The organism is Peptoniphilus gorbachii, from assembly GCF_016908115.1.
Classification (GTDB): Bacteria; Bacillota; Clostridia; order Tissierellales; family Peptoniphilaceae; genus Peptoniphilus_A; species Peptoniphilus_A gorbachii.
The window spans coordinates 115,344-173,014 of sequence record NZ_JAFBDH010000001.1; the positions used below are offsets into that span (position 1 = coordinate 115,344).

Genomic DNA, 57,671 nt, shown 5'->3' on the forward strand with positions numbered 1-57,671 from the left:
AAATTAAATTCAATTTCTAGTGCATCAATATCTTCTGTGATGCCCTTTATTTTGTTTTCAATAGAATTTATTTCTTCTCTAATTTTTTTATTTTCAGCTATTAACTCTGATGAATATTTTTTGTTTGCAATAGAATAAATGAAAAAAATTAAAGATAAAATAAAAACAATAAAAGTAAAAATATAAAATACTTTATACCAGTTTTTATTATGCATTTCTCACCTACATTTTTTCGAGAAAAATAGCACCCTTATTTGTTTTTTTAAACTTGTGATCTATTTCTTTTAAAATAAAATAGGAAATAAGTAGGGAAAATATTCCCATAATAAGTGATTTTAATTCTATATTTCCCATAGAAGTATGACTCATAACAATATATGAAATTGTAATTGTAGCCATAAATAAAATCAAAGGAAGACCGTAAACTAAGAATTTATAAGATAAAACAGACATATCCCTTGTCTTTATTTTTACACGATCTCCAACATTGGCAGAGACTGAATTTGGAAACTCAAAAAGTTCTGTCTCAGATTCTGCACATTTCGCACTACAAGATTCGCAACTTTCTCCACAAGCACTTTCCCTTGTAAATTCAACAAAAATTTTATTATTATTTTTTGCTCTAACAATTCCAATATTTTCCATAATATCACCTTAATCTTCTTTTTAATTATTCTTCTTTTTCCTTTTCTAAAACTTTAATATGAACTTCTTCTAATTGTTTTTCTGATAAAGAAGTTGGTGCACCAGTTAATAGACAAGTTGCAGCTTGAGTCTTTGGAAAAGCAATTACATCTCTAATGCTCTTAGCATCTGTAAATAGCATTACAAGTCTATCTAAGCCATAAGCAAGTCCTCCATGTGGTGGTGCTCCATATTTAAAAGCTTCTAATAGGAATCCAAATTTTTCTTTAGCTTCTTCTTCTGAAAGTCCCAAAGCTTCAAACATTTTTTCTTGGATTTCTGGATCATTAATTCTAATACTTCCTCCACCCATTTCATCTCCATTTATTACAATGTCATAAGCCTTTGCTCTTGCATTTTCCTTATCGGTAGTAAGTTTATCTACATCTTTGTCTAATGGACTTGTGAAAGGATGGTGCATTGCAACATATCTTTCTTCTTCTTCGTCATATTCAAATAGAGGGAATTCTGTTATCCATGTAAGTTTATAATCATTAGGATCAATTAAATCCATATCTCTTGCAATTTTATTACGAAGATTTCCAAGTCCGCTGTAAACAACAGAGTTTTTATCAGCTAAAATCAATATTAAATCGCCTTTTTTTGCATCAAAACCTTTAATAATTTCATTCATTTTTTCTTCAGATAAGAATTTTGCAATTGGAGAATCTATCTCTTCATCAACTCTAATCCAAGATAGGCCCATTGCCTTAAAATCTTTGACAAAGGATTCTAATTTTTTAACTTGTTTCTTTGAATAAAATTCACTTCCACCATTAACATTAATTCCTCTGACACTTTTGCCCTTTTCTGTGTTTGATTCAAATACTTTAAATCCACAGTCCTTGACAAGATGAGATATGTCGTGAAGTTCCATGCCAAATCTTAAATCCGGCTTGTCTACTCCAAATCTATCCATGGCTTCAGAATATTTCATTCTCTTTATTGGAAGTTCAATGTCTTTATTTAAAATTTCTTTAAATAATCTTTGTAAAAATCTTTCATTAATTTCCATTACATCTTCTTCAGTTACAAAGCTAAGTTCCATGTCAATTTGCGTGAACTCAGGTTGTCTATTTGCCCTTAAATCTTCGTCTCTAAAGCATTTTGTAATTTGGATATATCTATCTAGTCCTGCAACCATTAAAAGTTGTTTCATTAGTTGTGGAGATTGAGGAAGGGCATAAAACTCTCCAGGATTAACTCTACTTGGAACTAAATAGTCTCTTGCTCCTTCAGGAGTTGGCTTAGTTAACATTGGTGTTTCAACTTCAATAAATCCATTTTCATAGAAGAAGTCACGAGTAATTTTGTAAATCTTAGAACGAATCATGAGATTTTTTTGCATACTTGGCTTTCTAAGGTCTAAAGTTCTATATTTTAATCTCATATTTTCAGAAACATTGTCATTATCCTTTACATAAATTGGTGGAACTTCAGATTCACTTAAAATTTTAAGTTCGCTGGCAAGGACTTCAACTCTTCCTGTTTCAAGTTCTTCATTTATTGATGATCTCATCCTAACTTTTCCCTTTACAGCAATTACAAATTCCCCACGAAGATGTGATGCCTTTTCTAAAAGCTCATCTGAAGATGTGTCATCAAAAACAATTTGTGCAATTCCACTTCTATCTCTAAGGTCAACGAAAATTATTGAGCCAAGGGATCTTTGTTTTGCAACCCAGCCCATTAAGGTAACTTCCTTTGAAATCATTTCTTCTGAAATCTCATTACAATAGTTAGATCTCTTGAGATTTCCCATTTTTTCAGCCATATTTCCTCCTAAAAATTAAACTCCAAGCCTCAAATGGTTTGGAGCTTATTCGTTAAAATATAAATAAACGATTAGCAATTTATATTATTTATTTCCATAAAATTCTATTTTAATTATAAAACAAGGTCTCTTAAAATTCAACTTTAACAGATTCTACTATCAATTCTTTGAGAAAATCCGCAAATATCTTTAACTTTATTTTCTCTTAATAGTTTTTCCTTTACAAATTTTGCACCCTTATCCATTCCCTGGCAGCCTGCAAGTAAAAGTACATCCCCATTATTTAATAAGTCAATGGAACTATTTATAGCTTCTTCTAAAGTATTATAGATTTTACAATCAATATTATTTTCACTTAAAATCTTCTTAAAAATATTTAATTCATCTTCTGTAACTTTATCCTTTTCCTTAACAATTTCTTTTGATAAAGTTGCAGATATAGATTTTGGTTTTAAAACTTTGATCCACTTAACTAATCTTTCTGTAATTTCTCTATTGACTTCCACTCCCCTATGTCCTCTTATGGCATATAAGATATTTAAATCCTTATAATCCATCATTCTTAGAGTTTCCATTGTTGCGTCGATGTTTTTTTCATTTGCAAAATGATCGTCTAAAATTTTAAAATCTTCATCGAAGATAAGTTCAAATCTTCTTTCAACACCCTTGAAATTTTTTAAAGCTTTTGTAATTATATCTTTTTTTACATCTAAACATAGTGCCACAATAATAGCAACTACAGAATTCATAACTGAAGAATAACCAACTGATCCAAGTTCAACTTTAAAGCTTGATTTCTTTATTGTAAAATCTTTTAATTTTACATCTCTATTTATGTTAAATAAAAATTTTCCCTTACCAGTAGTTAAATCTAAATCAGAAATTCCAAAATCTGCCCCATCATTTTCAAGAGAAAAAGATAAAACTTTGGCCTTAGTTTTTTCTTTTAAAGAATAAATCATTTCATCATCAGCATTTAAAATAGCAAGAGCATCTTTTTTAGCATGCCTAATTAGTCTTGATTTATAGTGAAAATATTTTTCAAAGCTTCCATGTTGATCAATATGTTCTCTGCCAAGATTATTAAAGGTTACTATATCAAAATCAATATTTTTATCTCTAAATAGTTCTTGTGCTGAAGATGATACTTCCATAGTAACGTCAGTTATATTTTTATCAAGCATATCTCTAAAATATGACTGAAGAGTGAGTGACTCTGGTGTTGTAAGTATTGATGGAATTTTTACATCTTTATATCTAGTGAGGACTGTACCTATCATTCCAGTTTCTCTTTTGTCTTCTTTTAAAATTGAATCCACCATAAAGGCAGTAGTTGTCTTTCCGTTTGTCGCTGTAATTCCAATTACATTCATTTCTTTTGAAGGATTTTTATAAAAATTTGTAGCCATATCTGCAAGGGCAATTCTAGAATTTTTAACTTTTATTTGTTTGATATCAACATCAACAAAATCTTCTACAAGGGCAAATTCTGCTCCAAGTTCTTTTGCCTTTTTTATATATTTATGACCGTCTGTTACATATCCTTTTATTGCAACAAAAATAGCGCCTTCTACTACATCCTTAGTATGGAAGGTGATTTCTTTTACATCTTTATTTTCATCAATTTTAAAATTTGTATGGACAATATTTATATTTTTTAAAATTTCACTTAATTTCAAAATTATCTCCTCTTTAAAAAATCTTCAAGATTTTTAGAATTTATACTTCTCTTAAATTTCCCCTGGAAATCTAATATTTTTGTGCTAGCTCCAAGTCCAAATCCAATAATATTTTCAAGCTCTTCCATCATTACAATATTATAAATTGAAGAAGATCTTTTTTTTGCATAGCCAATATTTTCTGAACTAATTACTGATTTTTTTTGTCTGTAAAGATAATAAGGCTCATAAGTTGAAGCTAGCATTAGACTTTTTGATTCTTCAATTAGACTATTATAATCTTCTTCATTAAAATAAGAATTTTCAAAAAGTTTAGAACCGTTTTTTAGTGCCAAGGTGTGTAGTGTAATATTTTCTGGTGAATATTCAATAGCTTTTTTTATTGAATTTAAAATACTTTCTTTACTTTCACCAGGAAGACCCATTATTAAATCCATGTTTATTACATCAAAACCAATTTCTCTCGCTTTATAAAACCAATAACTAAAATCTTTATTAGACACTCTATTTAATTTACCTATGACTTCTTCGTTAAAGCTTTGTGGATTTAAACTAATTCGATTTACTCCCTTTGACTTTAACATTTCTAAGATTTCTATACTAAGACTATCTATTCTTCCACACTCAACAGTAAATTCTTGTGTTCTTCCAAACTTTTCTAAGACTGCATCAATAATTTTCTCTAAATTTTCTTTTCCTATTGCTGTTGGCGTTCCACCGCCAATATAAATAGAATTTGGAAATTCAGAAAAATCTAAATTGTAATTTTTTATATCATAAATTAAATTTTTAGTGTAAACGTCTATTTTTTCTTTATTTTTAATAGTTGTATCAAAGGAACAATATAGGCATCTGCTTGGACAAAATGGAATATGAACATAGACATTGTAATAATTTAAATTTGAATTTTCTCGAACTTTTTCTTGATTTTTATAAATTCGATATAAAAAATCTCCTTCAGCTTTATTTATCCTATACTTATCAAATAATATTCTAATTGAATCTTCATAAGTATAACTTTTAAAAATTTTTGAAAGTAATTTTAAGGGTCTTACTCCAGTTAAAATACCAAAACTAGAGTCAAAATATTCATAATTACTAAATAAATCAAATAAATATCTCTTTATAATAAAGTGGGGCTTTTCATTTTTTATATCTAGCTTTGTGCTTTTATTAATTTTCTCTCCAAAAATATCAATAAAGAGAAAATCGTTATGAACATCAATTTTTAAGTTCAAGTCTAGTTTTTTATAACTCTTAGGAAGTTTCATCCTAAAAAATTCAAAAATTGATTTTTTTAAACCTTCACTTTCATTTTCTATTACAATCATAGTCTTCTTAAATAAGGATTTGTCATCTTTTCATAGCTCATTTGTGATTCTGGACCATGACCAGATAGCACATAGATATCATCATCTAATTCCTTTAATTTTTTGAGAGATTCCATCATAAGACTATTATCTGATTCAGGAAAGTCAGTTCTCCCAATGGAGCCATTAAATAAAGTATCTCCTGCAAATAAATAATTTTTGAAAAGATAACAAACTGATCCAATAGTGTGCCCTGGACTTGCAATTACCTTAATTTTATCATCTGAAAAAGGAATTTCATCTCCATCATTTACAAAAACATCAACATTTGCGGCTTCAATTTGAAGACCAAAGGCAGACTCTCTAACTTCTTTTGGATTTTCCAAAAAGTTTCTGTCATTTTTATGAAGATATATTGGAGCTTTAAATCTTTTCTTTAAAGCAGCAACTGCTCCAACATGATCAAAATGACCATGAGTTAAAAGAATATACTTTATATTTAAATCATTTTTTTCAATTGCTTCTATAATATTTTCACTTGAAGCACCTGGGTCAACTATAAAAGCGTCTTTATTTTCGTCAAAGAGAATAAAACAATTTTCTTGTAGTTCTCCAACAACTAATTTTATAATTTTATATTCCATAATTCACCTAAAATTCCTTATTTGAATCCAATAAAATTGTAACAGGTCCATCATTAATAAGCTCAACATCCATATCAGCACCATATTCTCCATGAGAAACTTTTACATTTAAATTCTCAAGTTCATCAATAAATTTTTCATATAAAATAATTCCTTCATCGAATTTTGCTGAACGAACATAAGATGGTCTGTTGCCCTTTCTTGCATCTCCATATAAAGTAAATTGACTTACAAGAAGAATTTCTAATCCATAATCTAGAAGTGATTTATTCATGACTCCATTTTCATCATCAAAAATTCTAAGCTTTGTCACTTTTTTTAGAATATAATCTAAATCTTTTTCATCATCACCAACTTCAACTCCAAGGAGCACCATTAGTCCCTTATCTATTTTTGAAATAACTTTCCCGTCAACAGACACACTGGACCTTTTTACTCTTTGAACTACTGCTCGCATTATATCACGCCTTTACTCTATATACCTCGAGAACATTATTTATTCTCTTTAATTTTTCAATTAGTCTTTCTAGTTCATCACTATTTGTGATTTCAACAGTGATGTCTATTACTGCATCTCCATTTTTTATTACTTTGGCATTTAAATAGGAAATACTTAACCTAGAATTATTTACTCTATTGGCAATATCACCGATAACATTTGGCTTATCAAAGGCTCTTATTTCAATTGATGCGCTATAACTAGTTGCATTACTGCTTTGCCATTTTACCTCTACTAGTCTTGAAGGATCCACATTATTTTGCATATTTTTGCAATCTTTTCTGTGAACTGATATACCTCTTCCTATAGTGATATATCCCACAATATCATCACCTGGAACTGGTGTACAGCATTTTGCAATCCTAACATTAACACCATCAACACCTTTAACTTCTATACCCTGATTATTGTATCTTTTTCGAGATTGAACAATTTCTTCTACATCTTTTTCATCTTTTTTGTAAAATTTATTATAAATATCTTCTAATTTTGCTGTAACTTGTGCCGTTGTTATAGTTCCAAAACCAACCGCCGCATACATTTCGTCTAAGTTAAGCATATTTAATTTATGTCTAACTTCTTCAAGCCAGTCATCTCGCAAAATTTTATGAACTTGATATCCTTGTTTTCTTACTTCTTTTTCAATTGCATCTCTTCCTCTCTCAATGTTCTTTTCTTTGTCCTTAACCTTAAAATATTGAGAGATTTTTTTGCGGGCTTGAGGACTTTTTACAATTTTTAACCAATCAAGAGATGGACTAGTATTAGGATTTGTTATTACATCTACTATATTTCCACTTTGAAGTGTATAATTTAATGGCACAATTCTACCATTTACTTTTGCACCAACACATGTGTTTCCAACTTGAGAGTGAATTCTATAAGCAAAGTCAATTGGAGTTGAACCTTCAGGTAGATTTATAACATCTCCTCTTGGTGTAAATACAAAAACTTCATCGGCAAAGAAATCAATTTTTAAGGTGTCCATAAAATCTCCAGGATCATTTAAATCTTTTTGCCATTCTAAAAGTTGTCTAAGCCAAGTTAAATTTTCATCAAAAGCTGTTTCCTTTGAAACGCCAGCTTTATATTTCCAATGAGCTGCGATACCATATTCAGCAGTTTGATGCATCTCATAAGTTCTAATTTGAACTTCAAAAGTTTCTCCATTATTATCAATTACAGTTGTGTGAAGAGATTGGTACTTATTAGGCTTAGGCATTGCAATGTAATCTTTAAATCTACCTGGAATAGGTTTAAAAAGTGTATGGACAACACCAAGTGCCCCATAACAATCTTTTACTGAATGAGTTAAGATTCTAACTGCAGAAAGGTCATAGATTTCATCAAAAACCTTGCCCTTTTTCTTCATTTTTTTATAAATGGAATAAAAATTCTTTGGTCTTCCCTTTATTTCACACTCAATTCCAACTTTTTTTAAGTTTTCTTCAAGCTCAGCAATGATATGGTTAATAAGATCTTCTCTTTCATTTCTTCTCTTATTTACCATTTCTACAAGTTCATAGTAGCCTTCTTCATCTAAGTATCTAAGAGATAAATCTTCAAGCTCCCACTTGATTCTACTCATACCAAGTCTATCGGCAATTGGAGCATAAATCTCAACAGTTTCTGTTGCCTTTTCGATTTTTTTAGCATCAGTCATGTATTCAAGTGTTCTCATATTATGAAGTCTATCAGCAAGCTTTACTATTATTACTCTAATATCCTTTGCCATGGCAAGAACCATTTTTCTAATATTTTCAGCTTGCTTTTCTTCTTTATTTTTATAATTTAATTTTTTTAATTTAGTAACTCCATCAACTAAATCAGCAATTTCTTGACCAAATTCATTTTTAATATCCTCTAAAGTTACATCAGTATCTTCAACAACATCGTGAAGAAGACCAGCAACAATAGTAGCAGTATCCATATTCATATCAGCCAGTATTAAACTTACATTTAGTGGATGAATTATATAATCTTCTCCAGAATTTCTCTTTTGTTCTTTATGGTGTTCTTCAGCCAATTTATATGCTCGATTTATCATATCAAAATCTGCATTTTCATTATAGGATTTTACTTTTTTAATTAAATCATCTATTAACATTTTTATCACCTGTAATTCTATAATTTTTAATTTTTAATTGAATTGATATATTTCCATTGAATTTATTTAACTCTAAATTAAAAATTATATCTATAAAAATATTTGATGGTCTACCTTGAAGTAGCTCCATTATTTCTTCCCTTTCATAATATTTTGCAAGATTATTTAAAAATATTTCTGAATCCTCAAATAAAGTTGCTGTGTAACTTATATTATCTTGAGATAAAGTCATTTTTAAAAAATTTTTATTTTTTCCCAAGATATTTAATGAATTTATTTTTAAATTTTTAGCACCAAACTTTGGAGCAGAATTTCCATTGCCAAAAGGCGCAAGATTTTCAATTTCTTTAAGTAAATTCATGCTAATGTATTTTAATTTTAAATTTCCATCTATATAAATTTTTCTAATTAAATCTTCTTCTGTCAAGTTTTCCTTTTCATCAACATCTTTAATAAAATCTTCTAAATTTTCAAGAGGGAGTGCAAGTCCACAAGCCATTTTATGGCCACCAAAAGATGTTAAATATTCTTTACACTTAGAGAATTCTTTAAACATGTTATATTCTTCTATACTTCTACCGGAGCCTTTAATTAAATCTCTAGAGTCACTTAATACAAGTGTTGGTCTATAATATTTTTCCTTGATCTTTCCTGCAACAATACCAAGAATTGATTCATTAAGCCCTTCTACATAAACTATTAGAACCTTGTGTTTATCTAAAAGATTTTCGCTATTAATTTTCTCATCTATGACATTAAAAGCCTTTATTGTTAATTCTTTTCTTTCATAATTTAGCTCTCTTAATTTTTTAGCTTTTTCAAGTGCCACATTATAATCTTTTTCCAGCAAAAGATCTAAGACATACTTAGCTGATTCAAGCCTACCACTAGAATTTATTGTAGGTCCAAGAATAAAACCGAGATGATATACATCTATATCATTTTTCTTTACATCTGAAGCTTCTATAAGTGCATTTAGTCCAAGGTGTTTAGTCTCTCTTAAATATTTTAAGCCATAAGAGACTATTATTCTATTTTCATTTATAAGTGGCATTACATCACAGACAGTGGCAAGAGCAGCAAAGGACAAAAAGTTTTCGTAAAACTCTTCTTTATCAACACCCTTAATTAAAAATAAATACTCAATTAATTTGAAGGCAACTACTGCTCCACAAATATCTTCAAAAGGATAAGAACAGGAAGATTGTTTTGGATCAATAACAGCATTGGCATCTGGTATTAACTCTTTTTCTATGTTATTTTCAACTATCTTTGGAACTTCATGATGATCAGTTATAACAATATCTATTCCCTTTGACTTTGCATAAAGAACAGCATCACTTGCAGCAATACCATTGTCACAAGTGATAATTAAATTTACACCATCATCATATGCTTTATCAATCAAATTATTATTAATGCCGTAGCCATCTTCTACTCTATGAGGAATATCATAGGATACATTTGCTCCAATTCTATTAAGACCAGTATATAGAATATAAGTGGAAGTAACTCCATCAACATCGTAATCACCAATAATTCTAATTTTATTTTTCTTTGCGAGGTGACTTAAAATTAAATTAGAAGCCTTAACCATATCCTTCAAAAGTATAGGTGAATTTAAATTTGAAAGCTTTGGTTCCAAAAAGCTCTTTATTTCTTCTTCAGTATTTATTTCTCTATTAAGTAAAATTTTATATATAACATTATTAATGCCCAGTTTTTTATATTCAATTCCTGGGTCACTTTTATTTTTTATAAACCATCTTTCCATATAATCACCACTTCATATAAATTTAATTATATCAAAAATTACCATTAAGGTAAAACTATTATAAAATTAGTAAAGAATAAAAAAAGAACCCCTAAGGGTTCATAAAAAATTATAATTATTCTTCATTTGCAAGAACTGAAATTGCACATTCAATTCTTTTCTTTTCCATGGCACAGCCAACTTTATATGGTTTATTTATGTCATTATTGCTGTAATAAGCATTAGCATGACATCCGCCTGAGCAATAATATCTTGCCCAGCATGATGGACAGTCTTCATTAGTGTAGACATTAGAATTTTTAAACTTGTCTCTAAGATTAGTATTTAAAATTCCATCATCTACATTTCCAAGTAAAAATTCTTCTTCACCAACAAATTGATGACAAGGATAAATTTCTCCTTGTGGTGTAATTGCAACATATTCAGATCCAGCACCACAGCCAACAGTTCTTTTAACTATGCAAGGACCTTGTGATAAATCAATGATAAAGTGGAAGAAAGAAAAGTCTTTGTCTTTTTTTCTTATGTCAATGTAGTCTTTACTCATCTTTTCGTATTCACTTAAAATTTTATCTAAATGTTCTTCTCTTATAGCATAAGGCTCTCTTTCATCAGTTACAACTGGTTCAATAGAAGTCTTTTTAAAACCATGAGAATAAAAATCCTTTAAATCTTCTGAAAAATCTAAATTTTCATTTGTAAAAGTCCCTCTAATGAAATAATCTTTGTCCCCTCTTTTATCGATAAGTTCCTTAAATTTTGGAACTATTACATCATAGGATCCTTTACCATTTATTGTAGGACGCATTTCATCGTTTATTTCTCTTCTTCCATCAATTGAAAGAACTACGTTGTCCATGTTTTCATTAATAAAATCTTCAATTTCTTTATTTAAAAGCATTCCATTTGTTGTAATTGTAAATCTAAAGTGCTTGTTATATTTTTTTTCTTCTTCTCTTCCATAGGCAACTAATTTTTTTACAAGATCAAAATTCATTAGGGGCTCGCCACCAAAGAAATCAACTTCAAGATTTTTTCTATTGCCAGAATTTTTTAATATAAAATCTAAGGCTTTCTTTCCAGTTTCAAAGGACATCAAACTTCTGTCGCCCTTAAAATCACCTTGGGAAGCAAAACAATATTTACATCTCAAATTACAATCGTGAGCAACATGAAGACATAGAGCCTTAACAACATTTTCTGGATTATATTTTGGAAGTTTAAAATGTTCATCTTCAGAAAATAATAAACCTTCTTTAGTTAAATATTCTATTTCATCATAAGCTTCTCTTGCATCTTCTATATTATAAAGTTTTGAAAATTTATCAATAATTTCTTCTTTTGATAATTTTTCATAATCATCAATCATTTCATAAACAATTTTTTCAACAACATGAACTGACCCGCTAGCAATATCAAGGACTATATATCTGTCGTTTAAATAAAATTTGTGAATTCTTTCTACCATCTTTACTCCTTTACCTATCCCTTAACAAAATAAAAGCAAGGTTACCCTTGCCTTAGTTTTCAGAATTTTCGCATTTTTGATTTCCAACTGTGCAGCTAGTTTTGCAAGCTGATTGACAAGATGTTTGACATTCTCCACATCCGCCTTTTTCATATGTTTTCTTAAGATTTTTCTTTGTAAGTGTTTTTATATGTTTCATAATGTCTCCTATTCTTCTTCTGTATCTTTAAGTTCAGTATTCTTTTTATAAGTACCGTTAATACCCCACTTCATAATTTCAATTTTTGAATTGTCAGATGAAGTTTCAATAACTAAGTAATCTTCCTTTACTAGAACAATTTTACCAATTATTCCACCAATTGTTATTATTTTGTCGCCAACTTTTAAATTTTCGCGCATTTCATTTATTTCATTTGCCTTTTTCTTTTGTGGTCTTATCATGAAAAAATAAAAAATAACAAACATTACTATTAAAGGAATAAAATTTAACATTGCATTTTGATTCATTATTAACCCCTTTCTTGTATATTATAGATAATTATATTATACATTTAATTATATAACTTAACAAGAAATTATTTATAACCAAATTTTTTGTAAAAGTCATTTTTATATTCTAAGAAGTAATCACCTTTTATAGAATCTCTTATATTTTTCATTGTTTGTAATAAGAAGTAGAGATTATGAATTGTTGCAAGTCTCATTCCAAGTATTTCATCAACATTAAATAAATGTCTTATATAGGCCTTAGAAAAATTCTTGCAAGTATAACAATCACAGTCCTCATCAAGCCTAGAAAAATCTTCTTTATAAACTGCATTTTTTATTGCTATTCGTCCTTTATGAGTAAGAACAGTTCCATTTCTTGCAATTCTTGTTGGAAGAACACAATCTGCCATGTCAATTCCTCTTTCAACAGCTTCAAATAAATAATCTGGACTTCCTACTCCCATTAAATACCTTGGTTTGTTTTCTGGCATAAAGTCTGTTGTAAAATCCAAAATATCATTCATTAAATCAAGAGGTTCACCTACAGAAAGACCTCCTATAGAATAACCTTTAAAGTCCATATCAACCATTTCTCTTGCAGAAATTTCTCTTAGGTCTTTATACATTCCACCTTGAATTATTCCAAAAAGAGTTTGATTATCTATATTTTTGTGATGTTCTTTACATCTCTTAGCCCATCTTAGGGTCCTTCTCATAGAATCGTCAATATATTCATGACTTGCTGGATAAGGGGCACATTCATCAAAGGCCATAATTATATCTGAACCAAGAATATTTTGAATATCAATAGATTTTTCTGGTGATATAAACATTTTACTGCCGTCTATATGACTTCTAAAGTGAACTCCTTCTTCAGTTATCTTTCTATTATCTGATAAGGAAAAAACTTGAAATCCACCTGAATCTGTAAGGATTGGCTTATCCCAATTCATAAATTTGTGAAGACCACCAGCTTTTTCTATTATTTCAGTGCCTGGTCTTAAAAACAAATGATAAGTATTGGATAAAATAATTTGCGAGCCTATTTCCTTTAATTCATCAGGGGTCATAGTCTTAACAGTTGCTCTAGTGCCAACAGGCATAAAAATTGGTGTCTCTATTTCTCCATGATTAGTTGTAATTTTGCCAAGTCTAGCTTTTGAATCCTTAGCAGTTTTTAATAGTTCAAATTTAAACATAAAACCTACCTTATAAACATTGCATCGCCAAAGCTGAAAAATCTGTATCTTTCTTTTACAGCTTCTTCATAGGCCGTTAATATAATTTCTCTTGTTGAAAGTGAAGAAACTAACATTAATAGTGTTGATTCTGGTAAGTGAAAATTAGTTATAAGTGCATCTACACACTTAAATTTATATGGGGGATAAATAAAAATATTTGTAAATCCACTTTTTTCACAAACTCTTCCACTTTCATCTGCAATGGATTCAACAGTTCTTACACTTGTAGTTCCCACTGCAATTACTCTACTTCCTCTATCTTTTGCAGTATTAATTTTATCTGCAACTTCCTTAGTCATAATATAAAATTCAGAGTGCATTTCATGCTCATCAATATTTTCAACTTTAACTGGTCTAAAAGTTCCAATACCAACATGAAGTGTTATATAACAAATCTCTACACCCTTGTCCTTTACTTTTTGCAAAAGTTCTTTTGTAAAGTGAAGTCCTGCAGTTGGTGCTGCAGCTGAACCCTCTTCTCTCGCATACACAGTTTGATATCTATTTTTATCTTCTAGCTTCTCAGTAATATATGGCGGAAGTGGCATCTCTCCAAGTTCATCTAATATTTCTTCAAAAATTCCATCATATTCAAATTTTAAAAATCTCGAACCATCATGAGAAATATCAATGACTTCAGCAGATAATTTGTCACTAAAAATTATTTTAGTTCCTATTTGTGCTTTTTTACCAGGTTTAGATAGACATTCCCAGGTATCACTTTTGTGATTTAAAAGAAGAAATTCAATTTTTTCTTCTTTGCCTTCTCTGTGTCCAAAAATTCTTGCAGGCATTACCTTGGTGTCATTTAATACAAGCACATCCCCAGCTTTAAGATAATCAACAATATCATAAAAATGCTTGTGTTCCATCTCTCCAGTTTTTTTGTCAAGTACAAGGAGTCTTGAATGGTCTCTTTTTTCAGAAGGATGTTGCGCTATTAATTCCTTTGGTAAGTCGTAATAAAAATCTTTTGTTTTCATTTTTGCCTTTCTATTATTTTATTTTTTCGATATTTGTTCCTGGAAAATAAAATCCAATAATATCATTATAATTATTTCCTTTTTTTGCCATTTCAACAGCTCCATATTGGCTCATGCCAACGCCATGTCCATAGCCTTTTCCCTTTACAATTATTTTGTTATTATTACATTCTATGTCAAACAATGTAGATTTAATTATTGTATTTCCTAATTTTTGTCTAAAGTCTTTAGCTTTTATAGCTACATCACCCTTAGAAGTATTAAAGACAATATTTTTTACTCTTTTAGAACTATCTGTTAATTCCAAATTTACACCACTTGCATCACATAGATTTAATTTTTTTAAATCACTATCTTTTAAAGTGTAATTCCAAGTATAAGTTGAATATGGGTCTTCCTTTGAAATTAAATATGGTACAAAATTTCCACCCCAAGCTTCTGATGATGATACAGTATAACCTCCTGAAGAAGCACAAAAAATTGTTTCAGCAATTTTTCCGTCGTATTTTATAACTTCTCCTAAAGTTTCCTTTACTGCCTCATCAGTTGATTTTTCTTCCACATCTTTTCCGTAATAAACTTGGGATCTAGTAGTATCATCAAGGTTATATCCCTTTTTGATGAATTTTTTGTAATTATTTATGGCAAAGGATCTTGAGCATAGAGCTTGCGCCTTTAGTGATTCCATTGGAAATTCTGGACTCATTTCCTTAGGCAAAACTCCTCTTAAATAATCATCAATTTCTACATTATTTATAATGTCCATTTTTTTATCATTTACTCTAAAGGAAATTGAACCTCTGTAATTTCTTTTGATATTATCAACATATATTGGAGAATCGGAGCTTATTAAAAAAGCGCCATCTTGTGGAAAATTGGCTAGTTTAAAGTTATTACCCTTAACATATATTTTATCTCCATCAAACATAACATCAAATTCCTTGTTATTTGTATTATTTACAACTTGGTTATCTGAAGTAATAATTTTTAATTTACTTTTAGATTTTATCTTCAAATTTTCCTTTGCACTTAAGGATTTTCCAACCTTTATGTCAATTTTTTCATAACTTTCCTTTGCAAAAATACTAGTTGGCAATAAGATTAAAAATATGGCTAACAATAAAATTTTTTTCATTTCACTCACCCTTATATTCTATACCAAAATGGTCATAAGCTCTTTTGGTAGCAACTCTTCCTCTAGGCGTTCTCATAATAAAACCTATTTGCATTAAATAAGGTTCATAAACATCTTCTACTGTTCCCTTGTCTTCCCCAATAGCAGCAGATATGGCATCAATACCAACAGGTCTTCCATAAAATTTTTCTATCATAGTAAGAATTATTCTCCTGTCAATGGTATCTAGTCCATATTTATCAATCTCTAAAAGATTTAATCCCTTTATTGCCACCTTAGTTGTTATTACGCCCTCTTCTTTGACTTCAGCGTAATCTCTAACTCTTTTTAAAAGTCTATTGGCAATTCTAGGAGTTCCACGAGATCTTCTTGCAATTTCTAATGCCCCTTCTTCTTCTATTGGAATATTTAAAATCTTTGCAGATCTCATAATAATTTCTACTAAAGATTTTGTGTCATATAAATCCAACTTTAACATTACACCAAATCTATCTCTTAGAGGAGATGTAAGCATACCTGCTCTTGTAGTAGCTCCTATAAGAGTAAAGGGTGCAAGGTCAAGTCTAATTGATCTTGCTGAAGGTCCCTTTCCTATTATTATATCAAGGGCATGATCTTCCATTGCAGGATAAAGTATTTCCTCTACAGATTTATTTAGTCTGTGAATTTCATCTATAAATAGTACATCATCATTATTCAAATTTGTTAGTATGCTGGCAAGATCTCCTTGTTTTTCTATTGCCGGACCTGATGTAACTTTTAAGTTTACACCCATTTCATTAGCAATAATACCAGCTAAAGTGGTTTTGCCAAGACCTGGTGGTCCACTTAACAAAGTGTGATCAAGTGGTTCCGATCTATTTTTTGCAGCTTCGATAAAAATTTTTAAATTATCTACAACTTTTTCTTGTCCAATATATTCACTTAACCACTTTGGTCTAAGGCTAATTTCCTTTGTATCCCCATCAATATAAGATGGTTCCACTAATCTATTTTCATTCATAATATCAACCCATTAATTTTAAGGCTTCTCTTATTCTCTCAGAAATATCAAGTGAAGCATCAACTTTTTCCAGTGATTTTTTTGCGTCATATACATTATAACCCAAGGAGATTAGTGCCTCAACAGCTGGATCATCATTTTCATCAAATAAAGGAGTTTCTTCTTTTGTAAAATCTAAATCTAAATTTAATTTTTCAACTTTATCCTTCAATTCAAGAATAATTCTCTGTGCAGTTTTTTTACCAACTCCTGGCAGTTTTGTTAGTGGCTTTTCATCCTTTGATAAAATGTATTTTGCAATATTAGAAACATCATCTCCATCTAAGATTCCCATAGCAAGCTTAGGACCAATACCTGTAACACTTGTAAGTAAATCAAAGGCATTTCTTGTTTCGCTGTCCTTAAACCCATACAAGATTGCAGCATCTTCTCTAAGAATAAGTCTAATATTTATAAAAACTTCTTCATTTTTATAAAAAGTGTGAAGCTCTCTTGAAACCATATTAATTATGTAACCAATTCCATTAGTTTCAAGAACTAAATAACCTCTATCTGTAGAGTGAACTCTTCCCTTTAAAAATTCTATCATTATATCAACCTAAAACTTTCTTTAAACTTAATTGAACTGCCATGAGTAATTGCAACAGCAAGTGCATCAGCAACATCATCAGGTTTTGGTACTTCTTTTAAATTTAAAATCATCTTAACCATTTCTTGAACTTGATTTTTTGTTGCCCTTCCATATCCCACAAGAGCTTGCTTAACTTGAAGCGGTGTATACTCAAATAAAGAAGCTCCACTTTTTTTTGCAGACAAAACTTCAACTCCACGAGCCTCTGCAACAGTTATTGCAGTCTTTACATTTTTGTTAAAAAATAATTCTTCAAAGGCAATGTCCTGTGGCTTATATTTATCTATTAAGTCATTCATTTCTGAATAAATAGTATTTAATCTATCTGGAAGAGGGACTTTTGCCATTGTAGTTATTGCACCATAATCCAAAACTTTATATGAATTACCATTTAACTCCAAAAAACCATATCCAACTATTGCTATTCCAGGGTCTATGCCCATTATTACCAATTAATCACCACTTTAAAAAGGATAGTTTAAAACTATCCTTACTTATATCTTTTTAAAACTCTATCGTTAACTCCATCCCAAAAACCATTTCTGAAAATCCTAAATCCATCTATGTATAAAAATTTGAAAATTTTATTGTTAAGAGTATCAATTTCTTGTTCAGTCAAATAGGAATCTACTTCCTTGATTTTTACATCATCGTCTTCACTTTTAAAAATAAGTTGCAAATCAAGGTGATCGTTAATGTTATTTATTTTGTCGTTAAGTATTTTTTTCCTAACATCTGAAAGTGTGCTTTTTATAAAAATCCTAATTTGCCTATCTTTTCTAATATCTTTAAAAATTAACTTCTTGAAAGATAAAATTTCTTCATTTTTAAATTCATACTGAAAAAGCTTTTTCCTGTTATAAAGTTCATCAATTGTTAAATATTTTAATGTTATTATTTCAAGTAAGTTAATGTGTTTCTTGGAATTAAAACCAAGTCTATAACCTTCCAAATATAAATAAAGCTCCAACCTATTGATGTCATCATGAATTAAACTAGAAAGGTTTCTCGCAATAAGTTCAATTCCTTCCTTTTGCTTATAAATTTTAATTATATCTTTTCTCAAATTTTCAAGAGTCACATACCTTGGATAAATATTTTCAATTGACTCATAAACATTGTATAAATTCAAAAGAATATTTATGCTATCTAGGTCACCCTTGAATAAGAAATTTGCAATTAGGTATTTTTTTATATCTTTAAAGGCAAGGCTTTTAAAATTTTCTTGATTTAATTTTTGTGCCAAATCCATAAAAAAATCCTCCGGTTTCGTATAAAAATATTATACTATATATTCCGAAGGATTTGTATCCAATTTGTAAATTTATTAAATTTTATAATAATTTTATTTTATTTTCTTTACAAAAGTTCAAACTTTTTTCGTCCCAAACGCCTACTTGTACTTCTCCTATATGGCTTTTTTCAAGGAAAAACATACAAATTCTTGATTGACCAATTCCTCCACCAATTGTATAAGGAAGTTTAGCATTTAAAACATCTTGGTGATATTTAAGTTTAAATCTATCAGTAGTATTTGCAATTTCACATTGACTCTTTAAAGAATCTTCATCAACACGAATACCCATACTAGAAACTTCTAGTGAATTTCCCAAAACTTCGTCCCAAAATAAAATATCTCCATTTAAATTCCAATCATCATAATCAGGACTTCTATGATCATGAGGTTCACCTGAATTTAAGTTTGCCCCAATACCCATAATAAAAACAGCACCCTTATCTTTACAAATTAATTTTTCTCTTTCCTTTGCAGTTTTACCTGGATATAGATCTTCAAGTTCTTGTGAAGTTATAAAAAATATTTCATCAGGTAATTTTTGTGAAAGAATATAAGGATAAGTTTGATTGATATATTCTTCAGTTCTCTTAAAAACTGAAAAAATTTCTTTTACAGCTAAAAATAAATATTCTTTATTCCTGTCACTTTTATCAATTATCTTTTCCCAATCCCATTGGTCAACATAAGAAGAGTGAATTTCATCAAGTTCTTCTTCGGCTCTTATTGCATTCATATCGGCATAAATACCTTCGTACTTATTGAAATTATATTCTTTAAGAGCATTTCTTTTCCATTTTGCAAGAGATTGTACTATTTCAACATTAATACCATATTGTCTTAAATCAAAGTCAACTGCTTTTTCTCCATTTAAGTTGTCATTAAGACCAGTCTCTGGTCTAACAAATAGAGGCGCAGAAACTCTTTGCAAATTTAAAGTATTGGCCAAGTCTCTTTGAAAATAATCTTTAACTGACTTAATAGCTATCTGTGTTTCTCTAAGGTCTAATTTTGTAGCACTTGAATTGTTTCTCATCTTTTCCTCCATAATTTTAAAAATTCTTCCACCCTTAGAGTGAAAGAATTTTAATTCTTATATAAATTGTATATCATATTCTCCATTGTATTCAAGTATTGATTCAATAACAAGAATAGAAATATTTGTTGATAAATTTAAAGCAAAATTCAAATCATTGTCAAAACTGTGATTAGAATTTTTATACTCATCAATTACTTTTATTAGATAATTCTTTATCTTTTTCTCCAGTTTTATATCAGAGTCTTCAAAAAAGTTTATATCTTTTGAAAAAATAACTTCAACGAAATTTTCTTCTGAAAACTTATTTTCTCTAGCGTATAGAGCTAAGTCTTGTTCATATCTAACATGCTTTTTTAAATTTTCAAAAAAAGTCATTCTATAAGCGTGAGGATAACATACAAAATCACAAAGATAATGCATTATTATGCCAAGCTTTTTGCTAATATAATTAATGAATAATTTGCTTTCGTTACCTTCAGAATAGGAGTATCTGGAAAAATAAATAAGCCTACTTATCTCTCTTGAAATATAATCTCCTGATTCATCAAAATAATGTCTTTTTGTCTTATAATAAGGCAAAACATCTGGAGCAACAGAACCCCATAACATCTTTTCCATATTTAGATTTACATTATATTTATCTTTTATTCTATCATGAACAATTTTTGCCACGATTTTATGTGTATCTGGTAAAATTTTAAACACATCCTAAAAATTAAAGTTTATTACAACTTTATTTTATACTCAATAAGTGGAATTGTCAATTTTTAGTTAGTTTTATCTAGTTCTTTAGTTATTACATCCCAAATATTTTGAGTTTCAAATCCAAGTCTCCAAGATCCAACACCTGCAAGATTGTATTTATTTACAAGAGAAACTTTTTTTTCTAAAGAATTTGCATCTTCAATCCAAATTTTATAAGTTGAACCATTTTCTTCATATTCTACATAATTTTGTTGTGATTCTTTATCCCATGTTGGTTTTAATCCCTTTGATGCAATAATATTTGCAACTTCTCCCATGGAAATAGTCTTTGATGTAACTTTGTCATTTGATTCTTTCCATAGTCTTGTGTAAAGTGGAACACCTAAAATCATTTTTCTATTTGCTACATTTCTAAATAGAACATTAATACTTCCCTCTACCCATTTATATTGGGCAACGGAACCCGCTTCATCAGATGATCCCCAATGTTGATCGTAAGCCATTACAACCACATAATCACAAATTTCGGCTAAAGCTTTTCTATCATAAGGCTCCTTAGTTACATCTGAAGAAATTTGTGGTGTAACATCAACTGTGATAATAAAATCATCGCCAGCTTTTTCTCTAAATTCACTTACAAAGGCCGTTATATTATCTCTATCTTCAACTTTTGTGTGTTCGAAGTCTATATTTATTCCCTTCATATTGTATTTTCTACAAAGTTCCAAAGTTTTATCAATAATTTTTTTACGTGTATCTTCCTTTGATAGAGCTTCATGAGTAATATTTGGATCAAAGGAATTATCTAAATAAGCCCAAACCTTTATACCAAGTTCATTATACTTTTTAATATAATTTTGGTTTCCTCTATCAATCATGTCTCCATTGCCATTTCTAATAGAAAACCATGTTGGAATTATTACATCAAGTCCCTTTATATCTTTTATTTGATTAACTTTTTCATCAGAATGCTCTGCATAAGTGTAATCCCAAGTTAAATTAATAGGGTCTTTTGAAGTATTTTTTGTTCTAGCTCCTAAATTAACTTTTTCAAAATTTTTATCTACATCGTCTTTTAATACAAATCCTGCGTAACCTTCTGGCATCCTGACTTTATAATATTTACCTTTTTCACCGTAAACATATAATTTTTCGCCTTCTGGCAGTTTCTTTATAATAGGACTTCTTCTTGAACTATCTTCTCTTAATAAGGTTTCCTTAGTAGCTTTTGTTAAATCATATTCCTTATCTCTATAGTCCAAAAGTAAAAGTCTTATGTCCTTATTGTATCTCAAGCTAACATTGTAATCGTATATAAAAGCTTCAATTGGAAGCATAATCTTGCCATTTTTTTCAATAACAGGAGCTCTCAAATCAATTGTTCCACTGTTAAACTTTGCTTTATACTCATTTAACATCAATATTTTACTTGCGTATTTATTTTCTATTTTAACTTCCCCAGTTTCCTTGTCATAAGAAATATTTTCATCAAGATATTTTTTTATATAATCAAGGGATAGATAAATCATTCCATCTTCAATAGAAAAATCCTCTTTATCAATATCTTTATCTTCTGTTATAAAATTAAACTTGTCATATTTAGTTGAAATTTTAGTAGTTCCTCTATTTTCAACAAATAAAAATGCGCCTGCCGCCAAAATAAAAATCAAAAAAATTCCTAAAAAAATCTTTTTCATATAATCACCTCTCTAATTTATTTGCTCAAAATAAAAGATACTAAAAATAGGACTTTAAAGTCCCACTCTTAGTAATTTGTTTTTTCTTTAACTTTAGCAGCCTTACCTTGTCTATCTCTTAGATAGTAAAGTTTAGCACGTCTTACGCTACCTTTTCTTGTAACAACAAGATCAGCAATTCTAGGTGAGTTCAAAAGGAAAGTTCTTTCAACTCCAATACCATAAGAAATTCTTCTAACTGTAAAAGTCTTTCTTGAACTTTTACCTTGAATTTTTATAACAGTTCCATCAAAAACTTGAATCCTTTGTCTTTCGCCTTCAATAATCTTGTAGTGAACACTTACAGTATCTCCAACATTAAATTTAGGTAAATTTTCATTTAATTGTTCATCTTCAATAGCTTTAATATAATCCATTGTCTTTACCTCCTTCCAGTAAATCTTTTAATATATCTTTTTCTTCATCATTTAAGATTTTATTTTTTAATAAATCTGGTCTTTTCTGTAAAGTACTTTTAATAGACTCTCTAAGTCTATATTTTCTAATTTTTTCATGATCTCCACTTAAAAGAATTTCAGGAACTTCAAGTCCTCTAAATTCTTTAGGTCTAGTATATTGTGGATGTTCTAAAAGTCCATTATAATGTGATTCGTCTTGAAAAGACTCATTACTAGCAAGAACACCATCAAGTAACCTTGATACACCATCTATAATTACCATAGATGCCAACTCTCCACCAGTTAAAACATAATCACCAATAGAAATTTCTTCATCTACATAATTTTCAATGACTCTATTGTCAATACCTTCGTAATGACCATTTAAAAGTATTATGTGTTCTTCATTTTTAAGTTCTTTTAGCTTATCCTGAGTTAAAACCTTGCCCTGTGGGGACATATAATAAACCTTAGAATTTTCTTTCTTTACAGATTCAATTGCCTCTACTATTGGTTTTATTTGCATTAGCATACCTGGTCCACCGCCATAAGGATAATCATCAACTTGTAAATATTTATTGATTGCAAAATCTCTTATATCTACAGTTTCAAGATCTAATTTTCCTTGGCCGATAGCCCTTCCAACAATAGAAAAGTCTCTAATGTGATTTATGAATTCGGGAAATAATGTTAAAACACTTATTTTCACAAAATCATTCCTTCTATTAATTTAATAGTTATTGTAGAATCTATTTTTTTAATAAATTCTTTAACTGCAGGTATTTGATAAATACTTTTATCATCACTTTCAATTATAAAAATATCATTAGCAGGATATTCCAATACATCTTTTAATGTTCCAATATATTTGTTATCAGTATCATAAACTTTTTTACCAATTATATCTGAAATATAGTACTGATTTTCATCTAAAGCTAACCTATCTTCATCTTTAATATAAATCTCGCTACCTTTTAAATTAATTACGTCATTTATATTTTCAAAGCCTTCAAAAGTAATATAAACAAAATCATTTACTCTTACTTTTTTTATAAAAAATTCAGTTAAATCATCGCCAACATAAAGGCTTTTTAATTTTGAAAATCTTTTGTTATCAAATGTATAAGGTTCAACTTTTAATTCACCTTTTATACCATGAGTATTTATAATCTTACCAATGCAAGTAATTGAATCTTTAATATTCTTCAATTTCTAAATTAACCTTTACATCTTCTTTTAGTGAAACAGCTTTTAAGATTGCTCTAATTGCCTTAGCAATTCTACCTTGTTTTCCAATAACTTTTCCCATATCATTTGATGCAACTTTAAGAGTGATATCAATAGAATCATCATTCTTAGACATAGTAACATCAACTGAAGAAGGATCGTCAACTAAAGATTTAGCAATATATTCAATTAATTCAACCATTTTGGTCCTCCAAACATACTGTTATTCAGTAGCTTCTGATTCACTCGCTTCTGCTGTATTATTTGAGTTCTTTTCAGCACTATATACTGAGTTTTCTCTGAAAAGTCTGTCAACTGTATCAGTTGGTTTTGCACCATTTTTAATCCAGTTGTTAGCTTTATCAGAATCTACAACAACTTTCTTAGGAGTTGTTAATGGGTTGTAATAACCAATCTCCTCGATGAATTTTCCATCTCTAGGACTTCTAGAGTCTGCTACAACTATTCTATAAAAGGGTTTTTTCTTTGTACCCATTCTTCTAAGTCTAATTTTTACTGCCAAATTATTCACCTCCACAAAAAAATTTATATATTAAAATATATAAGCTACTTTAAAAGGAAAAAGGTAATTTAAATTTTCTTTTTCCCATATTTTTAGACATGTTTCCAAATTGTTTCATCATTTTTCTCATGTCTTTAAACTGTTTTAACAGTTTGTTTACATCTGCTGGACTAGTTCCAGAACCCTTTGCAATTCTCTTTCTTCTTGAAGAATCTATTATTTCAGGCTTTTGTCTTTCTTTTTTTGTCATTGAAAGAATCATTGCCTCAACTTTTGCAAATTCATTATCGGGTAAGCTAATACCTTTTAATGCTTTACTATTAACACCAGGAATCATTCCTATTATATCTTCTAGGGGGCCCATATTTTTCATTTGTTGCATTTGATCTAAGAAATCTTCAAAAGTAAAAGTTGACTTTCTAAGTTTCTCTTCAAGTTCCTTTGCTTTCTTATCATCAACAGCTGATTGTGCTTTTTCAATTAAGGATAGCACATCTCCCATACCAAGAATTCTTGATGCCATTCTATCTGGATGAAATACTTCTATATTATCCATCTTTTCACCAGAAGCTATAAATTTTATAGGAACTTCAGTGACTGATCTAATTGATAGAGCAGCACCACCTCTTGCATCACCATCAAGTTTAGTAAGTATTACGCCTGTAAGTTTTAACATATCGTCAAAAGTATCGGCAACATTTACTGCATCTTGACCAGTCATTGCATCAAGAACTAGTAGAACTTCAGAAGGCTCAAGTGCCTCGTGAATATCTTGAAGCTCTTTCATAAGTTTTTCATCAATGTGAAGTCTACCAGCTGTATCGATGATTACAACATCATTTCCATTTTTCTTTGCATGCTCAAGAGCAGCTTTAGAAATATCAACTGGTGAAATTTTATCTCCCATTGTAAAAACAGGAGTGTCAACAGACTTTCCAACAACTTGAAGCTGTTTTATCGCTGCTGGTCTATAAACATCACAAGCAACTAAAAGAGGTCTTTTTCCATCTTTTTTTAATCTATTAGCAAGTTTACCACTTGTAGTAGTTTTACCTGCACCCTGAAGACCACACATCATAATAACAGTTGGTTTTTTTGAGAAGTCAATTTTAACTTCACTGGTTCCCATTAAATTTGTGAGCTCTTCGTTAACAATTTTAATAACTTGTTGGCCTGGAGTTAAAGATTCTAAAACTTCTTTTCCCAAAGCTCTTTCTTTTACTGTTTTTACAAAGTCTTTTACAACTTTAAAGTTTACATCAGCCTCAAGAAGTGCAAGTTTTACTTCACGCATGGCGGCATCAATATCTTTTTCTGATAATTTACCTTTGCCTGTTAATCTTTGCAAAGTATTTTGCAATTTATCGGATAAACTTTCGAATACCAAAAATCCACCTCCTAGTCAAAAAGTATTTTTCTAAGTTCTTTAATTTTCAAATTATTTTGATTTAAAAATTCTTTTTCCATACTTTCTAAAATAGTTTCAATTTTTTTTCTTTTTATTACTTTATTTTCTTCTTCTTTTTTCGAATTTTTTATTAATTCTAGTTTTTCTTCAAATTCTTCTAAATTATTTTCTGCCCTTTTTAAGTTGTCAAAGACTGCTTGCTTTGAGATATTAAGTTCTGATGAAATCTCATTTATTGTGCAGTCATATACGTAATACATATAGGCGGCTTTTTTTTGTTTTTCTGTAAGAAGATTTCCATAAAAATCAAGTAAACTGTTCATCCTAAAAAATTTTTCATTCATTTTATCACCATTTTTCTAGCGAGGTCAACCTTTTTACTTGACCTTTATTATTGTAGCTAATACTTTCCCTTATGTCAATAAATTTTTTTAATTTTTTCAATAATTTTTAAAAAAATGTGGTGATTTTCAAATCTTATCTAACAGTCCAAAATTTAACTCTTTTTTTCTTAATCTATTTATATTTTTACAAGTAAAGTTTTAAATTTTATCATTAAAAAAGTAGGATTTCTCCTACTTTAAGATTCTATAAAATTTTATCCAAATATGGTTTCTAAGAAAGTATCAATATTAAAATCTTGAAGATCTTCTATTCCTTCACCAACGCCGATAAGTTTTATTGGTATACCAAGTTCAGATTGAAGAGCAATTACAACTCCACCCTTAGCAGTTCCATCAAGTTTTGTAAGGGCAATTGCAGAAATATCTGTAACTTCCTTAAAGGTTTTTGCTTGATTAATTGCATTTTGACCAGTTGTTGAATCTAGAACCAATAAATTTTCTCGATTTGCTTCTGGATATTTTTTACTGATAATTCTATTTATCTTTTCAAGTTCTTTCATTAGATTTGACTTGTTGTGAAGTCTTCCTGCAGTGTCAACAATTAAAACATCAGTCTTTCTTGCCTTTGCCGCCTCAATTGCATCAAATACAACTGCTGCTGGATCAGATCCTTCATCATGACTTATTACATCAACATTTGCTCTAGATCCCCATTCTTTTAATTGGTCAATGGCTGCTGCTCTAAAAGTATCTGCTGCACAAACTAACACAGATTTGTTTTCATTTTTAAATCTTTGTGACAGCTTTCCAATAGTTGTAGTTTTTCCTACTCCATTTACTCCAACAACTAAAATAATTACTGGTGGTTCTGAATTAATTTTTGTGTTTAATTCAGGATTCATTAATTTTTTTGCTTCTTCCAATAAAAGAGGTTTAACTTCTTTAGGATCGTTAACTTTTTCTCTTATAATAGTTTCTCTCAAATTATCAATTAATTTCATAGTAGTTTCCATACCAACATCTGCAGAGACTAAAATATCTTCAAGGTCTTCTAGCATTTCATCATCGATTTTTACATAGGCTCCAAGAACTGTGTTGATTTTAATTCCTACTTCTTTTCTAGTTTTGTCAAGACCTTCCTTTAATCTTTGAAATAGAGAAACTTTTTTTGGCTCTTCTTCTTTTTCTTCTGCTTTTTTTTCTAAAGCATCTTCTATTACTTCTTTATCTTGAAATTCTTTATTTGTATCTTCTTTTTTTTCTGAAGTCTCTATATCTTCTTCTGAAAGATTTATTTCTTCTTCAACTTCTTCAAGCTTTTCATGAATTTCTTCTTTAACTTCAGATTCTTTTTCTTCTGCTTTTTTTTCAATGGCATCTTCTATTACTTCTTTGTCTTGAAATTCTTTATTTGTATCTTCTTTTTTTTCTGAAGTCTCTATATCTTCTTCTGATAGATTTCCTTTTTCTTCAACTTCTTCAAGCTTTTCATGAATTTCTTCTATATCTTCTTCTTTTTTGTCTTCGGAAAGCTCCTCTTTAGATACTTGAATTTCTTCCTTAACTTCATCTTCTTTTTCTGACTTTTTTCCTAAAGCATCTTCAATTACTTCTTTATCTTGAAATTCTTTATTTGTATCTTCTTTTTTTTCTGAAGTCTTTATATCTTCCTCTGATAGATTTCCTTTTTCTTCAACTTCTTCAAGCTTTTCATGAATATCCTCTACCTCTTTTTCTTTGTTGTCTTCAGAAAGTTCTTCTTTAACTTCTTGAATTTCTTCCTTAACTTCATCTTCTTTTTTCTTAAATTTATCCTTTAACCATTCAAACATTTTTTTCTCCTAATCTTTTAATTTTACAGAGTACAATTTACTAATTCCTTTTTCTTCCATTGTAACACCATACATAGTCTTTGCAATCTCCATTGTAAGTTTTCTATGAGTAATTATTATAAACTGAATTCCATCTAATGTTAGAAGGTAATCAGCATATCTTTTAATATTAGCATCATCAAGAGCTGCATCTATTTCATCTAAGATGCAAAAAGATGCAGGTCTATATTTTAATAGTGCAAATAATAGTGCAACAGCAGTTAGAGACTTTTCTCCACCTGAAAGAAGGGAAAGTGATTGAAGCCTTTTGCCTGGAGGCGAAGCTTTTATTTCTATTCCTGAATTTAGCACATCTCCTTCAATAGAAATTTCAGCACGACCACCATTAAATAAAATTTTAAAAATTTCAGCAAAATTTCTTGAGATTTCATCCATGGCTTCTGTAAATATTTTTTTCATCTCAAGGTCTAGTTTATTTAAAATTGACTTAATTTCTTCCTTTGACTTAATTAAGTCGTCTCTTTGTGAGCTGTAGAAGTCAAGTCTTTCCTTTACAAGTTTGTATTCTTCAATAGAAGAAATATTTACTTCGCCATAGTCCCTTACCTTTTTCTTTAATCTTTTAATCGAACTTTCCTTTATATCTTCAAGCTCCTCATTAATGTAGTCGTGATAATCTTCGATGTCATACTCTTCATTAAGTCTAATACTTTCATTTGAAATTTTACTTTTATTCATGTCGATTTTTAAAGTTATTTTTTCTAATTCTGAATTTATAATAAGGGATTTTTCCTTTAATTCACTTAACCTATCTTTTTTGTCAAAATAAACCTTATTTTTTTCTTCCAAAAGTTCTTTAAAATCAAGAAGGGAAAGTTTTAAATTCTCAATAGAAGATTTAAGCTTTTCTAATTTTATTTTATTTTCATCATTGAAATTTGTCTTTTCATGAATATTATTACTTGCGTTATCTAAAGAGATTTTATTACTTTCTAATTTATTTTCAATAGATTGAATTTCTTTCTTTATTCTTTCACTTTCTCTTTTATTGTATAGGAGTTTTTCTTGGTTTTCTCTTTCTAAAAGTTGAATTTCAATTTTTTCACTTTTCAAAGTTTCAATGGACATTGATAATTCTCTTAGTTTTTCTCCACTATCAACTTCTTTTAAAAGATTTTCCAATATTTTATTTTTGTTTTCTATTTCTAAAGTATTTTTTTCTAAATTTGAAAAGTCAATTTTAATATTTTCTTCTAATTCTTTTCTTTCGCTTTCATATTTATTTAAATAATTTGTATTTAAATCTCTATCATTTTTATTTTTATAGATATTCTTTTCAATATCAGAAATTTTTATATTGTAAGTATTTTGTCTTTCAGTAAAGTCTTTTACAAAATTATCTAATTCAAAAATTTCTCTTTCTATTTTACTTTTATCATCACTAAGTTTACTAATTTCTAAATTTACTTTTTTAAATTTGCTTTGAAGTTCGCTAATTTCGTTTTTACGCAAAATAAAACTGCTGTTGTAATTATTAAGACTTCCACCAGTTATAGCTCCCGATGGATTAAAGACTTCTCCCTTTAAAGTGACAACCTTTAATTTATGTTTCTTTGATAAATGGCTTGCATTTTTAAAGTTATCGGAAATAATAACTCTTCCAAGTAAATTATAAAAAATACCCCTAAAAATATCGTCAAATTCAATTAAATCACAAGCTATGCCAACTATGCCTTCTTCAGCTATATTTATTTTTGCTTTATTTCCATTTACTCTATCTAGTGGCAAAAATGTTGCTCTTCCCATTTTGTTTTCTTCTAGAATTTTTAGCATGTCTGATGTTTCCTTGGTTGAAGATACAATTATGTTTTGAGCCATGGATCCTAAAGCTACTGAAATTGCTCTTTCATATTTTTTTTCTACAGAAAATTTTTCAGCAACTGGTCCAAATAGTGAATCTTTAAAAACATTATGCTTTGAAGAAAAATTCATAAAAGATTTTACAGTTCTGTTATAACCTTCATAATTTGACTCCATATTTTCAAGTATTTTTAATTTTGCTAAAATTTCACTTTGAGAATTTTTCTTTGAAATTAACTGATTTTCAAGATTCTCATTATTTTCATTAAGTTTTACTAGCTTTTCTTCAGTTTTTTTATATTCTGATTTATCTTTTTCAAGGGCTTTATTTAAGCTATCTACTTCCTTTAAATCTTTTTCTATTATCTTTTCAAATTCTAATTCGTTATTCTTGAGATTTTCAATGCTTTTATCTAAGCTATCTTTTCTATTATTTTTTTCCTCAATAATATCCTTTAAGGTTTCTTTTTTAAATTTTATATTTTCAATTTCATTTTTTAATTTATTTTTATTTTCAAATTTTAAATTGCCAATTTCTTCTAAATTTTTAAATTCTTCTTCCAGATTTTCAATAATCTTATTTTTGCCTTCTAGTTTTTTTAGAATTTCATCCTTTGAATCCTTTAAAGCTTCTTCATTCTTTTCTAAATCCTCTAAATTATTATTATTTAAAATTAAATTATCCTTTAAAGACTCATTTTCGAAATCAATTCTCTCAGAATCTTTTTTTAGGGAGTTAATCTTTTCAAACTCAAGGTTAAGCTCTAAATTTAATTTATCGTACTCATCTTTTTGAAAATTTAAATTTTCAATGGACTCATTATTTTTATGAGAAATATTTGAAATTTCATTCTCCAAAAGCTCTAATTCGCTGTATAAATTATTTCTTTCAATAATTATTTTATCAGCATCATTTTTTAAGCTATCTGAACTTTCTTCCAATCTTTTAATTTCTTCTTCTCTTTTATTAATCTCTTTACATGAAAAATTTATATCATTAATTTTTAAAATTTCAAAATCTTTTAGATAGGCACGTGCCTTTTCTGCTTGAGCCTTAAGATTTTCTTCTTGAAGAACTATTTCTGATAAGATATCTTCGATTCTTACTAAATTCTCTTCTGTCTTTAAAAGTTTATTAGTAGATTGGATTTTTTTATATTTATATTTAGAAATTCCAGCAGCTTCTTCAAAAATATTTCTTCTATCCTCTGGCTTTGAACTTAAAACAGACTCAATTTTTCCTTGACCTATTACAGAATAACCATCTTTTCCAATACCTGTATCCATAAAAAGTTCTTTAATATCTTTAAGTCTGCACTTTTTGTTATTTATTAAGAATTCACTTTCAAGAGACCTATACATCCTTCTAGTTACAGAAACTTCATTAAAGGGTAATTTAAGGGATTTATCACTATTGTCAAATACAATTGTAACTTCAGCAAGCCCAAGAGGTCTTTTAGCATCAGTTCCAGAAAAAATTACATCTTCCATTTTATTCCCGCGAAGATTTTTTACTGAAGTTTCGCCTAGCACCCAGGTAATTGCATCAGTAATATTACTCTTACCACTACCATTGGGACCTACAATCGCTGTAGTAGTCTCATCTAATTCAATTTTTGTTCTATTTGCAAAGGATTTAAAGCCTTGCATAGTAATTGATTTTAAAATCATCTGCTCACCTATAATAATCTCTTATGTCAATAACTTCTGTAAATTTCCCTTGAACCTCTACTTCAAAATCGTCTAAATCTTTTTCTTTTAATATTATTTTTGAAATCCCAAGTTCTTTTATAATTTCATTTTTATTTTTTGATTTCTGACCGCTAATATTTGAAATATTTTTTCCTTTAGCATAAATTAAAATCTCTCTATTAATATTTTGAGACTTTTTAAAATAATTTAAAAGACCACTTTTAAAATAAAAAGATTCTACTAATTGTCTGTAAGCAGGATGGAAAGCTCCCGCAACTACATCTCCATCATAATTTATATTCTCCGTTGGCTGAAGTCCAACTCTTATTACATTAATATTCTTCTTATAGTAAATATCAAGGATATCAGCAACAAATTTAATAGAAGATCCTAAATCTAAAGCCTTATAATTTCCATCTACTAAATCTCTGTAAAGCATGGTCTCTTTAATTACAAGAGTTGGATAAATTCTCACACAGTAAGGATTTAGTTTTACAAATTCCCTCGCAGTAAAAATTGATTTTTCTAAATTATCTCCTGGTAGACCCACCATTTGTTGAAGTCCCAGTTTAAATCCATAATCCTTAATTAATTTTGATGAACTATAGACACAAGCTGGATTGTGGCCTCTATTAGATAGATTTAATACTTCTTCGTCTAAGCTTTGTACTCCTAATTCAATTATATCAACACCATATTTTTTTAAATTTTTTAAAATTTCATGGTCTATTGCATCTGGTCTTGTTGAAAGTCTTATATATTTAACTAAACCCTTTTCTTTATATTTATGTGCAACTTTTAAAAATTCTGATTGTTTTTCAATGGGAATTGCTGTAAAACTTCCTCCATAAAAAGCAACTTCAATATTGTCCTTTCTCTTAAAATAAGAAAGATATTCCAAAATAGTATTTTCAACATCACTATTTGAAATATCTGTAGACATTCCCGTAATTTTTCTTTGATTACAAAAAACACAATCATTAGGACAGCCATAGTGAGGAATGAAAATCGGTATAATATTTCTTTTAGACAATTTTTCCGCTCCTTTTAAAGGCATCTTTTGCAGCTTCTTGCTGAGATTCCTTCTTAGTTTTTCCCTTTCCTCTTCCAAGCAAAACATCATCTAAATAAAGTTCTGTAAAAAAAATCTTGTCATTGTCAGGACCCTCTTCTTTAACCAATTTATATTCTGCTTTTTTCCCAGATTTTTGAACTTCCTCTTGAAATTTAGTTTTGAAATCAATATTAAATAACTTGTAGCTATCCTTTTCTAAAAATTCTTGGAATAAATTTAAAATAATTTTTTTGATATTTTCAAAATTTGAATCTAAATAAATTGCACCAAATAAAGCTTCAAGAGCATCAGCAGAAGTTGATTTTCTATTCCTTCCACCACTTTTTATTTCGCCCTTTCCAAATTTTATATACTCTCCAAGATCTAGCTTTTTGGAAATATAAAATAAGACTTTTTCATTTACAGATTCAGCCCTCATTTTAGTTAGAGATCCCTCATTATCTTCTGGAAAATTTTTATAAAAATACTCTCCAATTACAAGACCTAGGACAGCATCTCCAAGATATTCAAGTCTTTCGTTACTATCATAACTCTTCATCTTATTTTCATTTACAAAAGAACTATGAGTAAGAGCCTTTTCCAAGAGATTTTTATTTTTAAAATAATAATTTAATTTTTTTTCAAGAAATTTTAGATTGTCTTTAGACATGAAATCACTGATCCAAGTCTTCTACAAAGTCAATAACATCGCCAATAGTTTTTAATTTTTCAAGATCATCTTCAGAAACTTCAGTCTCAAATTCTTCTTCAATTGTCATTACTAATTCAACAAGTTCAATAGAATCAGCATTTAAATCTTCTTGAAAATTCATATCTTCATCAAGTTCATTTACGTCCATGTTAAATTGTTCCGCAATAATTTCTAGAATTCTTTCTTTCATTTTTCTTCCACCTTATTCTTTATTTTATTAACTATATTAGATTCTACTATATTTATAGCGTATTTTGCAGCATTTTTTATTGCTATACTATCAGAATTTCCATGAGCTTTTATAATATTTCCATCAATACCTAAAAGTATTGTTCCACCAACTTCCTTTGCATCTAAGGCCTTAAATTTAGTCATTAAAAATTTTGCAAAAACATTTTTGCTTTCAGGGTCAAAATCAGATTTTTCAATAATTTGAAAAACATTTTTTACTGCAAAATCAATTACTCCTTCAATTGATTTTAAAAGTATATTTCCATCAAAGCCATCACAGACAAGAAGGTCAACATCATTATTCATTATATCTCTTGCTTCCAAATTTCCTACAAAATTTATAGAGCTATCTTTTAACTTATTATAAGTTTCTTTATAAAGAGAATTTCCCTTTCCTTCTTCAGTGCCTACATTTAAAAGAGATACTCTTGGTGATTCAATTTTATAATATTCCTTTAAGAAAATATCTCCAAGGATAGCAAACTGTAAAAGAAGATCTGGATTAGTATCCATATTAGCTCCAGAATCAATTACCAAAGTATTTGATTTATTCCCAGGAATAAGTGTAGGAAGGACTGCTCTCTTTATCCCCTTAATTCTTCCAACAATAAATAGTCCGCCTGCTAAAAGAGCTCCTGTACTTCCTGCAGAAATTATTGCATCTGCTTTTTTTTCTTTTAATAAAGTCATTGCAACTACAATAGAGGAATTCTTTTTGCGTCTTAAAGCAAAGGCAGGATCTTCATTGTTCTCAATATTATCTTTTGCATCAACTATTTCAACTTTATCCTTATTGTAATCTAGTCCCTCTAGATTTTCTATTATAAAATCTTCTCTACCAACTAAAATAATATCTGTATCAAATTCATTAGAGGCTTCGATTGCTCCTTTAATTATTTCAGATTTATTATCTCCACCATTTATATCAAAAATTAATTTCATTTCGACCTCCAGTAATTATTTTAATATTATATCAAAACATTAAAAAAATCAATGATTTGAGCTTACAAACTCTATTTTTAAACTTATAAAAGTGTAACATAAAATAGAAAAAATTTACATAAAAAAACTCGCTCATTTTTATCGAGCGAGTTTAAATAATTATAAAATTTATATTTTACAAAAATTATTCTTCTTCAGAAAGAGTTACATAACTTGCATATCTTTCTTTAGCATTTTCTTCAGCAACTTCATAAAGTTTTTCTGCTCTTTCAGGGAATAATTTCTTTAATGAAGTGTATCTAACTTCTCCATCTAGAAAGTCTCTGAAAGGTTTTGTAGGTTCTTTAGAATCTAATATGAATGGATTCTTTCCTTCAGCCTTAAGTTCTGGGTTAAATCTGTATAGATGCCAGTAGCCAGTTTCTACTGCTTTCTTTTCTTCTTCAACTGAGAAGCCCATACCAACTCTGATTCCATGGTTTATACATGGTGCGTAGGCAATTACTAGTGATGGTCCATTATAAGCTTCTGCTTCTTTAATTGCTTTATATGCTTGGTTTTTGTCAGCACCAAGAGCGATTTGTGCAACATATACATATCCATAAGTAGTTGCCATTAAACCAAGATCTTTCTTCTTAGTCAATTTACCAGCTGCTGCAAATTGTGCAATTGCTGCTGTTGGAGTTGATTTAGAAGCTTGACCACCAGTATTAGAATATACTTCAGTATCAAGAACAAGTACATTTATATTTTCGCCAGATGCTAGAACATGGTCAAGTCCACCGTAACCTATATCATAAGCCCAGCCGTCTCCACCAATAATCCATTGACTCTTCTTAATTAAGAATCTTTCAAGACCTTTTAGTGTGTCAATAATTTCATCTGCTTTATCGTTTCCAAATTTCTTGTCAAGAACTTTTAAAATTTTAGCACTAGCAGCCTTAGATGTCTTGTAATCTTCTTTACCTTCAATCCAAGCGTTAAATGCTTCATTAGCTTCATTATCAACATTAAGTTCTACGAAGTCTTTCATTAGATTTTCAATTCTATTTCTAGTTTGTTCTTGAGATACAGCCATACCATATCCGTATTCAGCATTATCTTCAAATAATGAGTTAGCCCATGATGGTCCATTTCCGCAATCATCTGTGCAATATGGCATTGATGGTGCAGAACCGCCCCAAATTGAAGAACAACCAGTTGCATTAGCAATACTCATTCTATCTCCAAATAGTTGAGTTACAAGTTTAACATATGGAGTTTCTCCACAACCTGCACAAGCTCCAGAGAATTCAAGATATGGAGTTTGGAATTGAGAATTTTTGAAATTATTTGGCTCAATATTTTCTTCTTTAGATTTAATATGTTCGGAAGCATATTCCCAGTTAGCTGCTTGTACATCAATTTCATTTTCGAATGGTGACATTACAAGTGCTTTTTCTTTAGCTGGACATACTTGAGCACAGTTTCCACAGCCAGTACAATCTAGAGGTGAAATTTGAATTCTATATTCATAATCTTCAAGTCCCTTACCTCTTGCTTGTTTAGTTTCAAAACCTTCTGGTGCGTTGGCTTTTTCTTCTTTGTCTGCTAAGAAAGGTCTAATTACAGCGTGAGGACAAACTAATGAACATTGGTTACATTGGATACAGTTTTCAACTTTCCAGTGAGGAACATTAACTGCAATACCTCTCTTTTCGTAACGGCTTGTTCCAGATGGGAATGTTCCATCAGGCATATCAACAAAAGCAGAAACTGGAAGGTCGTTACCTTCTTGTCTATTCATTGGAATCAAAATGTTATTGATAAAGTCAGGTGCTCCACTAATCTTGAAGTCCTTAGTAGTGTCAGCATTTTTCCAAGAATCTTTTACTTCTACTTTTTTAAGAGCGTTAATTCCTTGATCTACTGCTGCGTAGTTCATGTTTACAATATCGTCGCCCTTAGCGCCGTAATCTTTTACAATTGCTTTTTTAAGAAGTTTAACTGCTTCATCAATTGGGAGTACTTGAGAAAGATTAAAGAATGCAGCTTGCATTACCATATTAGTTCTTCCGCCAAGTCCAACTTCAGCGGCTATTTTTGTAGCGTTAATTGTGTAGAATTCAATTTCATTGTCTGCAATATATTTCTTCATATAACCTGGAAGATGTTCGTCAAGTTCTTCTTCATTCCAAATAGTATTTAGTAAGAACTTTCCACCCTTTTTAAGTCCTCTTAATAGGTCATAAGAATATACATAAGATTGTTTTGAACAAGAAATAAAATCAGTTTCTGTTAATAGATAAGTTGAAGTGATTTTATTTTTACCAAATCTCAAGTGAGACATTGTAACTCCACCAGATTTCTTGGAGTCATAATCGAAGTATCCTTGAGCATACATGTCAGTATTATCACCAATGATTTTAATTGCTGATTTATTAGCACCAACTGTACCGTCAGATCCGAATCCCCAGAATTTACATCTAATTGTACCTTCTGGTTCAGTAGTAATTTCTTTTTTTATTGGTAAAGATTTGTGAGTTACATCATCATTAATACCAATTGTGAAATCATTTTTAGGTTCAGATTCTTTAAGATTGTCAAATACAGAAAGAATATCAGTTGGGTTAGTGTCTTTAGATCCTAATCCATAAATTCCACCAACAATAAGTGGTCTTTTATCTGATTCATAAAATGCATCTCTTACATCTAAGTAAAGTGGTTGTCCTACTGCGCCCTTTTCTTTAGTTCTATCAAGAACTGCAATTCTTTCTACTGTTTCAGGAATTGCTTCCATTAAGTGTTTGATAGAGAAAGGTCTGTATAGGTGAACTTTAATAAGTCCTGTTTTTTCTCCATTTGCATTTAAATAATCAACAACTTCTTCAATTGTTTCTGTTACAGAGCCCATTGCTACAATTATATCAGTTGCATCTTTAGCTCCATAATAGTTAAATAAGTTGTATTCTCTTCCAGTTAATTTAGAAATGTCTTTCATGTAATCTTCAGTAATACCAACGATATCTGTGTAGTATTTATTTGAAGCTTCAATTTCTTGGAAGTAAATATCAGGGTTTTGAGCAGTACCTCTAACTTGTGGTCCATTTGGATTTAATGCTCTTTCTTTAAAAGCTTTAATTGCATCATGATCAACAAGTTTTGCAAGGTCATCGTAATTAAGTACTTCAATTTTTTGAACTTCGTGAGACGTTCTAAATCCGTCAAAAAAGTGAACAAAAGGAACTCTACCTTTAATTGCAGATAAGTGAGCCACGCCAGCTAAGTCCATTGCTTCTTGAACAGAACCTGATGCAAGAAGTGCGAATCCAGAAGCTCTAGAAGCCATAACGTCTTGGTGATCACCAAAGATTGATAGTGCATGAGATGCTAACGCTCTAGCTGCTACGTGGAAAACTCCTGGAAGTAATTCACCAGCTATCTTATACATATTAGGTAGCATAAGTAATAAACCTTGAGATGCTGTGTAAGTTGATGTAAGTGAACCAGCTTGTAGGGCACCGTGAACAGCTCCAGCAGCTCCTCCTTCAGATTGTAACTCCTTAACCAATACTTCTTGTCCAAAAATGTTTTTTCTTCCGTGAGAAGCCCAAGCATCAATGTGCTCAGCCATTGGAGATGATGGAGTTATAGGGTAAATACAAGCAACGTCAGAGAACGCATAAGCGACATGAGCGGCTGCTTCATTACCATCCATTGTTTTAAATGTTTTAGCCATATCTTCCTCCTATTATTAATAATATAAATATAAACTAACCATACTGTTTATATTATAGAACTTAATTTAATAAATTTCAATAATATTGTTAATAAATGGGTTTGAATATTTGAAAATAGCGAAACGCGAAAGACGTTCCATATTATGGAATTATATATTTTTTGTAAATTTCTTATATATCATTTATAAATATAAATAAAAGACCATAAAAATATGATCTTTTATTTATTCTTTAATTTTTTTAACATTCTCTCATTAAGGGCAGTAGCCGGATTATAACCTAATTCCTTTTGCTTATAATTTTTTGTGGCAACCTCAATAATAAGTGCAGTGTGCCTTCCAGGTTTTACAGGAATATCAAACTTAACTACATCAATTCCTAAAATATTCTCATAATTATTGTCTAATCCAAGTCTTTCATATTCTTTGGACTCATCCCAATCTTCTAAGTTTACCACAACTTCTATTGCCTTTTCTTCCATTACAAAACCAATACCGAACATCTTTTGTATGTCAATAATTCCTACTCCTCTTATTTCCATAAAATACTTGGTAATTTCAGGTGATTTTCCTATTAATTTTTTATCCATATTTTTTATTATAACTGAGTCATCAGAAATAAGCCTTGCACCATTGGAAATTAAATCAAGTGCAGTTTCACTCTTTCCTATTCCGCTTCTTCCAGTTATCAAAACGCCAATACCAGAAATATCTAATAAGACCCCATGCATTCTTGTAGTTGGAGCCAGAGCTTCATCAACTAATGAGATTATTTTACTAAAAATTTTAGAAGTAGTATCCGGACTTCTAATAATAGTAACATCATATTTTTCAGCCAAAAATTCCGCTTGAGGAAAAATCATATTATTTCTTGAAAAAACAACAACAGGAATGTTATATTTGAATAATTTTTCTAAGGTTGTAAATTTATCTTCGTCATTTAAGGAATTAATATAGTGCCATTCCTGTGTCCCTATTAGTTGAATTCTATCTTTTACAAATTTTGAATAATAACCACAAAGCTGAAGTCCAGGACGGTTTATATCACTATTTTTAATTTCAATCTCTCTATAATCACTAGATGCATGAATTATTTCAAAATTTAATTCATCAACAATATATTTTAATTTAACTCCCATTATTTACTCTCCTAAAATGTTCATAAAGCGATTCTGCACTTTTTTCATTCATTGATTCAACTTCCATAAGCTCCTTAACGCTTGCCTTTTTTATTTTGTCAATGGATTTAAAGTGTTTCAACAAGTTTTCCTTTCGCTTTGGTCCTATTAGTTTAATATCATCAAGCTCTGACTTAAACATTGTCTTGGACCTAAGATTTCTGTGATAATTAATTGCAAACCTGTGAGCTTCTTCTTGGATCTTGTAAATCATTTTATAAGCTCTTGAATTTAAATCCACATTAAACTCTTCATTGTTATAAATAATGCCACGAGTTCTGTGGAAATCATCCTTGACAAGCCCACAAATTTCTAAATTTAAATTTAATTTATCTAAAATTTCTTTGGCGGCATTTACTTGACCCTTGCCACCATCCATCATTATAAGGTCTGGAAAATTTGAAAAGGAAGAATTTTTATCTTCTTTCTTTTCTTCTACTCCCCTTTTAAATCTTCTCTCAATGACTTCCTTTAAACTGGAATAATCATCTGGTCCTATAACACTTTTAATCCTAAATTTTCTGTAGTCACTCTTTTTTGCATCTCCATCTTCGAATACAACCATGGATCCAACAGACTCTACTCCTGAAATATTTGAAATGTCATAGGCTTCAATTCGCCTTGGTCTTTCTCTTAAGCCAATTAAATCTTTTATATCTTCAAGAGCCAGCTTATTTGATTCAGCTCGCTTCTTATACTTGTCGCCATACTTTTCAATCATGTCAAGGGCATTTCTCTTTACCATTCTAATTAATTCTTTTTTATCGCCCTTTATAGGAACAGTAATGCTAACTTTATTGCCTCTCTTTTCAGTCAGCCAATCTTCTAGCACTTCAATATCCATAGGTTTTTCTTCGATAATAATTTCCTTTGGAATATAAGATGCTCCAATATAAAATTGTTTTAAAAATGAAGAAAAAATTTCCTCGTAGCTATCGTTATAGTAATCCCTTATCATATAATGCTCTCTGCCAATGATTTTACCATTTCTAAAAAAGAAAATTTGAATTAAGACTTCATCAAGTCCCTTGGCAAGGGCGATGATATCTTTATCGTCACGTGCTTCAGGATCACTAATAAGTTGTCTTTCCTTTAAGTATTCTAAATTTTTAATTCTGTCTCTAATATCAGCAGCATTTTCATAGTCAAGATTTCTTGAGTAATCCATCATCTTATCGTGAAGTTTATCTATTAACTTATTGTTAGAACTTGAAAGAAAACTCAAAACCTCATCTACCATAACATTATAATCTTGATCCTTAACATTACCTATGCAGGGTCCAAGGCATTTTCCAATGTAATAATTTAAACAAGGTCTATAATTTTTTTCTTCAACATTTTCTAGATTCAAGTTGCAAGTCCTTAGAGGGTAAAGTCTCTCAAAAGTTTCGATTGATTCATTTACTGCAAAAACATCTGGATAGGGTCCAAAATATTTTGCCCCATCCTTTAAAATCCTTCTTGTCTTCATAACTCTAGGAAATCTCTCATTGACCTTGACCTTGATGTAAGGATACTGCTTGTCGTCACGCAAGAGAATATTATATTTTGGGAGATTGTCCTTGATTAAATTGGACTCAAGAACCAGAGACTCCACTTCATTTTCTACAATAATGTACTCAAAATCGTGAATTTTTGAAACCATGCTGGCAACTTTTTTGGAAGACTTACCATAAGACCCGAAGTATTGTCTCACTCTCTTCCTAAGAGACTTGGCCTTGCCAACATAAATTATCTCATCTAATTCATTTTTCATTATATAAACCCCCGGTTTATCTGGAAGTTGGTCAAGCCTTTCTCTTAAATCTAACAATTATCTACTAACCTCTTTCGTTGCTTCTTTTAAATAATCTAAAATTTCTCCACTAACATATGGACTTAACTTATCAAAAACTTTTCTGTGATAAGAATTTAAAACTTCTATCTGCCTATCTGTAAGTAAATTTACATCAATTGCCGCAAGTTCAAAGGGGCAAAAAGAAATTGTCTTAAATTTATTAAAGACTGAATCATGAGTTTCGCAGTCAAAGACTACTCTCATAATATTTTCAATTCTTATTCCATGCTTATTTTCCTTGTAGACACCAGGTTCATTGGAGACAATCATATTTTCCTCCATCCTAACAGCAGGATCTCTTGGAGAAATTCTATGTGGACCTTCATGAACTGATAGGACAAAGCCAATTCCGTGTCCTGTTCCACACTTGTAGTCCATCCTGTCTTGCCAAAGAGCATATCTGGCAATGCCATCTAAGGCTAAATCATAAGTGCCCTTTAAAAATACTGCGTCCATTAAATTTATGTGACTCTTTAATGTCATTGTGTAGTCGTGAATTTCTTCCTCTGTAAGGTCTCCCATGGCAATAGTTCTTGTGATATCTGTTGTCCCAGAATAGTATTGTCCACCTGAATCCACAAGGTAAAATCCCCTTGGCTCAATTACAGCTTGGTCCTCTTCTTTGGCATGATAGTGCATCATGGCTGCATTTTTTCCATAGGCAGAAATCGTATCAAAGGAATTTGAAATATAAAGTGGATCTTCTGCACGCATAGAGTCAAGCTTCATAGCTGCATCATATTCTCCTATTTTATTTTTTGCATTTTCTTTTAACCAGTAGATGAACTTAAATAAAATTGCTCCATCTCTTATATAAGTATCTTCAAGATTTTTTATTTCAGTTTCATTTTTTATCGCCTTTAAATTTTCTGAAATATTATTGCCAAAAATTGTCTCATTATTTTCGCAAATTCCCTTGTAAATTCTTTCATTAATAGAATTTGGGTCTAGGTAAATTTTTTTGCCTTGATGATTTTTTAGGTAATCATAAAATTCTGAGTAAGCTCTCACTTCAACTAGATCAGAAATTTCTTTTTCAATCTTTTTAATCTTTTCTCTGTCAGTAAATAAAAATACCTTGTCAGCTTCTATAATCATAAAAGAAATTAAAACTGGCGTATCCTTTATGTCCATGCCACGAATGTTAAGAGTCCAGGCAATGTCCACAAGTGAAGAGACTATTGTCATGTCAGCTTTCTTGTCTCTTAAAATTTTTCTGATTTTAGAAACTTTTTCTGTTGCAGACTTTCCTGCATACTTTTCATCAAGTAAAAAAGCATCTTCATTTGGTAGTGGGTACCTATTTTTCCAAAGGTCAGTAATTAAATCAGCATCAACAATTTTTACATTTTTCTCCTTTAATTTCTCTTCCAAAGAAGAAAAACTTTGGTGAGAAAAATATTCTGCATTTAAAGCAAGAGTCATGCCTTCTTTTATATTATCACTAATCCAATCACTGTAGTTTAAAACTCCAACTTGACCTTCTTTTTGAAGTTCAAAGCCAAAATCTTTAATTTCTTTTGCAGCTTGTATAAAATACCTGCCATCAGTCCAAAGATATGCCTCATCTCTAGTTATGACAGCTGTTCCCTGTGAACCAGTAAAGCCTGTTACAAATTCCCTTTCCTTGTAAAAATCTGGAAGGTATTCAGATCCATGGGGGTCTTTTGATGGGATAATATAAAAATCTATATTTTTTTCTCTCATTATATTTCTAATTTCATTTAAAATCACAAAATCACATCCTAAGTCATATATTATCACAAGGATAAATTTGAGCAAAGAAAAAAGTCCGGCGAAATAATTTTCAACCGAACTTTCTTCTGCATTGTATTTTAAAATCCTTTTAAGCTTATTTTTTTAAATCCTATAGAATTTTATTTTAAAATTCTATCCTAACCTTGAATAAGTCTCCGTCGATATCTATGTCAAAGCTTGCTCCGTGAGCTCTCACAAAGGATGAGGCTATTGATAGGCCAAGACCTGAGCCTGATGTTGTCCTTGATTTTTCTCCACGAGTAAATCTTTCCATAAGTTCCTCTGCGGAAATGTTAAGTGGATACTTGGAAATATTTTTAATAGTTAGTCTTACTCCATCTTCGTCAATTAAATCAACATAGACTCTTGAGTTTTCTAATGCGTACTTAGAAATATTTGAGAATAAGTTGTCTAGAACTCTTGAGAATTTTTGTCCATCAATCTTAAGCATTACTTTTTCTTCAGGAAGATTTGAAATAATTTCAATATTTTTTTCTGAAATTTTGTCTTCCCACTCTCCTATGGATTGTTGAACAAGAGAATTAAAGTCAAGTTCTTGCCTATCTAACTCAATATTATTTGATGTCGCCTTTGATACTTCAAATAAGTCTTCAATTAAAACCTTTAACTTGTTGGACTTTTCATTTATTATTTTTGAATACTCCTTAACTTCATCTTTTGTATTATCATCTTTTGATAAGAGATCAGAATAATTAATTATAGATGTCAATGGAGTCTTTAAGTCGTGGCTTACATTTGTAATGAGTTCTGTCTTTAATCTTTCAGATTTTACTGCATCTTCAATGGCAAGGTCTAAGTTCTCTCCAATATTGTTAAAGTTGTCGACTATGCCATCATAAAGTCCACCTTTTTTTTCAATGTTCTTTTTATAATTTCCCTTAACAATTTCACTGGACTCCCTGGAAATTCTTGCAACTTCATTTATATTTTTCATCAATATATAATAAATGAATATGCCAAATAATATCATTGGAATTACTATTCCTTCAAGAGCAGAGGAATATAATGATGCAAAGAAGAGGAATACTATAAACAGCACAAAACAAATTCCAAAATAAACTAGGGTAAATTTAATTTTTGCATCTTTAATATTTTTATTTTCTTCATCTATATTTGAAAATTCTGAAATAGCACCAGTAAAAATTCTATAAATTAATGAATTTTTAAGAAGATAATTTTCTGTATTCTTGTTAAATACGCTCTTTAATAAAATTACCAAATAATTTACTGTTAGTGAAACAATTACAAGACCGATTAGATATAAGAAATAGAAAATATACAAATTGCTGTAAATTTGATTCATGCTTGATATTCCTGCAGCAGAAACTGCAAATATTACAAATAGAATAATCACAAGTTCTATTGGAAACTTGAAAACTTTCCTCAATCTTTCGCTGTCGTCAACTTTTTCCATATTCATAAATAGTCCAAGAAGAAGAGATAAAATTGCAGCAATTAATACACTAATTCCAATTTGAACAAAAACTTGGTCTTTAAATACATCTCTTTCAATATCTTTAAAAACTTCATCATCTAATGATGTGTAATAAGCAAACTTTAGATTTTTAACATTATTATTACTATTTAATTTACTAAAGGTTTCATTTAGAGCCCCTTTAAAAGACTTGTCGATAAAATTATAGTCACTATCCATAAGTCTTTTACTTTTTTGAACTTTATCAATCACTATACTATCATCAATTACCGAACCAGTAATCAAAAAGTCATTATTTCCCATTTCAATTTCTAATGGATCAAATTCATTTTTTTCATATTCATTAGTTAGGTAAAAAGTTTTATATTCAGATTTTATTTCTGGTTGGTCTATCATGCCTTCATCCAAATAAAGTTTTGGGTCAAGTCCCTTTTCTTTTAGGGCATCTTTTTTCTTTTGAGCTTCTATTACTCCTCTATCTGTAACAACATTTCCGTTTTTGTCAAAATATTTTAACTTATAAGACTTTATAGCATAGTTAAATTCTTTATAATTACTATAAAAATCATCATTGTCATTTACTGACATATTTAGAGTGTTATAAATCCTATTTTCTGTCATATTTCTTTTATAAGATGAATCAGGATTCTTAGAAAAGAAAAACGATCCTGCCAAAAGTGATACTAGGGAAATTGCTAAAATTATTAAAGCATAATAGGATAATTTGTAAGAATTTTTTTTCATTATTTTCGCCTCAAATCTTCAAACTTATATCCAAGACCCCACTGGACTTTTAAGTACATTGGCTTCTTTGGATTTACTTCGATTTTCTCTCTAATTCGTCTAATGTGAACTGTCACAGTCTTTGCCTCCATGGCTGGCTCATTCCAGACACTTTCGTAAATTTCTTCAATGGAAAAAACTCTATTGGGATTTCTCATGAGTAGCTCCAAAATTTTAAACTCAATAGATGTTAGGGCAACTGGTTTATCTTCAACATAGGCAATTTTTTGAGATAAATCTAATTTAATGCTTCCTATTTCTATAAAGTTTCTGTCATTTTTTAAATCATAGGCATAAAATCTTCTCAAATTGCTCTTAACACGAGCAATGAGTTCCATTGGATTGAAGGGCTTTTGAACATAATCATCAGCGCCAATGTTGAGTCCAAAAATTTTGTCTGTGTCCTCTGATTTTGCAGATAGGATAATTATTGGGACAAAGGAAACTTCTCTTAACTTAATTATTGCTTCCTCGCCAGAAAGTTTTGGCATCATGAGGTCCATTATAATTAAATCAATTTTTTCATTTTTAAAAATTTCTAGAGCTTCAAGCCCATCTTCAGCATAAAAAATTTCAAAATTTTCATTCTTTAAATAAATTCCAATGGACCTGGCAATTTCCTTGTCGTCCTCGGCAATTAAAATATTGTATTTATCCATTACATCCCTCCTTTGCCATTATAATAGCAAAAAATAATTACAAAATAGTCTACAAAATTCTTACAAATTTCTTAAATTATAAATTTAAAATTTTTCTAGTATTAAAAACCTTGCAAAATAAATTGCAAAAATAGATAAAATTATGCTTAATAAAGCGTAAAAGATTGAAAGCATTAAATTCCCATTCTTTTCCAAATTAAATATTTCAAAGGCAAAAGTTGAGAAAGTTGTAAAGCCTCCGCAAAATCCTACCTTTAAAAATAAAATTAATCTAGGATCCAATTTATTTTTCTCAGCGTAAAAGGCAATTATTGCTAGAAAAAAAGCTCCCACTACATTAATTATAAGGGTGGCAAGGGGAAAATCTCCACCACAATTTATCTTGTTACTTAAAAAATATCTAAGACCAGAACCTAAGGCCCCACCTAGTGCTACAAATAAATACATTTTTTGCTCCTTTCTTTTATTGTATGACAAATGCTTATGTGCTAAAATCATTTTGTTATAATTATATTAAAAAAGGAGTTTATTGTGAAGGAATACAATGTAATGAAACTTGAATACGAAGTTGATGACAAGCCAAATTTTTTAAAGTCCTCCCTACTTGGATTTCAAAATATTTTGACTGCCTTTAGTGGAATTATTGCAGTTCCACTTAGTATTGCTGCTATAGCTGGTACAAATGTTGCCGAGACTTCTGTGCTTATCTCTGCTGCCCTACTTGCCTCTGGTATCTGTTCTTTTATCCAAACTAAGGGAATCTTTAAGGGCAACGCAAAGGTTGGTATTGGTCTTCCAACAATTATGGGAACTGACTTTGGCTTTGTGCCACCTGCCAATGCTGTAATTAATACTATGGGCGGCGGACTTGCAGGTTATTTTGGTGCAACTATAATGGGTGCCTTTTTAGAATTAATTTTAAGCTTTTTTATAAAGCCCCTTCTTAAATTTTTCCCAGAAGTTGTAACAGGTACTGTTATTACCCTAATTGGAATTACAATGATGCCTGTTGCCTTTGACTGGGTTGGCGGAGGTTATGGTGCAGAAAATTATGGTGACCCACTCTTTATTGGGATTGCTGTATTTACCTTCCTACTTATAATTTTTATTAATCACTATGGCAGAGGTTTTGTAACGACAGCATCAGTTTTTATAGCCATGATTATTTCCTACATCATTTGTATTCCACTACATCTTGTAGATTTTTCACAAGTTGCAGCCGCTCCTTGGATAAAAATTCCAGAAATTTTTCCCTTTGGAGTTAAATTTGATTTAAAATTTGTAGTTCCCTTTATTGCAGGCTATCTTGTAACAATAATTGAAACTGTTGGAGTTATGAAAACTTTGGGAACAGTGTGTGAAGTAGACTTATCTGATGCTGACATTGCAAGTGGTGTTAGAGCTGATGCCATTGGCTCTATGCTTTCTCCAGTTTTTGGTTCAGGTGCAGCACAAACCTTCAGCCAAAATGTTGGTCTAATTCCACTTACTAAGTGTGCCTCAAGAAAGGTCGCTCTTTATTCTTCCTTTATCTTAATTATTATGAGTTTATGCCCTAAATTTGCAACACTAGTTTCTATTATGCCTACACCAATTCTTGGTGGAGCTGGAATTCTTATGTTTGGTACAATTATTGGCTCAGGTATGCAAGCTCTTAGCAAGGCAAAATTTTCCACGAAAAATATTATGATAATTGCTGGTGGAATTGGCGTTGGTATAGGAATAACTATGAAACCAGATATTGTTGCAAAACTCCCAAGCTTACTAGCAGCACTTTTCTCATCAGGTATATCTGGTGGAACTATTGTAGCTGTAATATTAAACATTTTACTTGTGGATAAGGATTATTAAAATTAAACTGCTCTTGGAGCAGTTTTTTTATGAAAAAATTTTCTAAATCCATTTACTGTGCTATAATGTTAAAAGAAATTCTCTTTTGAAAGGAAAATAACATGAAGGATTTTTTGACAAGACCAGCTTGGATTGAAATAAATTTAGATAATTTTGAAAATAATATTAAAGAAATAAAAAGTATAATTACTCCGGGAACAGAAATTATGAGCGTAGTTAAAAGTGACGCCTATAGACTTGGTGCCATTCCCCTTTCTTATGTGTCTAGAGAACTTGGCATAAAGTTTTACGGTGTTGCAACTTTAAGTGAGGCATTGAGATTAAAAAAAGAGTTTTCTGACACTTCTATTTTAATACTTGGTTACACACCATCCCATCTCTTTGAAGATGCAGTAAAAAATGAAATCACCCTAACTATTTATACACTTGAAGATGCAAGAAAACTAGATGAAATAGCAGGGTACTTAGGTAAAAAAGCTAAGCTTCACCTTGCAGTTGATAGTGGAATGTCGCGAATAGGTTTTATTCCAGGAGAAAATTCATTAGAAGAAGTTAAAAAAATATTTGAGCTTGGAAATATTTTTGTTGAAGGAATTTTTTCTCACTTTGCTGCCAGTGAATCTGATCCAGAATTTACAAAGAGACAGTTTATAGCTTTTACAAATTTTATAAAAGAAATTGAAGATCACGGCTACAAAATTACATACAAACATATTGCAAATTCTTCTTCTGTCTTATATCACAGAGAATACGACCTTAATATGGTAAGACCTGGCATAATACAGTTTGGATATACAGATAGCGAAAAATTGCCTGAAGAATTTGGACTAAAAGAATTTCTATCTCTTAAAGCACAAATTGCCTCTATTCGTACGGTAAAAAGCGGAGAAACTGTAGGTTATGAAAGGTTTTATAAGTGCCACAAAGACACTAAGGTTGTCACTCTTCCCCTTGGATATGCCGATGCTTTTCCAAGAATTTTGTCAGAAAAAATCGAAGTTTTAATTAATGGAAAGAGATGCAAGCAAATTGGCTTAATCTGCATGGATCAAATGATGGTTGATGCCTCTGGTGTTGATTGTAAAATTGGAGACGAAGTTGTCTTAATAGGAAAACAAGGTCAAGAAGAAATAAAAGTAAGAGATATTTGCCAATACTCCTGCGACTGTGAAACTTCTTTTATAACTCATTTTAATAGAAGACTCCCAAAATATTATTATAGACATGGAGAACTTGTCCATGTGAGCAGTATGGATTAATATTTATAAATTTCATAAAATTTAAACCCCAAAAACTTTAATAGCTTTTGGGGTCATTTATTAAAAAAGAGAGCTCATAGCTCTCTTTTTCTTATTGTGACTTTAGTCAGTTGAGCACGCAACGCGTGCGAAACATAAAACTACCCGCTATGCGGGTAGGCAACAATAGGTTATACCAAAAATCACCTCAGTATTATAATAGAGTTGTTCAGACCTAAAATAATAAGAGGTGATTAATATGGCTCAAAAGGCAAATTCATTATCACACACAAAATGGATGTGTAAATATCATATTGTCTTTACACCAAAGTATAGACGAAAAATAGTATTTAATCAATACCGAGATAGTTTGGGAGAAATATTTAGGATGTTATGTAAATACAAAGGAGTAGAAATAATAGAAGGACATTTAATGCCAGACCATGTGCATATGTTAGTTAGTATTCCTCCAAAAATATCAGTGTCAAGTTTCATGGGATACTTAAAAGGGAAAAGTGCACTAATGATGTTTGACAAGCATGCAAACCTAAAATACAAATTTGGAAATAGACATTTTTGGGCAGAGGGATATTATGTAAGTACAGTAGGATTGAATGAACAAACAATAGCAAAGTATATAAGAGAGCAAGAGCAACACGACATAGCAATGGATAAATTGAGTGTAAAAGAATACGAAGATCCATTCAAAAGAAGATGAATGAAGCCCTTTCAGGGCTGGCTAAAGAGGCAAAAACAATAAGGTTTGAACAAAGTGAAAACCAGCGCCTTGAGACGCTGGTTGGTATCACTCGGGCTTATAGCCCGTAATCAAACCACCCGTTTTACGGGTGGTTATGATTCTTACTCACTTATTTCTTCTTTTTCAGCATTTTCAGTTTCTTCTGAATCTAATTTTTCTTTTACTGCATAATATTCTTTAAATATTACGTCTTCCAATTCTTTTCTTGCTTCAGCATTAATAGGGTGAGCAATGTCTCTGTATTCACCATTAGATAGTCTTCTGCTTGGCATTGCTAAAAATAATGATTCATTTCCTTCTATTATTTTTATATCATGAAGCACAAATTCGTTATTAAAGGTTACAGATACTATTGCTTTAAGCTTTCCTTCAGTTGGTAATTTGCGAAGTCTTACATCAGTTATGTTCATACAAGTATCCCTCTCTTTCTTTACCATATTATAGCACAACTTAGATATATAATAAACGATTTAATTAAATTATTTACTATAATTTATTTAAATAGAAACTTATTATTTTTTTCTTTGTAAAAATTTGTGTTATAATTAAAAAGAATTGGAGGAAATAAATTGTTTGAAATTAATATAGATAATAGTAAGTATAAAAATATATTTTTTATTGGAATTGGTGGAATCAGTATGTCAGCTTTAGCTGAGCTCATGCTTTACAAAGGCTACAATATTTTTGGAAGCGATAGAAATCCATCTATTAACACAGAAAAGCTAGAAAAAAATGGTGCCACAATATATTATGAACACAAGAAAGAGCATATTAACAACATGGACCTTGTGATTTTTACAGATGCAATTTCTTTTGACAACGAAGAATATACAGAAGCAGTCAAAGAAAAAATTGATTTAGTAGATAGAGCTACATTTTTGGGTGCAATAATGAAAAATTACAAAAAATCAATTGCAGTTTCAGGCACTCATGGCAAAACTACTACTACTTCTATGATTACAGAAATTATTAAAGACCTTGATGTAAATCCAACTATTATGCTTGGAGGTCAACTAAAGGATATTGATGGCAATATTAAAATAGGTGAAGAAAAGTTATTTTTGACTGAAGCCTGTGAATATAAGGCAAATATTTTAAAATATTTTCCAACTACAGAAATTATTTTAAATATCGATGAAGATCACTTAGATTATTTTGATAATATAGATCATATAATAAGAACTTTTAAGGGATATGTTGACAACTTAAATGAAGATGATTATGTTATTTTAAATGTTGATGATGAAAATGTAAGAATACTTTTCCCAATTGATAATTGCAAAGTCTTTACTTTTGGCATAAATAATGAAGCTGATTTAATGGCAAAAAATATAGACTTTTCAAATGACGGTTTTCCAACTTATGACTTATATCTTAAAGGTAAAAAAATAAGTCATGTTGAACTTTCAGTCCTTGGAAGCCATAATGTTTTAAATTCTCTTGCTGCAATTGCCGCAACTTATGTTAATAATATTTCTATAGAAAATGCAGTTCTCGCACTTAAATCTTATAAGGGCGTGGAAAGAAGATTAGAAGAAAAAGGCTATTTCAAAGGCACTAAAATTATGGATGACTATGCTCATCACCCAACAGAAATAAAATCATCAATTCACGCAATTAAAAAAGCTTGTGCTGGAAAACTTTACACTGTTTTTCAACCTCACACATTTACCAGAACAAAACTTTTATTAGATGCCTTTGCTAACTCTTTTGACGAATCTGATATAATTATTATCACAGATATTTATGCTGCTCGTGAAAAAGATTATGGTGACATTCACTCAAAAACTTTAAGAGATGCCATTTCAGAACATAGAGATAATGCCTTTTACATTTCTGGCTTTGAAGATATTGTAAAATTTTTAAAAGAAAATGTTAAAAAAGACGATGTAGTTGTAACAATGGGTGCTGGAGATGTATATAAAATAGGCGAAATGATTTTAGATAAATAATAATATAAAAAATTTGGAACTCTTTGAGTTCCTTTTTTTTTGGCAAAAAAAAAGATCTCACAATGGAGATCTTTTAAAAATTTTTAACTAAAATTATTTATGTTATTTTGTGGCTTATTATTAATTTGTGTATTATTAATGTTTTCTGTACTTTTATTGTCATTAGAATTCTTTCCATCATTATTATTTATCTGATTATTTTCATTCTTTGAATTAATTTTATTATTAGAATTAGTTCTTAAATTTTTAGAATTATTATTTTCTGTATTTTTTGAACTTTCATCTTTTTTTGTTTCAATCTTTTTTTCAGTATCCTTATTTTCAAATGAAGAAATTTCTATTTCGCGACTTTCATTAATATAATTAACAACCATGTCTAAGTTTTCAGCAATAAATCTAATTGGAACATAAGTCCTGTCCCCCTTAATAATTGCTGCTTGATCAATTTTTACATCTTTGCCATCAATTTTTATAATTGGGGAATCAATTTTAAGCTCAATATTTTTGCCATTGCTATTGACTCTTACAAGTCTATTTTCTCCATCCCAATTTACCTCTCCACCAAGCGCTTCAACAACAAATCTTAATGGTACTAAAGTTCTATTATTCTTAATAAATGGTTTTGCATCCATCTTTTTAGATTCACCATTAATACTATAGTTAACATCATTAATTTTCATTTTAATTAATCTAGTAGATTCATCATAAAGTGCAATAGTTGAAGTTTTATTTCCAAGTTTTGCTATTATTTTTGGATTTCTACCGTAATCAAGTACATTAATTTTAAAATTGTTTGGGTCCACATTAGCTGTCATATCCTCAAAGGAATAATTTATAACTCTTGGAGAAATTTTAATCTTTCTATTGTTGTATTCACCCTTGGCATTTATATCTAAAGCCATTCCTTTTTTAATGATTTTATTCTTAGTATCAATAGTAAATTTTGAATATTTTGAAGGATCAGCTATATTTATTTCTTTATTAATATTTTCGCCCTTATTTGTTGTTAAAGCTAAATTAAATTTTCCTGGTGTAATTGATAGATAATCTAAGCTCTTTAAAATATTAGCTCCATTAGAATTATCTGCCACTGTATAAGTTCTGTCTTTAATATCAATGGGATTTAAAAATTCATCCCATGCTGATTTTAATTTTAAATTAATTTGCTCTCCAACAATTGTATTTAAATCACTTTCAAATTTTACATCAGAAATAACACCAGTATTAGTAGTTGTGTTAAAAACTCCTAAACCATTTACAACTTTTCTTTCTGCTGCATTTCTTTCAGGATTAGTAACTCTAGTTCTCTTAATATCCCCTAGATTTCTAACTGCCATGGCAGTAGAGCCGCCACCATCTAAATTCATTGCCTTAAATGCACCAAGATCTAGCATAAACTGAGATAACTCATTTAGTGAAAGACCAGCAGATCTTTTTGTTCTACCTTCGCAAGAAACAATGTAAACAGTTTTTCCATCTTTGCTTATTCCCACAGCAGTCCTTGCTCTTATGCCACCAATTGATGTAACATCCTTTGTATATTTTTTTATAGCTCCATTTTCGACAAGAAGTGCATGACCACCAATCATCATTTTCCAATTTCTATTTGGCTCAATATTAGTATTAATTTGAACTTTGTCGCCAACTTTTATGTTTTCACGCACAAATCTTTCAGAACCACCACTTACTTGCAATATTTTCTTTCCCTTAGGAATTTTCATGTCAATATTTTTTCTGTAAACAATTTGTTCTACTACATTGTCTTGTGATAAAAGAACTTCACCAGCAGTTTTATCTCCCCTAGACTTTGAAGACCAGAAGGAATCATACATTTGAATTTTTGATTCATGAGAATATTCTTTAGATGGTTGGTACCAATAAAAAGTTTTATTTAATCCATCAATTGGATAAGATTTTCCATTGGGAGCAGTTATGCTTCCAACAAATTTTGTGCTGTCAATAAAAGCAGTATTATTTTCATCAATTCCAAAGGACCAAATATCAGTCAATACCGCTGGAGATGATTTCATATCTCCATCAATAATAGATGCCCCAAGTGGCACACCTTGAAGTTGCATTGTAAAGAAATCTCCATTTACAAGAGCAACAGCATTAGTTCTATCTGCCATTTGTGACACAGTTGCCTTATTAGTATAAGTTCCTCCACCTGCTACTGTATTAATTTTTATATGTGGATTATTTAAATCAACTGTAACAACATTTGTCTGGGTATTCTTTTTATCTCTAGAAATTTCATATTTGTATCTCACAACACCTGGAGCAATAGGCTCCTTAAATAATAATTTATTGGCTGCAAATACATTAGATGTAACAATCATAAAAAATATAATCATTACAAGGCTAATTCTTTTTTTATTCATTTTATCTACCTCGCTTACATAAAAAGTATAAATGAAGATAAGTATTTTCTCAAAGAATTTTTTAATTTGTAACAAAAACTTAATTATATAGCTAAATTTTAAAATTTTTCTCAAAAAAATATCCTGCCTTAGGCAAGATATTTTTTATTTAAATATTTTATTTTTTTAAAATATCATCAAAAACTTTAGTAAATTCCTTCATGTCATCTAAACTTGTGTCACCCATGTGTCCAACTCTAAAAGTTTTATCAGCCATAGGTCCATAACCATTGGAAATTACAATTCCCTTTTCTATAAAGTCACTATTTAATGTTTTGAAGTCTAAATTTTTTGTATTTTTTACACAAGTTATTGTTGGTGATAAATATTTTTTATCTCCAAAAACTTCAAAATTTTTATTTGCCCAATCTTTAAAATAATTTGACATATCTAAGTGTCTCTTAAATCTATTTTCAAGACCTTCATCATTTATTATATAATCAAGTTGGTATTCTGCAGCAACCATATTTGAAATGGCAGGAGTTGATGGGTACTGATAGTCATGTTCTTTTGAAAAATTATAGAGAAGCAATAAATCTAAATAATGACCTCTATTTTCTACTGTCTTTGCTTTCTCTACAGCTTTTTTTGAAAAAGATGCAAAACTTAGACCTGGTACAAGTCCTAAACATTTTTGTGAAGATGTTATGGCTATGTCTATGCCATATTTATCTTGATCAATTGGAGTTCCTCCGGCAGAACTTACTGTATCAAGAGCCCAAATAATTTCTGGATATTTATCTATAACTTCTTTAAGTTCAGAAAGACTATTTAAAATACCTGAAGATGTTTCGTTGTGTGTTATAGCAACAAAATCATATTCTTTTTTCATCAATAAATCTTCTAATTTATTTGGATCAGTTGCTTCACCTGGCTCTGCCTTTAAAATATCGGTTTCAATTCCATTTTCAAGACCAAGTCTTTGCCAAAGTTCTCCAAAGGAACCTAAAGAACAGACCAATGCCCTCTTCTTTGTACATGACTTAATAGCACCTTCCATAAGTCCAGTGCCTGATGATGTTGAAGTTAAAATATATTCTTTAGTTCCAAAAACTTTTTGCATATTTATAAAAATTGATTTTTGAATTTCTGATGCATCCTTAGTTCTGTGTCCTATAACAGGTTTTTCAAATTGTTTTAAAACTTCACTGCGAACTGACACAGGACCGGGTAAAAATAGTTTCATCCTTATTCCCCCTATCTATGCTAAAATAATAATACAAAATTTAATTATAGTCAAATAAAAAAACTTTGTAAACTTGCAAATAATTATTTTGTTTAGGAGACCTTCACTAGTTTTGTTAAATAAATTATTATTAAATTTATTCAATAAATAAAAAACTCTGCCAAAGACAGAGCCAAAAATTTAATATTTTAATTTTGCAAAAATCATTTTTCCTGCTGAAGTTTGTAGAGCACTTGTAACAATTACGTTAACATTTTCTCCAATAAGATCTTTTCCATTTTCAACGACAATCATAGTACCATCATCTAAATAACCTAGACCTTGATTTTGTTCTTTACCTTCTTTTACAATTAAAATTTTCATTTCTTCACCTGGTAAGTAAAGTGGTTTAACTGCATTTGCAAGTTCATTAATATTTAAAACTTCTAGGTTTTGAACTTTTGCTACTTTATTTAAATTATAATCGTTAGTTACAATTTTACCGCCTAAATCAATGGCAAGTTTTAATAATTTTGAATCAACTTCAGGAATTTCTTCAATTTTTCCCTTATATATAATAACTTCAACATTTTTAAGTTCTTGAATTGCAGCAACAGTATCAAGCCCTCTTCTGCCACGATTTCTTTTTAAAGAGTCAGCAGAATCGGCAATGTGTTGAAGTTCTTCTAATACAAAAACTGGAACTACAAGTGGTCCTTCAATAAAACCAATTTTTACAATATCAAGTATTCTACCATCAATAATTACTGAAGTATCTAATACCTTAGGAATGCCCTCACGATTTTTAACAGTTTCCTTTGTCTTAGTGTTTCTTTTTGCAGACAAAAGAGTTAAATCTCTTATTTTTTCTGAAATGGTGTCCTTATTTGACATTCCTATGTTAAGACCTAAATAACCAAGCATCCCATAAAGTAAAATTGATATTACTGAACCCACATAGGGAATTGGAATCTTGTAAATAGGTTGTGATATTAAAAATGCTATTATGAGACCAATAATTAATCCCACTGCGCCAAGTATTACCTCTGTAAAAGATTTGGTTTGAATTTCTCTCTGCCATAAAGCCAAAAGATCCTCCAAAGTTCTAAAAGTCTTTGGTGAAAGTATAAAAAATATAAGTGCAAATAAAATAACTATAATGACAGAAATAACTGTCACAATTTTTTGGCTTCCAATAGCTTTTACAAATTGCATGTCTGATAATACAGACACGATAAAAATACCGACTAATGCACCTATTAAAGTAAATAGCACCTTAAAAATTTTGGACACAATTTTTCGGTTCTTACTAATAAAAATCCCTCCTTAACCAAAAATGGCATCATTAATTAATTTTGAAATTTCTTCCACATTTTTATCAAAAACAAGAGCCATCTCTGAAACAATGATTTGTCTTGCTTCTGTCAAAATTTTTCTCTCTCCTGTAGAAAGAGATTTTTTTTTGTCTAGATTTTCCAGACACTTTATAACATCAGCAATTTCTGTTAAATCGCCAGATTTTATTTTTTCTAAATTAAATCTATATCTTCTATTCCAATTTTTTGGCATAGTAATTTCCCTATCTGAAGAAAGTGTTTCTAGTAATTTTTCCATAGTTTTCTCATCAGAAATTTTTCTAACACCAACTTCTTCTGCATTTTTAACAGGAACCATAACTTTTAACTCGTTTATAGGTAATCTCATTATGTAGTATTTGTGGACATTTCCGAGAATCTCTCTCTCTTCTATCGCAACTATTTCGCCTGCCCCATGCATAGGATATACAATTTTATCGCCAATATTAAACATATTTTACCTCCTATTATCCCTATTATTAGTATAACAGAGATTTGCAAAAAAGTAAAAACTATTTAATATATCATAGATTATAGTTTTATGCAAAGATTTTTTTGATAAATTTTAATTTACTTAAAATTTTATTTATAGTATAAATTATTAATGTGATAATTAATAAAGTTTTTTGTGAAATTTTAAATATCTTTTATAAATATAAAATGCCCTCTAAAAATACTTAGAGGGCTAATTTACTATTTTATTAAATTTAAAATTAAATTATCTCTTGTTAGTTCTTCTCCAAATATTCATCTTTTCTGCATCTTTAATTAGCTCATCTCTAAATTCAGGTGCAGCAAGATTAATTATTCCTTCAGCTCTTTGCCAAGTTGATTGACCCTTGCAGTTAAATTTTCCATATTCTGTTACAAGCCAATGAGTGTTTGGTCTTGCAGCTGTAATTGCTGAAAATGTTTCAAAATTAGGAACGATTCTTGATTCTTCCTTGCCAGTCTTTTTATTCATAAATTTTGAAGATAGACAAATAAATGACTTTCCACCTTTTGATAAATATGCACCAAGTACGAAGTCAAGTTGTCCACCAGCTCCTGAAATATGTTTTACTCCAGAAGATTCAGAAGATACTTGTCCGAATAAATCGACATTAACAGCATTATTTATAGA

General features: G+C 29.8%; 52 protein-coding genes (2 of these 52 cut by a window edge). 4 read left to right on the forward strand and 48 right to left on the reverse strand.

Going from position 1 to position 57,671, the window contains the following annotated elements; translation table 11 throughout:
- The 42 genes from JOD41_RS00590 to crcB form a co-directional block, all read right to left on the reverse strand.
- Positions 1-215, reverse strand: the beginning of a protein-coding gene (locus JOD41_RS00590) for a hypothetical protein (RefSeq protein WP_205051148.1). Its footprint begins 610 nt before the window's first position; only the first 215 of its 825 coding nucleotides appear in the window; its start codon is at positions 213-215; its stop codon lies off the left edge, out of view.
- Between the two features lie 7 nt (positions 216-222).
- Positions 223-645: a SoxR reducing system RseC family protein gene (locus tag JOD41_RS00595; protein ID WP_205051149.1), complete on the reverse strand. Its 423-nt coding sequence runs from the start codon at positions 643-645 to the stop codon at positions 223-225.
- 25 nt (positions 646-670) lie between these two features.
- The gene (aspS, locus tag JOD41_RS00600; protein WP_205051150.1) at positions 671-2,458 is read right to left on the reverse strand and encodes an aspartate--tRNA ligase; all 1,788 of its coding nucleotides are present in this window, start codon (positions 2,456-2,458) and stop codon (positions 671-673) included.
- Between the two features lie 143 nt (positions 2,459-2,601).
- The gene (locus JOD41_RS00605) at positions 2,602-4,137 is read right to left on the reverse strand and encodes a Mur ligase family protein (RefSeq protein ID WP_205051151.1); all 1,536 of its coding nucleotides are present in this window, start codon (positions 4,135-4,137) and stop codon (positions 2,602-2,604) included.
- Between the two features lie 2 nt (positions 4,138-4,139).
- The gene (gene hemZ / locus JOD41_RS00610; RefSeq protein WP_205051152.1) at positions 4,140-5,468 is read right to left on the reverse strand and encodes a coproporphyrinogen dehydrogenase HemZ; all 1,329 of its coding nucleotides are present in this window, start codon (positions 5,466-5,468) and stop codon (positions 4,140-4,142) included.
- Positions 5,465-6,091 (reverse strand): MBL fold metallo-hydrolase, encoded by a 627-nt coding sequence (locus tag JOD41_RS00615; protein WP_205051153.1) that lies wholly within the window; start codon positions 6,089-6,091, stop codon positions 5,465-5,467. The genes hemZ and JOD41_RS00615 overlap by 4 nt, the downstream gene beginning before the upstream one ends.
- A gap of 7 nt (positions 6,092-6,098) precedes the next feature.
- Positions 6,099-6,548: a D-aminoacyl-tRNA deacylase gene (gene dtd / locus JOD41_RS00620; RefSeq protein WP_205051154.1), complete on the reverse strand. Its 450-nt coding sequence runs from the start codon at positions 6,546-6,548 to the stop codon at positions 6,099-6,101.
- Between the two features lie 4 nt (positions 6,549-6,552).
- Complete coding sequence (locus tag JOD41_RS00625; RefSeq protein ID WP_205051155.1) at positions 6,553-8,697, reverse strand: RelA/SpoT family protein; 2,145 nt, start codon at positions 8,695-8,697, stop codon at positions 6,553-6,555.
- On the reverse strand, positions 8,684-10,471 hold the full coding sequence (recJ, locus tag JOD41_RS00630) for a single-stranded-DNA-specific exonuclease RecJ (protein WP_205051156.1): 1,788 nt from the start codon (positions 10,469-10,471) through the stop codon (positions 8,684-8,686). The genes JOD41_RS00625 and recJ overlap by 14 nt, the downstream gene beginning before the upstream one ends.
- A 115-nt stretch (positions 10,472-10,586) precedes the next feature.
- Positions 10,587-11,939 (reverse strand): thioether cross-link-forming SCIFF peptide maturase, encoded by a 1,353-nt coding sequence (gene scfB, locus JOD41_RS00635; protein WP_205051157.1) that lies wholly within the window; start codon positions 11,937-11,939, stop codon positions 10,587-10,589.
- Between the two features lie 52 nt (positions 11,940-11,991).
- Entirely contained in the window at positions 11,992-12,138 is a 147-nt protein-coding gene (gene scfA / locus JOD41_RS00640; protein WP_019107118.1) for a six-cysteine ranthipeptide SCIFF, read from the reverse strand.
- 8 nt (positions 12,139-12,146) lie between these two features.
- On the reverse strand, positions 12,147-12,446 hold the full coding sequence (gene yajC / locus JOD41_RS00645) for a preprotein translocase subunit YajC (protein WP_156700933.1): 300 nt from the start codon (positions 12,444-12,446) through the stop codon (positions 12,147-12,149).
- Positions 12,447-12,514: 68 nt separating this feature from the next.
- Positions 12,515-13,627: a tRNA guanosine(34) transglycosylase Tgt gene (gene tgt, locus JOD41_RS00650; RefSeq protein WP_205051158.1), complete on the reverse strand. Its 1,113-nt coding sequence runs from the start codon at positions 13,625-13,627 to the stop codon at positions 12,515-12,517.
- A gap of 5 nt (positions 13,628-13,632) precedes the next feature.
- Positions 13,633-14,652, reverse strand: coding sequence for a tRNA preQ1(34) S-adenosylmethionine ribosyltransferase-isomerase QueA (gene queA / locus JOD41_RS00655; protein WP_205051159.1), 1,020 nt, complete (start codon positions 14,650-14,652; stop codon positions 13,633-13,635).
- Positions 14,653-14,665: 13 nt separating this feature from the next.
- Positions 14,666-15,787 (reverse strand): SpoIID/LytB domain-containing protein, encoded by a 1,122-nt coding sequence (locus JOD41_RS00660; RefSeq protein WP_205051160.1) that lies wholly within the window; start codon positions 15,785-15,787, stop codon positions 14,666-14,668.
- A 1-nt stretch (position 15,788) separates the two neighbouring features.
- A complete protein-coding gene (ruvB, locus tag JOD41_RS00665; RefSeq protein ID WP_156700926.1) occupies positions 15,789-16,790 on the reverse strand; it encodes a Holliday junction branch migration DNA helicase RuvB in 1,002 nt (333 codons plus the stop codon).
- 4 nt (positions 16,791-16,794) lie between these two features.
- A complete protein-coding gene (ruvA, locus tag JOD41_RS00670) occupies positions 16,795-17,379 on the reverse strand; it encodes a Holliday junction branch migration protein RuvA (protein WP_205051161.1) in 585 nt (194 codons plus the stop codon).
- Positions 17,379-17,873 (reverse strand): crossover junction endodeoxyribonuclease RuvC, encoded by a 495-nt coding sequence (ruvC, locus tag JOD41_RS00675; protein WP_205051162.1) that lies wholly within the window; start codon positions 17,871-17,873, stop codon positions 17,379-17,381. The genes ruvA and ruvC overlap by 1 nt, the downstream gene beginning before the upstream one ends.
- 38 nt (positions 17,874-17,911) lie before the next feature.
- Positions 17,912-18,673: a hypothetical protein gene (locus tag JOD41_RS00680; protein ID WP_156700920.1), complete on the reverse strand. Its 762-nt coding sequence runs from the start codon at positions 18,671-18,673 to the stop codon at positions 17,912-17,914.
- A gap of 82 nt (positions 18,674-18,755) precedes the next feature.
- Complete coding sequence (gene asnA, locus JOD41_RS00685; RefSeq protein ID WP_205051163.1) at positions 18,756-19,751, reverse strand: aspartate--ammonia ligase; 996 nt, start codon at positions 19,749-19,751, stop codon at positions 18,756-18,758.
- Positions 19,752-19,808: 57 nt separating this feature from the next.
- Positions 19,809-20,459 carry a zinc dependent phospholipase C family protein gene (locus tag JOD41_RS00690; protein WP_338046843.1) on the reverse strand — a complete coding sequence of 217 codons (651 nt, stop codon included), beginning with the start codon at positions 20,457-20,459 and terminating at the stop codon, positions 19,809-19,811.
- 62 nt (positions 20,460-20,521) lie between these two features.
- On the reverse strand, positions 20,522-22,156 hold the full coding sequence (locus JOD41_RS00695) for a glycosyl hydrolase family 18 protein (RefSeq protein ID WP_205051164.1): 1,635 nt from the start codon (positions 22,154-22,156) through the stop codon (positions 20,522-20,524).
- 68 nt (positions 22,157-22,224) lie between these two features.
- Complete coding sequence (rplS, locus tag JOD41_RS00700; RefSeq protein WP_156700912.1) at positions 22,225-22,572, reverse strand: 50S ribosomal protein L19; 348 nt, start codon at positions 22,570-22,572, stop codon at positions 22,225-22,227.
- A complete protein-coding gene (gene trmD, locus JOD41_RS00705) occupies positions 22,559-23,302 on the reverse strand; it encodes a tRNA (guanosine(37)-N1)-methyltransferase TrmD (RefSeq protein ID WP_205051165.1) in 744 nt (247 codons plus the stop codon). Before trmD ends, rplS begins: the two co-directional genes overlap by 14 nt.
- Positions 23,299-23,802 (reverse strand): ribosome maturation factor RimM, encoded by a 504-nt coding sequence (gene rimM, locus JOD41_RS00710; RefSeq protein ID WP_205051166.1) that lies wholly within the window; start codon positions 23,800-23,802, stop codon positions 23,299-23,301. The genes trmD and rimM overlap by 4 nt, the downstream gene beginning before the upstream one ends.
- Positions 23,789-24,022: a KH domain-containing protein gene (locus JOD41_RS00715; protein ID WP_156700906.1), complete on the reverse strand. Its 234-nt coding sequence runs from the start codon at positions 24,020-24,022 to the stop codon at positions 23,789-23,791. Before JOD41_RS00715 ends, rimM begins: the two co-directional genes overlap by 14 nt.
- Before the next feature lie 21 nt (positions 24,023-24,043).
- Positions 24,044-24,343: a 30S ribosomal protein S16 gene (gene rpsP, locus JOD41_RS00720; protein ID WP_156700904.1), complete on the reverse strand. Its 300-nt coding sequence runs from the start codon at positions 24,341-24,343 to the stop codon at positions 24,044-24,046.
- Between the two features lie 49 nt (positions 24,344-24,392).
- Positions 24,393-25,730 (reverse strand): signal recognition particle protein, encoded by a 1,338-nt coding sequence (gene ffh / locus JOD41_RS00725; protein WP_156700902.1) that lies wholly within the window; start codon positions 25,728-25,730, stop codon positions 24,393-24,395.
- Between the two features lie 11 nt (positions 25,731-25,741).
- Positions 25,742-26,095, reverse strand: a complete 354-nt coding sequence (gene ylxM / locus JOD41_RS00730) for a YlxM family DNA-binding protein (RefSeq protein ID WP_205051167.1) — start codon at positions 26,093-26,095, stop codon at positions 25,742-25,744.
- 254 nt (positions 26,096-26,349) lie between these two features.
- On the reverse strand, positions 26,350-27,927 hold the full coding sequence (ftsY, locus tag JOD41_RS00735; RefSeq protein ID WP_239540828.1) for a signal recognition particle-docking protein FtsY: 1,578 nt from the start codon (positions 27,925-27,927) through the stop codon (positions 26,350-26,352).
- 9 nt (positions 27,928-27,936) lie between these two features.
- Positions 27,937-31,458 carry a chromosome segregation protein SMC gene (gene smc, locus JOD41_RS00740; protein WP_205051168.1) on the reverse strand — a complete coding sequence of 1,174 codons (3,522 nt, stop codon included), beginning with the start codon at positions 31,456-31,458 and terminating at the stop codon, positions 27,937-27,939.
- Between the two features lie 4 nt (positions 31,459-31,462).
- Positions 31,463-32,512: an elongator complex protein 3 gene (locus JOD41_RS00745; protein WP_205051169.1), complete on the reverse strand. Its 1,050-nt coding sequence runs from the start codon at positions 32,510-32,512 to the stop codon at positions 31,463-31,465.
- Positions 32,505-33,203 (reverse strand): ribonuclease III, encoded by a 699-nt coding sequence (rnc, locus tag JOD41_RS00750; protein WP_205051170.1) that lies wholly within the window; start codon positions 33,201-33,203, stop codon positions 32,505-32,507. Before rnc ends, JOD41_RS00745 begins: the two co-directional genes overlap by 8 nt.
- Positions 33,204-33,207: 4 nt before the next feature.
- The gene (gene acpP / locus JOD41_RS00755) at positions 33,208-33,435 is read right to left on the reverse strand and encodes an acyl carrier protein (RefSeq protein ID WP_205051171.1); all 228 of its coding nucleotides are present in this window, start codon (positions 33,433-33,435) and stop codon (positions 33,208-33,210) included.
- On the reverse strand, positions 33,432-34,418 hold the full coding sequence (gene plsX / locus JOD41_RS00760; protein ID WP_205051172.1) for a phosphate acyltransferase PlsX: 987 nt from the start codon (positions 34,416-34,418) through the stop codon (positions 33,432-33,434). The genes acpP and plsX overlap by 4 nt, the downstream gene beginning before the upstream one ends.
- 184 nt (positions 34,419-34,602) lie before the next feature.
- The gene (gene nifJ / locus JOD41_RS00765; protein WP_205051173.1) at positions 34,603-38,136 is read right to left on the reverse strand and encodes a pyruvate:ferredoxin (flavodoxin) oxidoreductase; all 3,534 of its coding nucleotides are present in this window, start codon (positions 38,134-38,136) and stop codon (positions 34,603-34,605) included.
- Between the two features lie 221 nt (positions 38,137-38,357).
- Positions 38,358-39,275 (reverse strand): HPr(Ser) kinase/phosphatase, encoded by a 918-nt coding sequence (gene hprK / locus JOD41_RS00770; RefSeq protein WP_205051174.1) that lies wholly within the window; start codon positions 39,273-39,275, stop codon positions 38,358-38,360.
- Entirely contained in the window at positions 39,265-41,127 is a 1,863-nt protein-coding gene (uvrC, locus tag JOD41_RS00775; RefSeq protein WP_205051175.1) for an excinuclease ABC subunit UvrC, read from the reverse strand. Before uvrC ends, hprK begins: the two co-directional genes overlap by 11 nt.
- Entirely contained in the window at positions 41,128-42,885 is a 1,758-nt protein-coding gene (locus JOD41_RS00780) for an aminopeptidase P family N-terminal domain-containing protein (RefSeq protein ID WP_205051176.1), read from the reverse strand.
- Between the two features lie 148 nt (positions 42,886-43,033).
- Positions 43,034-45,109: a sensor histidine kinase gene (locus JOD41_RS00785; RefSeq protein WP_205051177.1), complete on the reverse strand. Its 2,076-nt coding sequence runs from the start codon at positions 45,107-45,109 to the stop codon at positions 43,034-43,036.
- Positions 45,109-45,807 (reverse strand): response regulator transcription factor, encoded by a 699-nt coding sequence (locus JOD41_RS00790; RefSeq protein ID WP_205051178.1) that lies wholly within the window; start codon positions 45,805-45,807, stop codon positions 45,109-45,111. The genes JOD41_RS00785 and JOD41_RS00790 overlap by 1 nt, the downstream gene beginning before the upstream one ends.
- Positions 45,808-45,891: 84 nt before the next feature.
- Positions 45,892-46,254, reverse strand: a complete 363-nt coding sequence (crcB, locus tag JOD41_RS00795) for a fluoride efflux transporter CrcB (protein WP_205051179.1) — start codon at positions 46,252-46,254, stop codon at positions 45,892-45,894.
- A gap of 84 nt (positions 46,255-46,338) precedes the next feature.
- Between crcB and JOD41_RS00800 the strand changes: the two genes are divergently transcribed.
- From JOD41_RS00800 to tnpA, 3 genes are all read left to right on the forward strand, one after another.
- Positions 46,339-47,658: a uracil-xanthine permease family protein gene (locus tag JOD41_RS00800; RefSeq protein ID WP_338046844.1), complete on the forward strand. Its 1,320-nt coding sequence runs from the start codon at positions 46,339-46,341 to the stop codon at positions 47,656-47,658.
- Positions 47,659-47,759: 101 nt separating this feature from the next.
- Positions 47,760-48,917, forward strand: coding sequence for an alanine racemase (gene alr, locus JOD41_RS00805; RefSeq protein ID WP_205051180.1), 1,158 nt, complete (start codon positions 47,760-47,762; stop codon positions 48,915-48,917).
- Positions 48,918-49,155: 238 nt separating this feature from the next.
- The gene (tnpA, locus tag JOD41_RS00810; protein WP_205051181.1) at positions 49,156-49,614 is read left to right on the forward strand and encodes an IS200/IS605 family transposase; all 459 of its coding nucleotides are present in this window, start codon (positions 49,156-49,158) and stop codon (positions 49,612-49,614) included.
- A gap of 143 nt (positions 49,615-49,757) precedes the next feature.
- On the opposite strand, the gene spoVG is transcribed toward tnpA, so the two are convergent.
- Positions 49,758-50,066, reverse strand: coding sequence for a septation regulator SpoVG (gene spoVG / locus JOD41_RS00815; protein WP_205051182.1), 309 nt, complete (start codon positions 50,064-50,066; stop codon positions 49,758-49,760).
- Positions 50,067-50,225: 159 nt separating this feature from the next.
- Here spoVG and murC point away from each other — a divergent pair, with 159 nt between their 5' ends.
- Positions 50,226-51,608 carry a UDP-N-acetylmuramate--L-alanine ligase gene (gene murC / locus JOD41_RS00820; protein WP_205051183.1) on the forward strand — a complete coding sequence of 461 codons (1,383 nt, stop codon included), beginning with the start codon at positions 50,226-50,228 and terminating at the stop codon, positions 51,606-51,608.
- Positions 51,609-51,691: 83 nt separating this feature from the next.
- On the opposite strand, the gene JOD41_RS00825 is transcribed toward murC, so the two are convergent.
- The 5 genes from JOD41_RS00825 to JOD41_RS00845 all read right to left on the reverse strand — a co-directional run.
- A complete protein-coding gene (locus JOD41_RS00825; protein WP_205051184.1) occupies positions 51,692-53,989 on the reverse strand; it encodes a stalk domain-containing protein in 2,298 nt (765 codons plus the stop codon).
- Positions 53,990-54,146: 157 nt separating this feature from the next.
- Complete coding sequence (locus tag JOD41_RS00830) at positions 54,147-55,214, reverse strand: pyridoxal-phosphate-dependent aminotransferase family protein (protein WP_205051185.1); 1,068 nt, start codon at positions 55,212-55,214, stop codon at positions 54,147-54,149.
- A gap of 180 nt (positions 55,215-55,394) precedes the next feature.
- A complete protein-coding gene (locus JOD41_RS00835) occupies positions 55,395-56,486 on the reverse strand; it encodes a PIN domain-containing protein (RefSeq protein ID WP_205051186.1) in 1,092 nt (363 codons plus the stop codon).
- Between the two features lie 33 nt (positions 56,487-56,519).
- A complete protein-coding gene (locus JOD41_RS00840; RefSeq protein WP_205051187.1) occupies positions 56,520-57,002 on the reverse strand; it encodes a CarD family transcriptional regulator in 483 nt (160 codons plus the stop codon).
- A 264-nt stretch (positions 57,003-57,266) separates the two neighbouring features.
- Positions 57,267-57,671 carry the final stretch of a butyryl-CoA:acetate CoA-transferase gene (locus JOD41_RS00845; protein WP_205051188.1) on the reverse strand. The gene runs 939 nt beyond the window's last position, so 405 of the gene's 1,344 nt are visible here — the last part of the coding sequence; its start codon lies beyond the right edge, outside the window — the gene reads right to left on this strand; the stop codon is at positions 57,267-57,269.

Bases quoted from the DNA above. Each gene is read 5' to 3' on its own strand.
- rnc (WP_205051170.1), bottom strand. From the start codon at position 33,203: ATGTCTAAAGACAATCTAAAATTTCTTGAAAAAAAATTAAATTATTAT.
- JOD41_RS00615 (WP_205051153.1), bottom strand. From the start codon at position 6,091: ATGGAATATAAAATTATAAAATTAGTTGTTGGAGAACTACAAGAAAAT.
- plsX (WP_205051172.1), bottom strand. From the start codon at position 34,418: ATGAAATTAATTTTTGATATAAATGGTGGAGATAATAAATCTGAAATA.
- asnA (WP_205051163.1), bottom strand. From the start codon at position 19,751: ATGAGAAACAATTCAAGTGCTACAAAATTAGACCTTAGAGAAACACAG.
- tgt (WP_205051158.1), bottom strand. From the start codon at position 13,627: ATGTTTAAATTTGAACTATTAAAAACTGCTAAGGATTCAAAAGCTAGA.
- JOD41_RS00785 (WP_205051177.1), bottom strand. From the start codon at position 45,109: ATGAAAAAAAATTCTTACAAATTATCCTATTATGCTTTAATAATTTTA.
- crcB (WP_205051179.1), bottom strand. From the start codon at position 46,254: ATGTATTTATTTGTAGCACTAGGTGGGGCCTTAGGTTCTGGTCTTAGA.
- nifJ (WP_205051173.1), bottom strand. From the start codon at position 38,136: ATGGCTAAAACATTTAAAACAATGGATGGTAATGAAGCAGCCGCTCAT.
- ftsY (WP_239540828.1), bottom strand. From the start codon at position 27,927: ATGTTTGAATGGTTAAAGGATAAATTTAAGAAAAAAGAAGATGAAGTT.
- JOD41_RS00790 (WP_205051178.1), bottom strand. From the start codon at position 45,807: ATGGATAAATACAATATTTTAATTGCCGAGGACGACAAGGAAATTGCC.
- JOD41_RS00695 (WP_205051164.1), bottom strand. From the start codon at position 22,156: ATGAAAAAGATTTTTTTAGGAATTTTTTTGATTTTTATTTTGGCGGCA.
- alr (WP_205051180.1), top strand. From the start codon at position 47,760: ATGAAGGATTTTTTGACAAGACCAGCTTGGATTGAAATAAATTTAGAT.
- ylxM (WP_205051167.1), bottom strand. From the start codon at position 26,095: ATGAATGAAAAATTTTTTAGGATGAACAGTTTACTTGATTTTTATGGA.
- hprK (WP_205051174.1), bottom strand. From the start codon at position 39,275: ATGGGAGTTAAATTAAAATATATTGTTGATGAATTAAATTTTGAAATA.
- ruvA (WP_205051161.1), bottom strand. From the start codon at position 17,379: ATGATAGAATTTTTAAAGGGAAGAGTTCACTCTACAGATAGAGGTTAT.
- dtd (WP_205051154.1), bottom strand. From the start codon at position 6,548: ATGCGAGCAGTAGTTCAAAGAGTAAAAAGGTCCAGTGTGTCTGTTGAC.
- JOD41_RS00660 (WP_205051160.1), bottom strand. From the start codon at position 15,787: ATGAAAAAAATTTTATTGTTAGCCATATTTTTAATCTTATTGCCAACT.
- acpP (WP_205051171.1), bottom strand. From the start codon at position 33,435: ATGAAAGAAAGAATTCTAGAAATTATTGCGGAACAATTTAACATGGAC.
- rplS (WP_156700912.1), bottom strand. From the start codon at position 22,572: ATGGATTATATTAAAGCTATTGAAGATGAACAATTAAATGAAAATTTA.
- yajC (WP_156700933.1), bottom strand. From the start codon at position 12,446: ATGAATCAAAATGCAATGTTAAATTTTATTCCTTTAATAGTAATGTTT.
- JOD41_RS00595 (WP_205051149.1), bottom strand. From the start codon at position 645: ATGGAAAATATTGGAATTGTTAGAGCAAAAAATAATAATAAAATTTTT.
- ruvB (WP_156700926.1), bottom strand. From the start codon at position 16,790: ATGAATGAAAATAGATTAGTGGAACCATCTTATATTGATGGGGATACA.
- JOD41_RS00840 (WP_205051187.1), bottom strand. From the start codon at position 57,002: ATGTTTAATATTGGCGATAAAATTGTATATCCTATGCATGGGGCAGGC.
- JOD41_RS00830 (WP_205051185.1), bottom strand. From the start codon at position 55,214: ATGAAACTATTTTTACCCGGTCCTGTGTCAGTTCGCAGTGAAGTTTTA.
- smc (WP_205051168.1), bottom strand. From the start codon at position 31,458: ATGATTTTAAAATCAATTACTATGCAAGGCTTTAAATCCTTTGCAAAT.
- scfA (WP_019107118.1), bottom strand. From the start codon at position 12,138: ATGAAACATATAAAAACACTTACAAAGAAAAATCTTAAGAAAACATAT.
- JOD41_RS00825 (WP_205051184.1), bottom strand. From the start codon at position 53,989: ATGAATAAAAAAAGAATTAGCCTTGTAATGATTATATTTTTTATGATT.
- JOD41_RS00625 (WP_205051155.1), bottom strand. From the start codon at position 8,697: ATGTTAATAGATGATTTAATTAAAAAAGTAAAATCCTATAATGAAAAT.
- recJ (WP_205051156.1), bottom strand. From the start codon at position 10,471: ATGGAAAGATGGTTTATAAAAAATAAAAGTGACCCAGGAATTGAATAT.
- tnpA (WP_205051181.1), top strand. From the start codon at position 49,156: ATGGCTCAAAAGGCAAATTCATTATCACACACAAAATGGATGTGTAAA.
- scfB (WP_205051157.1), bottom strand. From the start codon at position 11,939: ATGGTAGAAAGAATTCACAAATTTTATTTAAACGACAGATATATAGTC.
- queA (WP_205051159.1), bottom strand. From the start codon at position 14,652: ATGAAAACAAAAGATTTTTATTACGACTTACCAAAGGAATTAATAGCG.
- JOD41_RS00680 (WP_156700920.1), bottom strand. From the start codon at position 18,673: ATGGATTTGGCACAAAAATTAAATCAAGAAAATTTTAAAAGCCTTGCC.
- spoVG (WP_205051182.1), bottom strand. From the start codon at position 50,066: ATGAACATAACTGATGTAAGACTTCGCAAATTACCAACTGAAGGAAAG.
- aspS (WP_205051150.1), bottom strand. From the start codon at position 2,458: ATGGCTGAAAAAATGGGAAATCTCAAGAGATCTAACTATTGTAATGAG.
- JOD41_RS00715 (WP_156700906.1), bottom strand. From the start codon at position 24,022: ATGGTTGAATTAATTGAATATATTGCTAAATCTTTAGTTGACGATCCT.
- hemZ (WP_205051152.1), bottom strand. From the start codon at position 5,468: ATGATTGTAATAGAAAATGAAAGTGAAGGTTTAAAAAAATCAATTTTT.